This window comes from Peribacillus cavernae, from assembly GCF_003989135.1.
GTDB classification, from domain to species: Bacteria; Bacillota; Bacilli; order Bacillales; family DSM-1321; genus Peribacillus; species Peribacillus cavernae.
The window spans coordinates 1-57,671 of the sequence record NZ_RYZZ01000046.1; the positions used below are offsets into that span (position 1 = coordinate 1).

The 57,671-nt window shown below is 44.0% G+C and carries 56 protein-coding genes; 52 read left to right on the forward strand and 4 right to left on the reverse strand.

The genetic code is table 11. The features are described 5' to 3' along the window. Positions 1-99 precede the first annotated feature (99 nt). The 26 genes from aroQ (at position 100) to ELQ35_RS21310 (ending at position 23,864) form a co-directional block, all read left to right on the forward strand. Positions 100-546 (forward strand): type II 3-dehydroquinate dehydratase, encoded by a 447-nt coding sequence (gene aroQ / locus ELQ35_RS21185; protein WP_126867168.1) that lies wholly within the window; start codon positions 100-102, stop codon positions 544-546. Then, positions 547-1,608, forward strand: coding sequence for a M24 family metallopeptidase (locus tag ELQ35_RS21190; RefSeq protein ID WP_126867169.1), 1,062 nt, complete (start codon positions 547-549; stop codon positions 1,606-1,608). Positions 1,609-1,630: 22 nt separating this feature from the next. Further along, positions 1,631-2,188, forward strand: a complete 558-nt coding sequence (gene efp, locus ELQ35_RS21195; RefSeq protein WP_126867170.1) for an elongation factor P — start codon at positions 1,631-1,633, stop codon at positions 2,186-2,188. A 171-nt stretch (positions 2,189-2,359) separates the two neighbouring features. Beyond that, positions 2,360-3,289 (forward strand): stage III sporulation protein AA, encoded by a 930-nt coding sequence (spoIIIAA, locus tag ELQ35_RS21200; RefSeq protein ID WP_126867171.1) that lies wholly within the window; start codon positions 2,360-2,362, stop codon positions 3,287-3,289. Then, entirely contained in the window at positions 3,282-3,797 is a 516-nt protein-coding gene (spoIIIAB, locus tag ELQ35_RS21205; protein ID WP_126867172.1) for a stage III sporulation protein SpoIIIAB, read from the forward strand. Before spoIIIAA ends, spoIIIAB begins: the two co-directional genes overlap by 8 nt. A 21-nt stretch (positions 3,798-3,818) precedes the next feature. Continuing rightward, positions 3,819-4,022, forward strand: coding sequence for a stage III sporulation protein AC (gene spoIIIAC, locus ELQ35_RS21210; protein ID WP_126867173.1), 204 nt, complete (start codon positions 3,819-3,821; stop codon positions 4,020-4,022). Positions 4,023-4,037: 15 nt separating this feature from the next. Then, positions 4,038-4,427: a stage III sporulation protein AD gene (gene spoIIIAD, locus ELQ35_RS21215; protein WP_126867174.1), complete on the forward strand. Its 390-nt coding sequence runs from the start codon at positions 4,038-4,040 to the stop codon at positions 4,425-4,427. A gap of 38 nt (positions 4,428-4,465) precedes the next feature. Then, a complete protein-coding gene (spoIIIAE, locus tag ELQ35_RS21220; protein WP_126867175.1) occupies positions 4,466-5,659 on the forward strand; it encodes a stage III sporulation protein AE in 1,194 nt (397 codons plus the stop codon). Positions 5,660-6,023: 364 nt separating this feature from the next. Next, on the forward strand, positions 6,024-6,647 hold the full coding sequence (spoIIIAF, locus tag ELQ35_RS21225) for a stage III sporulation protein AF (protein ID WP_126867176.1): 624 nt from the start codon (positions 6,024-6,026) through the stop codon (positions 6,645-6,647). Further along, the gene (spoIIIAG, locus tag ELQ35_RS21230) at positions 6,628-7,305 is read left to right on the forward strand and encodes a stage III sporulation protein AG (RefSeq protein WP_307366361.1); all 678 of its coding nucleotides are present in this window, start codon (positions 6,628-6,630) and stop codon (positions 7,303-7,305) included. Before spoIIIAF ends, spoIIIAG begins: the two co-directional genes overlap by 20 nt. Before the next feature lie 14 nt (positions 7,306-7,319). After that, positions 7,320-7,889, forward strand: coding sequence for a SpoIIIAH-like family protein (locus tag ELQ35_RS21235; protein ID WP_126867178.1), 570 nt, complete (start codon positions 7,320-7,322; stop codon positions 7,887-7,889). A 321-nt stretch (positions 7,890-8,210) separates the two neighbouring features. Next, on the forward strand, positions 8,211-8,711 hold the full coding sequence (gene accB, locus ELQ35_RS21240; RefSeq protein ID WP_126867179.1) for an acetyl-CoA carboxylase biotin carboxyl carrier protein: 501 nt from the start codon (positions 8,211-8,213) through the stop codon (positions 8,709-8,711). A 14-nt stretch (positions 8,712-8,725) separates the two neighbouring features. After that, a complete protein-coding gene (gene accC / locus ELQ35_RS21245; RefSeq protein WP_126867180.1) occupies positions 8,726-10,078 on the forward strand; it encodes an acetyl-CoA carboxylase biotin carboxylase subunit in 1,353 nt (450 codons plus the stop codon). Positions 10,079-10,115: 37 nt separating this feature from the next. Then, positions 10,116-10,520: an Asp23/Gls24 family envelope stress response protein gene (locus ELQ35_RS21250; RefSeq protein WP_370873519.1), complete on the forward strand. Its 405-nt coding sequence runs from the start codon at positions 10,116-10,118 to the stop codon at positions 10,518-10,520. Between the two features lie 508 nt (positions 10,521-11,028). Continuing rightward, entirely contained in the window at positions 11,029-11,421 is a 393-nt protein-coding gene (nusB, locus tag ELQ35_RS21255; protein WP_126867182.1) for a transcription antitermination factor NusB, read from the forward strand. A gap of 52 nt (positions 11,422-11,473) precedes the next feature. After that, entirely contained in the window at positions 11,474-12,349 is an 876-nt protein-coding gene (folD, locus tag ELQ35_RS21260; RefSeq protein ID WP_126867183.1) for a bifunctional methylenetetrahydrofolate dehydrogenase/methenyltetrahydrofolate cyclohydrolase FolD, read from the forward strand. An 82-nt stretch (positions 12,350-12,431) separates the two neighbouring features. Beyond that, a complete protein-coding gene (xseA, locus tag ELQ35_RS21265) occupies positions 12,432-13,787 on the forward strand; it encodes an exodeoxyribonuclease VII large subunit (RefSeq protein WP_126867184.1) in 1,356 nt (451 codons plus the stop codon). Next, positions 13,780-14,007, forward strand: a complete 228-nt coding sequence (locus ELQ35_RS21270; RefSeq protein ID WP_126867185.1) for an exodeoxyribonuclease VII small subunit — start codon at positions 13,780-13,782, stop codon at positions 14,005-14,007. The genes xseA and ELQ35_RS21270 overlap by 8 nt, the downstream gene beginning before the upstream one ends. Before the next feature lie 48 nt (positions 14,008-14,055). Next, the gene (locus ELQ35_RS21275) at positions 14,056-14,907 is read left to right on the forward strand and encodes a polyprenyl synthetase family protein (protein WP_185861856.1); all 852 of its coding nucleotides are present in this window, start codon (positions 14,056-14,058) and stop codon (positions 14,905-14,907) included. Between the two features lie 223 nt (positions 14,908-15,130). Beyond that, positions 15,131-17,023 (forward strand): 1-deoxy-D-xylulose-5-phosphate synthase, encoded by a 1,893-nt coding sequence (dxs, locus tag ELQ35_RS21280; RefSeq protein WP_126867187.1) that lies wholly within the window; start codon positions 15,131-15,133, stop codon positions 17,021-17,023. Positions 17,024-17,028: 5 nt separating this feature from the next. Then, a complete protein-coding gene (locus ELQ35_RS21285) occupies positions 17,029-17,883 on the forward strand; it encodes a TlyA family RNA methyltransferase (protein ID WP_126867188.1) in 855 nt (284 codons plus the stop codon). A gap of 189 nt (positions 17,884-18,072) precedes the next feature. Next, a complete protein-coding gene (gene ahrC, locus ELQ35_RS21290; protein WP_126867189.1) occupies positions 18,073-18,522 on the forward strand; it encodes a transcriptional regulator AhrC/ArgR in 450 nt (149 codons plus the stop codon). A 24-nt stretch (positions 18,523-18,546) separates the two neighbouring features. Next, a complete protein-coding gene (gene recN / locus ELQ35_RS21295) occupies positions 18,547-20,295 on the forward strand; it encodes a DNA repair protein RecN (protein ID WP_126867190.1) in 1,749 nt (582 codons plus the stop codon). A 152-nt stretch (positions 20,296-20,447) separates the two neighbouring features. Beyond that, entirely contained in the window at positions 20,448-21,740 is a 1,293-nt protein-coding gene (spoIVB, locus tag ELQ35_RS21300) for a SpoIVB peptidase (RefSeq protein ID WP_126867191.1), read from the forward strand. Positions 21,741-22,002: 262 nt separating this feature from the next. Further along, entirely contained in the window at positions 22,003-22,797 is a 795-nt protein-coding gene (spo0A, locus tag ELQ35_RS21305; RefSeq protein ID WP_126867192.1) for a sporulation transcription factor Spo0A, read from the forward strand. A gap of 344 nt (positions 22,798-23,141) precedes the next feature. Then, on the forward strand, positions 23,142-23,864 hold the full coding sequence (locus ELQ35_RS21310; RefSeq protein ID WP_126867220.1) for a glycerophosphodiester phosphodiesterase: 723 nt from the start codon (positions 23,142-23,144) through the stop codon (positions 23,862-23,864). 55 nt (positions 23,865-23,919) lie between these two features. Here the strand turns inward: ELQ35_RS21310 and ELQ35_RS21315 are convergent, their stop codons facing one another. Beyond that, positions 23,920-24,150, reverse strand: a complete 231-nt coding sequence (locus ELQ35_RS21315; protein ID WP_126867193.1) for a DUF2627 domain-containing protein — start codon at positions 24,148-24,150, stop codon at positions 23,920-23,922. A gap of 167 nt (positions 24,151-24,317) precedes the next feature. On the opposite strand from ELQ35_RS21315, the gene ELQ35_RS21320 reads away from it, so the two are divergent. The 12 genes from ELQ35_RS21320 to ELQ35_RS21375 all read left to right on the forward strand — a co-directional run bounded on the left by ELQ35_RS21320 (position 24,318) and on the right by ELQ35_RS21375 (position 40,741). Next, a complete protein-coding gene (locus ELQ35_RS21320; RefSeq protein ID WP_126867194.1) occupies positions 24,318-26,396 on the forward strand; it encodes a sigma-54 interaction domain-containing protein in 2,079 nt (692 codons plus the stop codon). A 225-nt stretch (positions 26,397-26,621) separates the two neighbouring features. Continuing rightward, positions 26,622-27,719, forward strand: coding sequence for a branched-chain amino acid dehydrogenase (gene bcd, locus ELQ35_RS21325; protein ID WP_126867195.1), 1,098 nt, complete (start codon positions 26,622-26,624; stop codon positions 27,717-27,719). A 321-nt stretch (positions 27,720-28,040) separates the two neighbouring features. Further along, entirely contained in the window at positions 28,041-29,462 is a 1,422-nt protein-coding gene (lpdA, locus tag ELQ35_RS21330) for a dihydrolipoyl dehydrogenase (protein WP_126867196.1), read from the forward strand. A gap of 48 nt (positions 29,463-29,510) precedes the next feature. Continuing rightward, entirely contained in the window at positions 29,511-30,506 is a 996-nt protein-coding gene (locus tag ELQ35_RS21335; protein ID WP_126867197.1) for a thiamine pyrophosphate-dependent dehydrogenase E1 component subunit alpha, read from the forward strand. Positions 30,507-30,518: 12 nt separating this feature from the next. Next, complete coding sequence (locus ELQ35_RS21340) at positions 30,519-31,502, forward strand: alpha-ketoacid dehydrogenase subunit beta (RefSeq protein WP_126867198.1); 984 nt, start codon at positions 30,519-30,521, stop codon at positions 31,500-31,502. A gap of 103 nt (positions 31,503-31,605) precedes the next feature. Continuing rightward, positions 31,606-32,904 carry a dihydrolipoamide acetyltransferase family protein gene (locus tag ELQ35_RS21345; protein ID WP_126867199.1) on the forward strand — a complete coding sequence of 433 codons (1,299 nt, stop codon included), beginning with the start codon at positions 31,606-31,608 and terminating at the stop codon, positions 32,902-32,904. A 391-nt stretch (positions 32,905-33,295) separates the two neighbouring features. Continuing rightward, positions 33,296-33,940, forward strand: a complete 645-nt coding sequence (locus tag ELQ35_RS21350) for a superoxide dismutase family protein (RefSeq protein ID WP_126867200.1) — start codon at positions 33,296-33,298, stop codon at positions 33,938-33,940. A 220-nt stretch (positions 33,941-34,160) separates the two neighbouring features. Further along, complete coding sequence (locus ELQ35_RS21355; protein WP_126867201.1) at positions 34,161-36,029, forward strand: methylmalonyl-CoA mutase subunit beta; 1,869 nt, start codon at positions 34,161-34,163, stop codon at positions 36,027-36,029. Position 36,030: 1 nt separating this feature from the next. Beyond that, positions 36,031-38,223, forward strand: coding sequence for a methylmalonyl-CoA mutase (gene scpA, locus ELQ35_RS21360; RefSeq protein ID WP_126867202.1), 2,193 nt, complete (start codon positions 36,031-36,033; stop codon positions 38,221-38,223). Next, on the forward strand, positions 38,223-39,362 hold the full coding sequence (gene meaB / locus ELQ35_RS21365) for a methylmalonyl Co-A mutase-associated GTPase MeaB (protein WP_126867203.1): 1,140 nt from the start codon (positions 38,223-38,225) through the stop codon (positions 39,360-39,362). The genes scpA and meaB overlap by 1 nt, the downstream gene beginning before the upstream one ends. A gap of 191 nt (positions 39,363-39,553) precedes the next feature. Then, entirely contained in the window at positions 39,554-39,991 is a 438-nt protein-coding gene (locus ELQ35_RS21370) for a BrxA/BrxB family bacilliredoxin (RefSeq protein ID WP_126867204.1), read from the forward strand. Positions 39,992-40,192: 201 nt separating this feature from the next. Next, positions 40,193-40,741 carry a DUF3231 family protein gene (locus tag ELQ35_RS21375; protein WP_126867205.1) on the forward strand — a complete coding sequence of 183 codons (549 nt, stop codon included), beginning with the start codon at positions 40,193-40,195 and terminating at the stop codon, positions 40,739-40,741. Positions 40,742-40,760: 19 nt separating this feature from the next. Here the strand turns inward: ELQ35_RS21375 and ELQ35_RS23505 are convergent, their stop codons facing one another. Next, positions 40,761-41,255, reverse strand: a complete 495-nt coding sequence (locus tag ELQ35_RS23505) for a CBO0543 family protein (protein WP_126867206.1) — start codon at positions 41,253-41,255, stop codon at positions 40,761-40,763. Between the two features lie 88 nt (positions 41,256-41,343). Then, positions 41,344-41,802, reverse strand: a complete 459-nt coding sequence (locus tag ELQ35_RS21385; RefSeq protein WP_126867207.1) for a CBO0543 family protein — start codon at positions 41,800-41,802, stop codon at positions 41,344-41,346. 195 nt (positions 41,803-41,997) lie between these two features. Between ELQ35_RS21385 and ELQ35_RS21390 the strand changes: the two genes are divergently transcribed. The 9 genes from ELQ35_RS21390 (at position 41,998) to ELQ35_RS21430 (ending at position 50,899) form a co-directional block, all read left to right on the forward strand. Next, on the forward strand, positions 41,998-43,674 hold the full coding sequence (locus ELQ35_RS21390; protein WP_370873518.1) for a spore germination protein: 1,677 nt from the start codon (positions 41,998-42,000) through the stop codon (positions 43,672-43,674). Then, positions 43,622-44,734, forward strand: a complete 1,113-nt coding sequence (locus tag ELQ35_RS21395) for a GerAB/ArcD/ProY family transporter (protein ID WP_126867208.1) — start codon at positions 43,622-43,624, stop codon at positions 44,732-44,734. Before ELQ35_RS21390 ends, ELQ35_RS21395 begins: the two co-directional genes overlap by 53 nt. After that, on the forward strand, positions 44,715-45,938 hold the full coding sequence (locus ELQ35_RS21400) for a Ger(x)C family spore germination protein (RefSeq protein WP_126867209.1): 1,224 nt from the start codon (positions 44,715-44,717) through the stop codon (positions 45,936-45,938). The genes ELQ35_RS21395 and ELQ35_RS21400 overlap by 20 nt, the downstream gene beginning before the upstream one ends. A gap of 27 nt (positions 45,939-45,965) precedes the next feature. Continuing rightward, positions 45,966-46,169 (forward strand): CLC_0170 family protein, encoded by a 204-nt coding sequence (locus tag ELQ35_RS21405; RefSeq protein ID WP_126867210.1) that lies wholly within the window; start codon positions 45,966-45,968, stop codon positions 46,167-46,169. Positions 46,170-46,729: 560 nt separating this feature from the next. Next, positions 46,730-47,539 (forward strand): transporter substrate-binding domain-containing protein, encoded by an 810-nt coding sequence (locus ELQ35_RS21410; RefSeq protein ID WP_126867222.1) that lies wholly within the window; start codon positions 46,730-46,732, stop codon positions 47,537-47,539. A 118-nt stretch (positions 47,540-47,657) separates the two neighbouring features. After that, positions 47,658-48,293 carry an amino acid ABC transporter permease gene (locus tag ELQ35_RS21415; protein WP_281278149.1) on the forward strand — a complete coding sequence of 212 codons (636 nt, stop codon included), beginning with the start codon at positions 47,658-47,660 and terminating at the stop codon, positions 48,291-48,293. Then, a complete protein-coding gene (locus ELQ35_RS21420; RefSeq protein WP_126867212.1) occupies positions 48,286-49,008 on the forward strand; it encodes an amino acid ABC transporter ATP-binding protein in 723 nt (240 codons plus the stop codon). Before ELQ35_RS21415 ends, ELQ35_RS21420 begins: the two co-directional genes overlap by 8 nt. A 363-nt stretch (positions 49,009-49,371) precedes the next feature. Further along, entirely contained in the window at positions 49,372-50,361 is a 990-nt protein-coding gene (locus tag ELQ35_RS21425) for an aromatic acid exporter family protein (protein ID WP_126867213.1), read from the forward strand. A 28-nt stretch (positions 50,362-50,389) separates the two neighbouring features. Continuing rightward, complete coding sequence (locus ELQ35_RS21430; protein ID WP_126867214.1) at positions 50,390-50,899, forward strand: L,D-transpeptidase; 510 nt, start codon at positions 50,390-50,392, stop codon at positions 50,897-50,899. A gap of 62 nt (positions 50,900-50,961) precedes the next feature. Here the strand turns inward: ELQ35_RS21430 and prli42 are convergent, their stop codons facing one another. Further along, positions 50,962-51,057: a stressosome-associated protein Prli42 gene (gene prli42 / locus ELQ35_RS22760; RefSeq protein ID WP_185861855.1), complete on the reverse strand. Its 96-nt coding sequence runs from the start codon at positions 51,055-51,057 to the stop codon at positions 50,962-50,964. A gap of 168 nt (positions 51,058-51,225) precedes the next feature. Between prli42 and mce the strand changes: the two genes are divergently transcribed. From mce to gndA, 5 genes are all read left to right on the forward strand, one after another. Continuing rightward, positions 51,226-51,648, forward strand: a complete 423-nt coding sequence (mce, locus tag ELQ35_RS21435) for a methylmalonyl-CoA epimerase (protein ID WP_126867215.1) — start codon at positions 51,226-51,228, stop codon at positions 51,646-51,648. Next, positions 51,645-53,195, forward strand: coding sequence for an acyl-CoA carboxylase subunit beta (locus ELQ35_RS21440; protein ID WP_126867216.1), 1,551 nt, complete (start codon positions 51,645-51,647; stop codon positions 53,193-53,195). Before mce ends, ELQ35_RS21440 begins: the two co-directional genes overlap by 4 nt. A gap of 98 nt (positions 53,196-53,293) precedes the next feature. After that, the gene (locus ELQ35_RS21445; protein ID WP_126867217.1) at positions 53,294-54,415 is read left to right on the forward strand and encodes a M20/M25/M40 family metallo-hydrolase; all 1,122 of its coding nucleotides are present in this window, start codon (positions 53,294-53,296) and stop codon (positions 54,413-54,415) included. A gap of 142 nt (positions 54,416-54,557) precedes the next feature. After that, on the forward strand, positions 54,558-55,859 hold the full coding sequence (locus ELQ35_RS21450; protein ID WP_126867218.1) for a DNA polymerase IV: 1,302 nt from the start codon (positions 54,558-54,560) through the stop codon (positions 55,857-55,859). 124 nt (positions 55,860-55,983) lie between these two features. Continuing rightward, the gene (gene gndA, locus ELQ35_RS21455) at positions 55,984-57,396 is read left to right on the forward strand and encodes an NADP-dependent phosphogluconate dehydrogenase (protein ID WP_126867219.1); all 1,413 of its coding nucleotides are present in this window, start codon (positions 55,984-55,986) and stop codon (positions 57,394-57,396) included. The last annotated feature ends 275 nt before the right edge of the window (positions 57,397-57,671 follow it).

Here is a 57,671-nt window from a genome sequence, read left to right on the forward strand (position 1 = left end):
TCCGAGGGCGAAAGCCCTCGTCCTACTCTACTATATTGCAATAGTCCAAAGGCAGAGTGTAAGGAAAGAAGAAATAGCAGAAAATAAAGCAGGTGTAGCATGGGAAACGTATTATTGATAAACGGGCCTAATCTTAATAGGCTGGGGACAAGGGAACCGAAGTACTACGGCGCAGCTACCTTAACTGATTTAGAGAATTCACTAAGGCAAGAGGCGGAAAGGCTGGGAGTCCAGTTAAGTTTTTTTCAGTCAAACCATGAAGGGGAGATTATTGATAAGCTTCACTGGGCCGAAGATAATGGCGTGGAAGGGATCATCATCAATCCAGGTGCATTTTCACACTATAGCTACGCGATTCGGGATGCAATTGCGGGTATTGAAACCCCTGCAATCGAAGTTCATATTTCAAACATCCATGCGCGTGAGGATTTCAGGCATGTATCTGTTACGGCGCCGGTGACAGCCGGACAAATCGTCGGTCTTGGATTGCAAGGCTATGAATTGGCCCTTCAGGCACTGACAAGGATCATAAAGGGGAGAAACTAAATGGAGAAATTAAAGCGCTTCCGCTCGGAACTGGAGAAGGTTCAGGTTGACGGGTTTTTAATCACAAGTACGTACAACCGCCGCTATATGACAAACTTCACTGGTTCTGCCGGTATCGTATTGATCTCACAAAAAGAAGCGAAGTTCATAACTGACTTTCGTTACGTAGAGCAGGCAGGAAAGCAGGCTCACGAGTATGATATCGTCCAGCACACGGGATCGATTATCGATGAAGTGGCCAGCCAGGCGAAGGCCATGGGGATAAAAAAGCTTGGCTTTGAGCAGGATCATATCACGTATGCAATATACAAAGTGTATGAAGATGCTTTCGAAGGGGAGCTGGTGCCGCTATCAGGGCTGATTGAGAAATTGCGCTTGATTAAGACACCCTCAGAGATTAAGATATTAAAGGAAGCTGCAAAGATTGCCGATGCAGCATTTACGCATATCGTCCAATATATCCGTCCCGGCTTGTCCGAATGGGAAGTCTCTAATGAACTTGAATTTTTTATGAGAAAGCAGGGAGCAACGTCCTCATCCTTCGATACAATTGTCGCATCCGGTTATCGCGGGGCGCTTCCGCATGGAGTGGCCTCCGATAAAGTGATCGTAACCGGTGATCTGGTTACACTTGATTACGGAGCCTATTATAATGGCTATGTCTCCGATATTACCAGGACGCTTGCCGTCGGAAAGCCGAGCGATGAGTTAAAGGGCATCTACGATATTGTGCTTGAAGCACAACTGCGGGGAATGGCGGGCATCAAGCCTGGCATGACAGGAAAAGAGGCGGACGCGCTGGCCCGTAATTTGATTGTTGAAAAAGGCTATGGGGAATCCTTCGGCCATTCGACCGGACATGGTATCGGCCTCGAAGTACATGAAGGACCGGCTCTATCGGTAAGGTCTGACAGCGTACTCGAACCGGATATGGTTGTAACCGTAGAACCAGGTATTTATGTGCCGGGTGTTGGTGGTGTCCGAATAGAGGATGATACGATCATTACCATTGAAGGTAATGAATCGCTTACACATTCCACAAAAGATTTAATTATCCTGTAAAAAGATTGTAGGAGGACGAAACATGATTTCTGTTAACGATTTTCGAACTGGTTTAACGATCGAGGTAGACAATGGAATTTGGCAGGTAATCGAATTCCAGCACGTAAAACCAGGCAAGGGAGCGGCATTCGTACGTTCAAAGCTTCGCAACCTCCGTACCGGCGCTATCCAGGAAAAAACATTTCGTGCCGGTGAAAAGGTAAGCAAGGCCCACATTGAAAACCGAAAAATGCAGTATTTATATGCAAGCGGCGATAATCATGTATTCATGGATAATGAAACATATGATCAAATCGAACTTCCCGCTGCCAGTATAGAGCGCGAATTGAAATTCCTCAAAGAAAACATGGAAGTCCACATCATGACATTCCAGAGCGAAACGCTTGGCGTTGAACTGCCAAACACAGTTGTGCTGGAGGTGAAAGAAACAGAGCCAGGAATCAAGGGTGACACAGCCTCAGGCGGAACAAAGCCGGCAACTCTTGAAACAGGCCTGATTGTCCAGGTACCTTTCTTCATAAACCAGGGAGACCGTTTAATCATCAATACAACTGAAGCTTCTTATGTATCACGTGCATAAGGAAAAGTGAGAAAACCGGAGATATGGATCTCTGGTTTTTTTGCGTTCCTTTTTAAGTTGCGGCTAAAGGTAATGGCTTTGAATCAAAATGCTCATATAATGGCTGTCATAAATTGTCCGGACAGGCATACATTTTTTATATACGGAAATGGTGTTTACAGGAGGGGAGCTATGGAAAGTGTCCTATCATTATTGCCAAAAAAAATTCACGAACAACTCCAACACATCTCACCGGCTGTGGCTGAACGAATAGAAGAACTCCGCATCCGAATCGGCAGGCCGCTTGAAATAATAGTCGGCGGCAAGCCATCCTTTATGCCGTATTTGGTGGATGCGGGGGATGCGCAAGCTTTGCTTAGCCGCTTGAGCCAATTTTCGCTATATACGCTTGAAGAAGAATTAAAGCGGGGATATATCACGGTTGCCGGCGGACACCGGGTCGGCCTGGCTGGAAAGGTTATCCTCGAAAATGGTGGCGTGAAAGCAATCAGGGATATTTCTTCATTTAACATTAGGATAGCCAGGCAGAAAATCGGTGCAGCCGAAGAGCTGATTTCTTTTTTATATACACATGAATGGCAGCATACGATGATCATCGGCGCGCCGCAAAGCGGAAAAACCACTTTGCTTCGGGATATCGCACGGATTATTTCAAGCGGGAGCGAGCGTTATAACATTCTGCCGAATAAGGTGGGGATTGTTGATGAGCGCTCTGAAATCGCCGGCTGTGTCCAGGGAGTGCCGCAGCTCGAATTTGGGCCGCGGGTCGATGTACTGGATGGCTGTCCAAAGGCAGAGGGAATGATGATGATGATCCGTTCCATGTCACCCGATGTCCTCGTCGTCGATGAAATTGGACGAGCCGAAGATACTCTGGCTGTGCTTGAAGCGGTAAATGCCGGGATCAAGCTGATCATCACGACTCACGGACAGTCATTGGAAGAGATCAGGAAACGTCCTACGATCGCTGCTATCCTTGAGCAAAGCATATTCGAGAGATTTATCGAATTAAAACGGAGTGAAGATCAAGGCAGGATTTCAACCGTGTTTGACGGCGGGGGCCGGCAGATTTCCAAAAAAGCGGGGTCGCAGCATGTTTAAGCTAATCGGAGCGGTAATCATTATTTTATCGACGACATGGGCCGGCTTTGAAGCATCAAGGCATTTGAGCCAGCGGCCGCGGCAGCTAAGGCAGTTGAAGAGTGCCCTGCAGTCGCTGGAAGCTGAAATCATGTATGGCCATACCCCGCTTGGCGATGCGGCACTGAAAATTTCGAAACAAATACCTAAACCGCTGTCGTGGTTTTTTGAAATATTTTCCGGCCGTCTGGCATCCGGCGAAACAACTGTGAAAACAGCCTGGGATGAGTCTTTGAAAGAAGTATGGAAATCGCTCGCGTTGAAACAGGGGGAATTCGAAATTCTTTCCCAATTCGGCGAAACGCTGGGAAGGTCCGATAGATACAATCAGCAAAAACAGATACTCCTTACCATGACTCATTTGGAAAGAGAAGAGAACGATGCAATCGACCGGCAGGGGAAATATGAAAAGATGGTCAAAAGCCTCGGCTTTTTATCAGGCTTGTTACTAATAATTTTGCTGATGTAGGCAGATCCGGGAGGAATCAAGATGGGCATTGAAGTGGACATCATTTTTAAAATTGCCGGTGTCGGAATTGTAGTTGCGTTTCTACATACAATTTTAGATCAGGTCGGAAAAAAGGAATACGCCCAATGGGTGACTCTTTTTGGCTTTATTTATATTTTATTCATGGTTGCATCGGTTGTGGAAAATCTCTTCCAAAAAATCAAATCCGTATTCTTGTTCCAGTAAGGGGAGGGATCGGCCATCGAAATAATCAAAATTGCCGGAATCGCACTGGTGGCTACATTCCTGGCCCTTATCGTAAAGGAACAAAAGCCGAATTTTGCCTTCTTGCTGGTGGTTTTTGTCGGGTGTTCCATCTTCCTTTTTTTAGCGGATAAAATCTATGAAATCATTCAGATGCTTGAAAAAATCGCAATTAATGCCAATGTCAATATGATTTATTTAGAAACGATTCTTAAGATCATCGGGATTGCCTATATTGCTGAATTTGCTTCCCAGATCACAAAAGATGCCGGACAGGGCTCGCTCGCTTCTAAAATTGAACTTGCTGGTAAAATACTGATTCTGGCCATGGCAATTCCTATTTTGACAGTCATCATCGAAACGGTCATTAAACTGATTCCAAGCTGACGGGCATATTCCTAGTCAATCCTAGGTGAGGTGAATATATGAAGCAACGAATACGCTACCTTTCGCTCATGCTGCTCTTCCTCTTTTTTTCTCATGGAGGCGTGGTACACGCCTCGAGTACCGAGAAGACAGAGCCCATCGTGCAATCGGAGCTTGTGCAGTCACAAATCGACAAGCTTGGAGTGGACGAGCTAAAAAAATACTGGGATGACGTCGTGACCAAATACGGAGGGTTCCTGCCGGAAAGCCAAAAAGGCAGCTTTATGGATTTTGTCAGCGGGGAAAAGCAATTCTCGTTCAAGGAATGGGGTAAGGGGTTGGGGAAATTCGTTTTCCATGAATTGCTGGTGAATGGGAAACTGCTTGGATCATTGATCCTGCTCACGGTATTCAGCATGTTTCTTCAGTCACTGCAGAATGCCTTCGAGCAAAGCTCTGTCAGCAAAGTCGCTTATGCCATCGTTTACATGGTGCTGATCATTCTCGCGCTTAACAGCTTTCATGTCGCGATTACGTATACGAAGGAAACGATAGATCTGATGATTTCCTTCCTTATGGCGCTGCTCCCTTTGCTCCTCGCGCTGATCGCGGCCTCAGGAGGGGTGATCTCGGCAGGGTTCTTCCATCCGATTCTTCTGTTCCTTATGAACACGAGTGGAATATTAGTTCAGTTCGTAGTACTGCCACTCCTGTTTCTTGCAGCGATTCTCAGTATTGTCAGCACGTTGACAGATCAATACAAGGTCACACAGCTGGCCCAGCTGCTGCGGAATTTGGGGATTGGCATGCTCGGGGCCTTCATGACTGTGTTTCTTGGCGTCATTTCTGTTCAGGGCACGACCTCCGCGGTTGCCGACGGGGTCACCCTCAGGACGGCAAAGTTCATTACCGGCAATTTCATCCCGGTAATTGGGCGAATGGTTACCGATGCCACAGATACGGTCATCAATGCATCCGTCCTGCTGAAAAATACAGTGGGGATGGCAGGTGTGGCAATCCTGCTGCTGATTACAGCCTTTCCGGCGATCAAGATTTTGACGGTTGCTTTTATCTATAAACTGGCAGCAGGACTCTTGCAGCCGCTCGGCGGGGGACCGGTGATCAACTGTCTCGATATTATCAGCAAGAGCATGCTTTATATTTTTGCAGCACTGGCCATTGTTTCGCTTATGTTTTTTCTAAGCATTACCGTCATCATTGCAGCCGGGAATATTACGCTTATGGTGCGATAGAAAATCGCAAGCGCCTTGTATAAAGGAACGTCGACTAGGAACCGCCATGTCCTGTGGCGAACGTCGACGTCAGCGCATCCTCGAAAAGCTATCGCTTTCCTTCGTGCGATGTAATGCTGACGAAGCGTTCCTTGTCCTGCGCAAGTCCGACAAGCATAAGACGAGCACAGAAAGAAGGCGAACACCCTTCTTGCTGTGATTGGCTTATGACCTCGAGGCCGACTAAGATCGCCACATCCTTATGTCTTCGTCGGCACTAGCACGTCCTGTGCGTCGGGGCTAGGCGCTAGGCGCTGGAGCTAGACATCCATACACATTGAAAAAGTAGTACTTTCTTGATTAATGAAAGAAAGGAGCAGGAGCATTGGAACTTTTATCCGGATGGGTCACAAATATCATTGTGTTTGTACTGCTTGCTACCGTCATTGATATGCTGCTTCCAAGCTCGGCGATGCAAAAGTATGCCAAGATGGTTATCGGCCTTTTGCTGATTGCCATCATCATCTCGCCGATTTTTTCCTTATTTAATACGGATTTTGATACATTGATGGCAACAGCAACGGCTTCTTTTGAAAAAGACGGACAAAAAAATCTGGAAAATTTAACAGAAATGAAGAAAAAAGAAATACAAGCCTCACAACATGCATATATTTTAGAACAAACAGCTGGCCAATTAAAGGCAGAAGTAGAAGAGGAGTTGATAGAAAAGTACGATACGGAAATTCAATCGATTGAACTTGCTGTAGAAAATGCTGAACAACCAAAGATCCCGGAGGATTTGCAGAAGATTGTCCTGACATTGGACAAAGCAAAAAGAGAGACAGATTCAGTAGAGGCGGTAGCGAAAATAGAAATTAATACCGGCCATGCTCCTCAAAAACAAACTGCCAATCTTGAGGAAATTAAGAAATTTCTTGCAGCAAAATGGTCCGTCAATGAACAACTGATTGAAATAGCCGGGGAAGGGGATGGGGAAATTGAAAAATGATAAAGGTCCATTAACCTGGCTTTCCAAGCTATTCAATAAAGAAACTGATCCTAAAGAGAAAAAGCCTTCCAAGTATGCTTACGTCTTTCTGGTCCTTATCATGGGGGTGGGGATCATGATGGCCGGAAACTTTTTGACAGGCGGGCAGGAAAGCGAGCTGGCGCCCGATTCGAATGATGCAATGCCTGCTTTGGGCAGCAAAGCTTCAGAAGAAGAGGTTCCGGCGTTCGGGGGAAAAGAACCAACCGAAATCAAATCGATTAAAGACTATGAAAAGTACTTGCAAACGGAAATGAAGGAAGCGCTCGAGGCCATTTCAGGAGTGGATGATGTCAAGGTTGTCGTAAATGTTGATGCGTCAGAACAGAAAATCTTCGAGAAGAACAAGGTAACACAAAAGCAAGTCACCGAAGAAACCGACCAGGAAGGCGGCAAGCGGACAGTCGAAGATACGAACATTGATGAGCAGCTTGTCATCATAAAAAGCGGCGAGAAAGAAGGACCCATTGTACTGGAAACAAAGAAACCAAAGATCCGCGGCGTCCTGGTAGTGGCCAAAGGGGCCGAGAATATTCAAATAAAGAAATGGATCATCGAAGCTATTACAAGGTCACTTGACGTACCAAGCCACCGGGTTTCAGTCATGCCCAAAAAATAAGGGGGAAAACGATTATGTTATTAAAGAAGCAAACTGTTTGGTTATTAACGATGTTAAGCCTTGTCGTCGTATTATCTGTCTACTATTTGACTACGCCGGAAAAGAAACCTACCAACATGGCAGCTACTGAACAAAAAGAGGACAAACAGCAGACCGAACAGGTTAAAGAAGAAATGGCAGAAAAGCCATCTGCCAAAAAATCCGGTGCTTCCGTCGTGACCAAGGAATCAAGCGATGCTGCATTCGAAAGCATGCGCCTTGAAATTGATGATAATCGTTCCAAACAAAAAGAAGAACTGACATTGGTCATGGCCAATACGGACCTGTCTGCTGAAGAGAGAAGCGAGGCGAAGAAAACGATCGAGGAGTTAGATGCAATCGGTGAGAAAGAACAAATTATTGAATCCTTGATTGGCGCGATGAATTATGATGCAGCGCTTGTAAGGGTAAATGGACAGGATATCAACATTACCGTGAAAGCAGATAAGCAAAGCGCCTCGGCAGCGAATGATATTATCCAGCTAGTCAGTGATGAATTTGAAGGTATGCAGAATGTAGCCGTTGACTTCCAGCCGAAAAAATAGTTGATGACAACAGCAAGAAAGGCCTTCTCTTAGTAAAAAGAGAGGGCCTTTCTTGCTGTTTTTGAGGCGTGTTAAAAATTTCTTTTAAAAATTCACATCTTTTAAATAAAAAGGTAAAATAAGTAGAGCATTATATTAGAAGTAAAGCTGTGTATTGAATTTTGCTAAGCTATTATCGTATGATATTAGTATCTAGTCATAAGATTGCAGCCCCGGTTCAAACAGAACGTTCAGAAAGCGGGCGAAAGATACTGGATACTTGTTGAGACGACTACTATACTTATCTTAATTATTTAAAAAACGCAGACAAGGGGTGCCATGATGTTAAAGATACAGGAAATCCGTGAACTTATTAAATTGGTTGACCAATCAAGCATTAATGAATTCGTTTATGAGCAAGAAGGAACAAAAATAAAAATGAAGAAGACAGGTCAGGAGCAGCCTGTTTCCGTCGTATACCAGCCTGCCGCAGAACCGGTACAATCTCAAGTCCAGCCGGTCCAGCCTGCCGCAGAACCGGTGAAGACGGCAGTCAGTGCAGCCATGCCTGACGTGGAAAAGCAAGAAGTAAATCAAGACAATTTACATAAGATCACTTCGCCGATGGTCGGCACATTCTACCAGTCCCCATCTCCGGATACGGACGCATATGTTAAAGCTGGATCCAAGGTCAATAAGGATTCCGTTGTCTGTATAGTGGAAGCGATGAAATTATTCAATGAAATAGAAGCAGAAGTAGAGGGAGAAATTGTAGAGATATTGGTAAAAGACGGCCAATTAATAGAATATGGCCAGCCATTATATTTAGTAAAGCCTGAATAAGGAGCTGTTTTTCAATGATAAAAAAGCTATTGATTGCAAATCGCGGAGAAATTGCCGTCCGCATTATCCGCGCCTGCAAGGAATTGGGAATTGAAACGGTCGCTGTCTTTTCGGAAGCTGACAGGGAAGCGCTTCATGTCCAGTTGGCGGATGAGGCATATTGTATTGGTCCGACCGCTTCAAAGGACAGTTATCTTAACTTCACGAACATTATCAGTGCCGCTAAACTAACAGGATCAGATGCCATTCACCCTGGCTATGGATTCCTTGCTGAAAATGCTGATTTCGCTGAACTGTGCCGCGAGTGCAGTATCATTTTTGTAGGCCCTTCTCCAGAAGCGATTTCCAAAATGGGCACGAAGGATGTAGCAAGAGAAACGATGCACGAAGCCGGTGTCCCGATTGTTCCCGGATCCCAGGGCATTATCAAAGACAGTGGCCAAGCGATAGAACTCGCCGAAAAAATCGGCTATCCCGTCATTATCAAAGCCACTGCGGGCGGCGGCGGGAAAGGGATCCGTGTCGCAAGGACCGAGGATGATCTCGTAAATGGGATCCGCATTACCCAGCAGGAAGCAATGACTGCGTTCGGAAATCCCGGTGTATATATGGAGAAATACATTGAAGATTTCCGCCATGTAGAAATCCAAATCATGGCTGACTCACATGGAAATGCCATCCACCTTGGCGAACGGGATTGTTCCATTCAGCGAAGGCTGCAAAAATTGCTGGAGGAGACTCCCTCTCCTGCGATCGATACTGATATGCGCCGTGAAATGGGCGAGGCTGCGGTAAAGGCAGCGCTGGCAGTTGATTATTCCGGTGCAGGAACCGTTGAATTCATTTACGATGCTAAAAACCGCAAGTTTTATTTCATGGAAATGAATACGCGGATTCAGGTAGAACATCCCGTTACGGAAATGGTGACAGGGGTCGATTTAATCAAGGAAATGATTTATGTTGCATCTGGAAAGAAGCTAAGCCTGAAACAGGAGGATGTTACCTTTAATGGATGGGCGATTGAGTGCCGCATCAATGCGGAAAACCCGGAAAAGAATTTCATGCCTTCGGCGGGCCAGATTAAAATGTACCTGCCGCCGGGCGGATTTGGCGTCAGGGTCGATTCTGCGGCATATCCCGGCTATACCATTCCCCCTTACTATGACTCCATGATTGCGAAATTAATTGTCCATGGGGCGACGAGAAAAGAAGCCATTGAAAAAATGAAACGTGCCTTGAGCGAGTTTGCCATTGAGGGTGTCCATACGACGGTTCCGTTTCATATTAAGCTGCTTCAGCATGAACAATTTGTGTCTGGAGAATTTAATACAAAGTTCCTTGAACTATATGATGTAATGAATTCATAAATCAAAGGAAAACAGGAGGTGCTGATGTATGAGTGAAATGGAAAGTACAATGCTGGAAATGAATGAGAATAATAATGGACTAGGTAAGGTTGAAATCGCTCCGGAGGTTATTGAAGTCATTGCTGGGATTGCTGCAGGTGAAGTGGAAGGTGTAGCCCATATGCGCGGCGGTTTTGCATCAGGAGTAGTGGAGCGCCTAGGAAAGAAAAACCATGGAAAGGGCGTTAAGGTAGACCTGTCAGGTGAAGGCATCCGCGTAGATTTATACTGTGTTATGAAATTCGGCGTTTCCATCCCCAGTGTAGCCCAGGAAGTACAGGATAACATTCGCGAGGCATTGCTGAATATGACTGCATTGCAAGCGGATGAAGTAAATATCCATGTTGTCGGGATTCAATTTGAAAGTGTCAAACTGGAACAGGAAATCGAGCAGGAAATGTAATATCTATAAGTACTTCCGCAGAAAGGCCCGGCTCTTGCCGGGCCTTTCTACTTGTGAAAAAAACGAAGTTAGAATTCCATCCAACAAGGAACCGGACAATAATTCAACCGAACTACGCACGAATTCAACCATTTTTGAAGTTAATTCAACCAAACTGACGGGGAATTCAACCAAACTAAGGCAAAATTCGACCAAACAGGGGGTCCGGACAATATTTATCCAAAAAAAGTGTCTTTGTGCGCTCGCTATGTTATGAGGCATTGAAAATGTGTAAAAGCTATGAATAATGAATTTGCGGTTTCTCTTCGCCATTTTTTCTGTTACAGTGTAAAATGTGTGAACATGCTAACCCGAAGAGAAGGCAAAAGGCGTCTTACAATATCGCTGAAATCGACATGAGAAGGAAATTCTCTGCCGTAAAACTTGATATTTTATGATAAAATGATATTTAATGTTCGTCTTTGTTGTTATTTTCATATATAATAGAGGATATTAAAGGAGTAAAATAATGAAAAGAAGAACAGCCCGTGAAAAAGCACTGCAGGCACTTTATACGATTGAGATTGGTAAATCAGAAGTCCAGGAGGCAATCGAAAGCGTATTGAACGGCGAAGCATCCGACGAATATTTCGAAAAGCTGGTAAAAGGCACAACCGACAAAAAAGAAGAGATTGACGGAATAATCCGCAGCAATCTTGAAAACTGGAAACTCGAAAGACTGGCAAATATCGACCGCAACTTATTAAGGATTGCCGTCTATGAAATACTTTACAGTGAAGATGTACCGGTCAGTGTCGCCATGGATGAAAGCATTGAAGTCGCGAAAAAATTTGGCGATGATCAATCAAGCCGCTTCGTGAATGCTGTTTTATCGAAAGTGAAAGATTCGCGGAATAAGTAAAGTGCGTGCCGTTTTCTTTTTCACATTTCATTTTAGGGAGGGAGTCTTTCAAATGACAGCTAAAATAATTGATGGTAAAGAGATTGCGCAGGCAGTAAGAAAAGGAATTGCCGAGGAAGTGGGGAAGCTCCGGGCAAAGAATATTATCCCGGGGTTGGCCGTCGTTCTGGTTGGCGATAACCAGGCTTCCCGCACGTATGTTACCAACAAACAAAAGGCGTGCCGGGAACTGGGAATGCATTCTGTGCTGATCGAATATCCAGCTTCTCTTTCTCAGGCAAAACTGATTAAAAAAATTAATGAGCTGAATGAGGATAATACCATCCATGGCATTCTTGTGCAATTGCCGCTTCCAGAACATATCGCGGAAACGGAAATCATTGAAGCAATTTCACCTGATAAGGATGTCGATGGCTTTCATCCGATCAATATCGGCAGAATGATGACAGGACAGGATGCATTTCTACCCTGCACCCCACACGGCATTTTAGAAATGCTGCACCATATTGGCTGTGATCTGGAGGGAAAGCATGCGGTAGTGGTCGGCAGAAGCAATATTGTCGGCAAACCTGCTGGACAGCTTTTCTTGAATGAGAATGCAACAGTTACCTATTGCCATTCACGAACAAAAGATCTTGCCTCTTATACCAGACAGGCCGATATCCTCGTCGTGGCTGTAGGAAAAAGAGACATGATTACTCGAGAGCATGTGAAGGAAGGGGCAGTTGTTATCGATGTCGGCATGAATCGCAACGATGAAGGCAAGCTTTGCGGCGATGTTTCCTTTCAGGAAGTGCAGGAAACAGCCTCTTATATTACCCCGGTGCCTGGTGGCGTTGGTCCGATGACGATTACAATGCTGATGAAAAACACCTTGAAATCAGCCCAAAATGTCCATCATGCGAGTCTTACCACTTCAAATAGTTAAGAAAATATGCTTAAATGCTTAAAGATAGCTGTACTCTTGTTTATAATAGAGAGACAGCTTTTTTAATTAAGGAGCGACGTTTATGGAAAACGGACAATATTTAAGCGTCACAGCTTTAACGAAATATATAAAACGGAAATTTGATGCGGACCCCCATCTGCAGAATATGTACATAAAGGGCGAAATTTCGAATTTCAAACAGCATTCGAGCGGGCATATGTATTTCACGCTAAAGGATGAAAAAGCCCGTCTTCTCGCCGTCATGTTTGCTGCGAACAATCGCGGTATGAAGTTTACGCCCGAAAACGGTATGAGAGTATTGATACGGGGGGATATCACTGTTTATGAGCAAAGCGGCCAGTATCAGCTTTATGTCAAGGCAATGTCGCCGGATGGCATCGGCGACCTGTATATGGCTTATGAACAGCTTAAGAAAAAGCTGGAGGCGAAAGGGTTATTTGCGCCGCAGCATAAAAAACAAATCCCCCTGTATCCAAAGACGGTGGGTATTATTACGTCCCCAACCGGTGCAGCATTAAGAGATATTCTTATCACGATTAAAAGAAGATACCCGATTGCACGGATCATCATTTATCCGGCGCTTGTACAGGGTACCAATGCTGCAAAATCAATTGCAATCGCTGTTGCAGCTGCAAATGCGAGAAAAGAGGCTGACGTATTGATTGCCGGCCGCGGCGGAGGCTCGATCGAGGAGCTTTGGGCCTTTAATGAAGAGATGGTTGCGGACTCGATTTTCGACTCTGATATTCCGATTATTTCTGCGGTAGGGCATGAAACAGATTTTACGATTGCCGATTTTGTGGCGGATTTAAGGGCTCCTACCCCAACCGGTGCTGCTGAACTTGCCGTGCCGCACCTGAATGAAATCCTCGAAAGGCTGATGAATCGGAAAAACCGGCTGACCAGATCGCTACAGGAACTAGTTCATTTTGAAAGCACGAAGCTCGTGCGCCTGGAGAAATCATATGCCTTTCGTTATCCAATGAAAATGTATGAGCAAAAAATGGAACAGCTGGATAAGGCGGTAGAGCGGCTGAAACGAGGAAGCGGAAGGTATTTTTTGAAAAAGAACGATGATTTGCAGGTTCTCAACGCAAGCCTTAGAAAACAGCACCCTTATCAGGCTGTCTCACAGGCAAAGGATAGCCTGGATAGTCAGAAAAAAGTCCTGACCAGATTAATGGAAGGAATTCTAAGGTCCAATACTCAAGCCTTTGTTCATAGGACTGCGACCTTGTCCGCATTAAGTCCGCTTAAAATCATGGAACGGGGATACGGGCTAATTTTCGCCGAGGATGAAACCCTTGTCAAAAGCAAGGATCAGGTAGCAAACGGAGATAGAATTTCCGTACAAATTAAAGACGGCACGTTGAATTGCGTTGTGCAGGATATAAAGGAGCGAAACGAACATGAGTGAGGAATTAACTTTTGAAGAAGCAATGGACAAGCTCGAGGATATCGTCGAGAAGCTGGAAGAAGGAGATGTCCCATTGGAGAAAGCGATCTCGATTTACAAACAGGGGATGGATTTGTCACGATTATGCCATCAAAAGCTTAAAGCGGTGGAGGATCAACTGACGCAAATATTACGCGAGGACGGAGAACTGGAAAGCTTTACGGTTCAAGAGGAGGAGTAAACATTGCATACAGGACGAACCTACGAGGCTTTCTCCAGGGAGCACAAAATGCTTATCGAAACGGAGATCGTCGCCTATGTCAGGGCCATACAGGCACCTGCCATTTTGAAGGAAGCGATGATTTATTCTCTCGAAGCGGGCGGGAAAAGGATCCGCCCTTTATTAGTATTCGCGGTACTTGCCGCTTTCGGAAAGGATACACGGCTCGGCATTTCGGCCGCTGCAGCGATTGAAATGATTCATACATATTCCTTAATTCATGATGATTTACCAAGTATGGATGATGATGATTTGCGCAGGGGGAAGCCGACGAACCATAAAGTGTATGGTGAAGCAAATGCGATACTCTCAGGTGACGCATTGCTGACATACAGCTTTCAAGTGATTGCCGAGAGCACTAACCCGGAAATTTCTCCGGAAATGAAAGTAGAGCTGGTTAGCGAATTGGCGAAAGCGGCCGGAGCGGAAGGCATGGTCGGCGGCCAGACCGCGGATATTGAAGGAGAGAACAAGCAGCTTTCCCTAAAGGATCTTGAATACATCCATGAGCATAAAACGGGCCGACTGCTTTCTGTAAGCATTTTATCAGGAGCGATCGTAGCAGGTGCAAATGAAGAGCAGCGCCGATACTTGCTGCAATTCTCCCGCCATCTTGGGCTTGCCTTCCAGATCCGTGATGATATTCTTGATATCGAAGGCACAGAAGAAGTGATTGGAAAACCGGTAGGAAGTGATAGCAGCAATCATAAGACCACCTATCCATCCCTGTTAACGCTTGAAGGAGCGAAGCTGAAACTGCAGGAGCATATTGGCAGTGCACTCCGCCAATTGGAAGAAACGAATCTCGACACTGCTCTGTTAAAGGAGATAACCAATTTGATTGCGGCGAGGAACCATTAAGCAGGCTATATTTGTTAAGAAAACAGTATTGTGATATACTCATGTTACATTTTTTCTGCTACACTGCGGCTTGTCTTCAATTGCAAGCTTTGTTAGCAGGCTGAAACTGTGCAGTGATACAGTGATAAGTGCAACCTCCGTTATTACCTTGGTGGGGTTGCTATTTTTGGATAACTATAGAAAAAGCCGTACGCAGAAATAAAATGAAAGTGAGTGATCCAATTTGGATCTTCTATCTATAAAAGACCCTTTCTTTCTGAAAGATATGAATAATGAAGAATTAGAACAACTCAGCCAGGAAATCCGGAAGTTCCTTATTGAAAAGCTAGCAGCCACCGGCGGCCATATCGGGCCGAACCTTGGTGTCGTTGAACTTAGCATTGCCCTGCATAAAGAATTCAACAGTCCCCAGGATAAAATCCTCTGGGACGTTGGACATCAATCATACGTCCATAAAATATTGACTGGTAGAGCATGTGATTTTGATACATTACGAAAATATAAGGGGCTTTGCGGTTTCCCGAAAAGAAATGAAAGTGAGCACGATGTATGGGAAACGGGGCATAGTTCCACCTCTCTTTCCGCTGCCATGGGCATGGCGATTGCCCGTGATTTAAAAAAAGAAAAAAGCTTCATTCTCCCGGTCATTGGCGATGGGGCGCTTACCGGCGGGATGGCATTAGAGGCTCTTAACCATATCGGCTCTGCGAAAAAGGATATGATCGTGATCCTGAATGATAACGAAATGTCGATAGCACCTAATGTCGGGGCCCTGCATAGCATTCTTGGCCGCCTTCGCACAGCCGGAAAGTACAATTGGGTAAAGGATGAACTCGAGTATCTGTTGAAAAAAATCCCTGCTGTCGGCGGCAAGGTTGCAGCTACGGCAGAACGGATTAAAGACAGCTTAAAGTATCTGCTCGTATCCGGAATTTTCTTCGAAGAGCTTGGCTTTACATATTTAGGACCGGTAGACGGCCACAATTATGAAGAGCTGTTCGAAAACATCCGCTACGCTAAAAAAACACAGGGACCTGTCCTGCTGCACGTCATTACCAAAAAAGGGAAAGGCTATAACCCTGCTGAGTCGGACACAGTCGGGACATGGCACGGAACTGGCCCATATAAAATTGAGACGGGGGCCTTCGTCAAACCGGTAAACGAGCCGCCTGCGTGGAGCAAGCTCGTCAGTGAAACGGTCCGCAGGCTCGCAAGGGAAGATGAGCGGATTGTCGCGATCACGCCGGCGATGCCAGTCGGATCGAAACTGGAGGGGTTTGCTAGCGAGTTCCCGGAACGCATGTATGATGTCGGGATAGCCGAGCAGCATGCCGCGACGACCGCAGCGGGGCTTGCCACCCAGAATATGAAGCCGTTTTTGGCGATTTATTCAACCTTTTTGCAGCGTGCATATGACCAGGTCGTGCATGATATATGCCGCATGAACTTGAATGTTTTCATTGGGATAGACAGGGCGGGCCTTGTCGGTGCCGATGGAGAAACACATCAGGGTGTATTTGATATTGCCTTTTTACGGCATCTCCCTAATATGGTGTTGATGATGCCGAAAGACGAAAATGAAGGCCAGCACATGGTCAATACAGCGATGAAGTATGATGGGGGTCCGATTGCAATGAGATTCCCGCGCGGAAATGGCCTGGGCGTGAATATGGATGAAGAGCTGAAACAAATTCCAATCGGATCGTGGGAAGTACTGAAAGAAGGAACCGATGCGGTCATTCTAACATTCGGAACTACCATTCCAATGGCCCTGAAAGCGGCAGCGATTCTTGAAAAGCAGGATTACTCGGTGAAGGTCGTCAATGCCCGTTTCATAAAGCCAATGGATGAGAGCATGCTAAACAGCCTGTTCGATTCCAAGCTGCCAATTTTAACGATAGAGGAAGCCATTCTACAGGGAGGGTTCGGAAGTGCGGTTCTCGAATATGCCAATAACTACAGAAGCTACGGATCGATTATTGAGCGAATGGGGATTCCAGATGAATTTATTGAACATGGAAATGTGGACAGACTTCTCGAAGACATTGGCCTGACTGTTGAAGGAACCGTGCAGCGGGTCATAAAAATAACACCTAAAAAGCAAAAAAGGGCCTGACCGGCATGAAGGGTAAAAAAGAAAGACTGGATGTTTTATTAGTGGAAAAGGGCCTGGCAGAAACGAGGGAAAAGGCAAAACGCACGATCATGGCCGGGCTTGTTTACGGCAACGAAGAGCGATTAGACAAACCTGGGGAAAAAGTCCCTATAGAAATGGAACTGTCAATCAAAGGGAAAGTGATGCCTTACGTTTCGCGCGGCGGATTAAAGCTCGAAAAGGCATTGAGAACGTTTGATTTGGATGTGAATGGAAAAGTACTGCTGGATATTGGCGCATCCACAGGAGGCTTCACCGATTGCGCCCTCCAGAATGGCGCTAAAATGTCGTATGCACTCGATGTCGGCTATAACCAGCTGGCGTGGAAGCTGAGGCAGGACGAACGGGTCAAGGTTATGGAACGAACGAATTTCCGTTATGTGACACCTGCTGATCTGGATGGAGAGCTGCCGGATTTTGCAAGCATCGATGTATCATTTATCTCATTAAGACTGATCCTGCCGGTGCTGAAAACATTGCTTGTTCCTGAAAGTAATGCCGTTACGCTCGTAAAACCGCAATTTGAAGCAGGGAAAGATCAGGTCGGCAGAAAAGGAATTGTCCGCGACGCTAAAATCCATATTGAGGTGCTGGATAAGATTATTGCCCTTGCCATCAATGAAGGCTATGACATTAAAAATGCATCCTTTTCCCCGATTACCGGCGGTGATGGCAATATTGAATTCCTGCTTCACCTGTTTTGGTCAGGTGCAAGAGAAACAGGCGATAATTTGTTGCATGATTCCGTCGAAAGTATTGTCAGACAAGCCCACCTGGAACTAAAAACTACAAAAAACCAAGAAAGCGGCCAAGGCTCCTAGATCTGCATTTGCAGTCCTCAGGAGTCTTTTTGGCGTTTGGACGGTTCGTGTAGTTTCAGGAAGGAAATTTACATTCACAGCGAATTATGTAGAAGGAAAGGGGAAAATAAATGTACAATTGGCGTTAAATCCGCTAACATTAGGTTATTAATGGCGTGCCCATACTTTTTCGAGAGGTGCATTTTATAGATGAATAAAGGACAGCGACATATTAAAATAAGGGAAATCATCGCGAATAATGATATAGAGACACAGGATGACCTGGTTGATGAGTTGAAAAATGCAGGATTTAATGTGACACAAGCAACTGTTTCCAGGGATATTAAGGAACTGCACCTTGTGAAGGTGCCGCTAATGGATGGACGCTATAAATACAGCCTGCCTGCCGACCAGAGATTCAATCCGCTGCAAAAGCTGAAAAGGATGCTGATTGACGCATTTGTACGCATTGATTCTGCTAGCAATCTGCTTGTGATGAAGATTCTTCCGGGAAATGCCCAGGCAATCGGTGCACTCATCGATAACCTTGATTGGGAGGAAATTATTGGCACCATTTGCGGAGACGATACTTGTTTAATTATTTGCCGGACTCCTGAAGATACGGAAACCATTACAAATAAATTTTTAGATATGCTCTAATACTTGGGAGAGGTGATTCTTGCCTTGTTAATGGAACTATCGATCAGAAACTTTGCCATCATTGAGGCCCTTTCGCTTTCATTTGAAAAAGGCTTAACTGTTTTGACCGGGGAAACCGGTGCTGGAAAATCAATCATTATTGATGCCATCCATTTGCTTGTCGGAGGAAGGGGATCGGCAGAATTCGTACGGCATGGTGAAACGAAAGCGGAAATCGAAGGCTTGTTTCAATTAGAAGATGAAACCCATCCCCTTTTTATAAAAGCCGCAGAATTCGGCATTGATGCAAGCGATGGGATGGTCGTGCTGCGACGCGAAATGTCAAGTTCAGGTAAAAGCGTTTGCCGGATCAATGGAAAGCTTGTAACCATTGCAGTTCTTCGGGAGATTGGCCGTACGTTAATTGATATACATGGCCAGCACGAGCATCAGGAGTTAATGGATGAACGGGTGCATTTGCTGCTTTTGGACCAGTTTGGCGGGGAAAAAATAACGGTAGCTTTAACGGAATACGGAAAACTGTTTAAGCAATACGATTCAGCGATGAAACAGCTGAAGAACCTGAGCCAGAATGAGCAGCAAACGGTGCATCGGCTCGACTTGATCCAATTTCAACATGAGGAAATCCAAATAGCTGAATTAGAGCTTGATGAAGATGAAAAACTGTCAGAGGAAAGAAAGAAAATCAATAATTTCGAAAGAATTCATGAAGCTTTCCAAACAAGCTATCAAGCGCTCCGTGAAGAACAGCGGGGACTCGAATGGATCTCGGTTGCGATGAACAATCTGGAGGATGCGGCCAGTATTGACGATTCTGTACAGCACCTATCCGAAAGTGTATCAAACAGTTATTATGTTTTAGAGGATGCAGCATCATCGATCCGGGATCAACTGGATGCATTGGAGTATGATCCCGAGCGGTTCGACTTTATTGAAAACAGGCTGAATGAAATTAACCAGCTCAAACGAAAATATGGAAAAACAATTGAAGAAGTAGTCGAGTACGGTGCGGCCATCGAAGAAGAAATCGAAACGCTTCTAAATCGTGAAACGCATATTGCCAAGCTTGAAAGCAAAATTAAGTCAATCAAGCAAGATTTGATTATCGAAGCAAAAAACGTTTCTGAGCTCAGGCAAAAGTTTGCAAAGCAATTAACGAAGCAAATCCATCAGGAATTAAAAGAGCTATACATGGAGAAAACAGTATTTGACGTCCATTTTCATCAGTCTGCTTTTACGTTTGATACTTTTGCCGGTGAAGGCATTCACGCGGGTGGACTGGATGAATTGGAGTTTTATATTTCCACGAACCCAGGCGAGCCGTTAAAGCCGCTGTCCAAGGTTGCTTCGGGTGGGGAGCTGTCAAGGATCATGCTCGCATTAAAAAGCATTTTTTCAAAGCACCAGGGAATCACCTCGATCATCTTCGACGAAGTGGATACCGGAGTCAGCGGCAGAGTTGCCCAGGCAATTGCTGAAAGGATTTACAAAGTGGCTGTCGATTCGCAAGTACTTTGTATTTCCCATCTGCCCCAGGTGGCTGCCATGGCAGATACACATTTATTCATTGCCAAGAGCATCAGGAGCGGGCGGACAAAAACAACGGTTAAACCTCTTGGCCAGGGTGATAAAATTAAGGAAATCGGCCGGATGATTTCAGGAGTTGAAATAACCGACTTGACAAAACAGCATGCAAAAGAGCTGCTCGAACAGGCTAGTCAATTAAAAAGGGGAAATAAGGCAGGTAAAAGGGGAATTCAACAAAATTCCTAAAGACAATCTAAAAAATGCATTCATTGAAAAGCTATCCAAAAACGGATAGCTTTTATTTTTAAGTAAAGTTATAAATGCGTGCCATGAAGGCTACATTAAAGGTGTAGCCATAAGCGAAAGGAACCAGAGTAGAAGCGAGGAGAGTGTTTAGATTGAAGCTATGGATAAACAGAATAATCGGTGGAATCCTCCTTGTTTCGCTATTAGCATTAGGGTTATACCAGCCAATAAATGAGTTCATTTCAATTCCAAGAAAAATTGTCCTGTTCGAGGGCGATCATTATAGTTTTCCGAAAACATTGCCAGTAACCGCAAAAGTAATTACAGCCGATGCAGGTGCTGCTGTCAATAAGAAGGGAGCCTCTCTTACTCTTGATGCAGAAAAGCCCGGAACGAATGAATTGCTTCTGGATTTTGCAGGCTTGCCCGCGAAAAAAGTAGATGTCGAAGTCATTAAAGATTTTAAAGTAATCCCGGGAGGACAGTCTATTGGAGTGAAATTGAATACTTTGGGAGTACTTGTCGTAGGGCATCACCTGGTGAATACGCAGCAGGGAAAGAAATCGCCAGGAGAGTTAGCAAAAGTTGAAGTGGGCGATATCATTACAAAAATCAACGATCAACCGATTAAGAAAATGTCAGATGTCACTCCTTTTGTCCAACAGGCAGGTGAAAAAGGAGAACCTCTCCAACTTGTCATTAACCGTGAAAAAGAAACAATGAAAGCAACCCTCACACCCTTAAAGGACAAGAACGAAGGTACCTATAAACTGGGGCTTTATATCCGTGATTCAGCAGCAGGAATAGGCACAATGACGTTTCATCACCCTGAATCAAAAAAATATGGAGCGCTCGGCCATGTAATATCGGATATGGATACGAAAAAGCCGATCGTGGTCAAAGATGGTCAAATTGTGCGCTCGACAGTCACATCCATTGAAAAAGGAAGCAACGGAGACCCGGGTGAAAAGCTTGCCCGCTTCTCGTCAAATAGAGAAATTATCGGAAATATAAATCGAAACAGTCCATTCGGCATTTTTGGAAAAATAAAGAAAGACATTGATAATGGGATCGCGGACAAGCCAATCCCGATTACCTTATCACATGAAGTAAAAGAAGGGCCTGCCAAAATTTTGACAGTCGTAGATGGCTCTGAGGTAAAGGAATTTGATGTGGAAATTGTAAGCTCAATCCCGCAGAAATTTCCGGCGACAAAAGGCATGGTCCTGAAAGTGACGGATAAAAAACTTTTGGAAAAAACAGGCGGGATCGTTCAGGGGATGAGCGGGAGCCCGATCATTCAAAATGGAAAACTGATCGGCGCTGTGACCCATGTATTTGTAAACGATCCAACCAGCGGCTACGGCGTTCATATTGAATGGATGCTAAACGAAGCTGGTATCAATATTTATGAAAAAGCAAATCAGTACCAGAAAGCAAGTTAATCGGAAAAGCGAAAAAGCAGATGTATCCTAACAAAAATCCCGGTCAAGGACCGGGATTTTTTGATGATTTTTCGACAAAAAACTTTTGAATTATCGAATATAGTCGAAAACAAGAGATACAACGAGAAAAATAATGATTTTGTATTATTTTTTAAAAATTAAAAGGATTTTCATTCCCATTGTCGAAAAGTTCAATTACAATAGATTTAGAAAATTAGAAAAAAAAGAGAACGATCAATTGTACTTGAGGAGGAAATCAAGGTTGAAAAAAATTAAAGTATGCGTGGTAGATGATAATAGAGAACTTGTGTCTCTGCTCGAGGAATATATTTCCGGCCAGGATGATATGGAAGTTATCGGGGTTGCCCATAATGGAAAGGACTGTTTAAACCTATTAGATACAATCGACCCTGACATTTTGATTCTGGATATAATCATGCCGCATTTGGACGGACTTGCAGTGTTGGAAAAATTGAGGGAAACGAATCAAGGAACGCTTCCAAACGTTATCATGCTGACTGCTTTCGGCCAGGAAGATGTCACGAAAAAAGCAGTTGATTTAGGGGCTTCCTACTTTATTCTGAAACCATTTGATATGGAAAACCTAGCTAGTCATATCCGCCAGGTCAGCGGAAAAGCGAATAACACCTCAAAAAAACCCTCTCAATACAGTTATCGCAGCAGCCAGACAGAATCTAAACCAAAAAATTTAAGCGCAAACATAACAAGCATTATTCATGAAATCGGTGTCCCTGCTCATATTAAAGGATATCTTTATTTACGCGAAGCCATCACAATGGTATATAACGATATCGAACTCCTCGGCTCGATTACAAAGGTTCTGTATCCCGACATCGCGAAGAAATATAATACAACGGCAAGCCGGGTGGAACGTGCCATCCGCCATGCAATTGAAGTCGCATGGAGCCGGGGCAATATTGAATCGATTTCTTCCCTATTCGGCTACACTGTCAGCATGTCCAAAGCAAAACCGACTAATTCCGAATTTATTGCCATGGTCGCTGATAAGCTAAGGCTGGAACACAAGGCTTCTTGAGAGGGTTAGGGGCTTTTAATAACAGGGTTTGAAAGGCGAAATCAATAGCAAAAAAGCCGGTCAAGGACCGGCTTTTTTGCTTTATGTGCGCCCGGTATACGCATAACCTCTAGAATGGATGTCTGAGGGAAGTGGGCGGCACGCTGGCATTAATCATTGTAAGCATTCAAGATGATAAAAGGGCTTATCACAAGACAGATTAAATAACCTTTTGTAAATATTACTAAAAACCATTGATAAATATAAGGGGTTGTACATAAACTTGAGCATACAGCTTTTTGGCCTGTGTAAGGATTAAAAGAAGTTTCACTTTTTTATGAGGGGTGAAGAATAAAGTGACATTGATGATTTTTGCGCATAGGGGATCCTCAGGGACACATCCGGAGAATACAATGCTGGCCTTTGAGAAAGCGAAAAATGCAGGTGCGGATGGTCTTGAAATTGATGTACAGCTGTCAAATGACGGAGAAATTGTTATTGCACATGATGAAAAACTGGATCGAACAACAAACGGTAAAGGTTATATTAAAGATTGCAGCCTTCAGAAAATCAAAACCTATAATGCCAGCCATAAATTTGTTGAACAATATGGAAAAACGGAAATACCGACTTTAAAGGAACTGTTTGACTGGCTGGGAGGAAATGATTTGCTGTGCAACATAGAATTAAAGAACAGCGTTTTTCGATATCCCGGCATGGAGGAAAAAGTAATTAGGCTTATCAAAAGCAATATGCTGGAGGAACGGGTCATCCTATCTTCATTCAATCATTACAGCCTTGTTCAATGCCTCCAGATTGCTCCCGAGCTTGAAACAGCCCCGCTATACCGGGATGGCCTGTTCAGGCCCTGGGTGTATGCCGCCCAGATAGGCGCAAGGGCCATCCATCCAAATATTAACGTTGCGTCTGATTATGTGATTAATTCAGCAATTCGTGCCGGTATTAAAGTAAGGCCTTACACGATCAACAGCAAAGCGAGTATGGAACATCTTTTCCAAATTGGTTGCAGTGCGATCATTACCGATTTCCCGGAAAAGGCAATCAGGATACGTCAACAAAATAGCTAAAAGAAAAGGTCCGCGCTTTCGAACGCACGGACCTTTTTAACTGTTAGCGCTTTTCTTATTTAAATCTATTTTGAACCTTTTCTTTTTTACGGTCACGATGAAGAACAAAGCCAGCGACAAACCCAATTCCGCCGATACATAAAATAAAGCCGGCCAGAAATTGCATCCAGAGGTTTGGATAAGGAGGCTGGGATATTCCAAACAGCATATCCCGCATAATTTTAATGCCGTATGCAGCGAGGGCGCCCGGTAAAAAAAGAATGGAAAAAGCAACTAACCGTCTCATTGAGATGTCTCCCTCCTGAAAAAATCTTTTCACAAAAAATCATAAATCATAAATAAAATTTGTCAAGCCGATGCATCTTTACTACAATGAAGGGAACCATGAAAAAAGTTGCACGCTGCATAGTGAGGATGTGAAATTACTTGCAGAGCGGGCTAGGGAGGCACAACTTGCAAAAAGTTATGATCGTCGGAGCAGGCACAGGCGGAACGGCCATTTTAAAGATCCTAATGGAAAGCGAAAGTTTTTTCATTGAGTGTGTGGTAGACACTAATATGGATGCACCGGGAATGCAGCTTGCCAAAAAGCTTGGAATCCAGACCGGTTCTGATTGGAAGAGACAGATTCATGATTCGCTTGACATTATCATTGAGGTGACCGGTGATGAACAGGTTTTTGAAGAGATCCGGGACAGGAGAAGCGGCAGGACCCTGCTCATTCCTGGCAGTGTTGCTTATATCATTGCCAAACTTTTTGAAGAAAAAAAGGAATTGATTGATAAGCTGAAAAATGAGAAAAATAAACATGATTTAATCTTTAATACCACGAATGACGGAATGATCGTCGTAGATAAGACGGGCATTGTCATCCTTTTTAACCGCAGTGCTGAACGGATGGTCGAAGCAAAGCGTAAGGACGTAGTCGGAAAGCACATAACTGAATTGATACCGGGAAGCCGCCTCCCTCACACCATCCAGACGAAACGGATGGAGCTGAATCAGGAACAGGTTCTCAATAATGGGATGAAGATTATCACTACGCGTATTCCGCTGCTTGATGAGAACAATGAAGTGATCGGTGCTTTTGCTGTCTTTAAGGATATCACCGAAGTAGTGAATCTCGCGGAAGAGATCACGAACTTGAAAGAAATTCAAACGATGCTCCAGGCGATTATTCATTCAAGTAATGACGCAATTTCTGTTGTCGATGAAAAAGGACATGGCATTGTGATTAACCCAGCTTATACGAGGATTACCGGGCTGAGCAAAGAAGAGGTGATTGGGAAACCTGCCACAACCGATATTTACGAAGGCGAAAGTATGCATATGCAGGTATTGCAGACGAGAAGGCCTGTCAGGGGAGTAAATCTAAGGGTGGGTCCGTTGAAAAAGGATGTCATCGTCAATGTTGCCCCGATCATCGTCGATAACAGGCTGAAAGGGAGCGTTGGGGTCATCCATGATGTATCGGAAATCCAGCAGCTGACCAAAGAGCTAGATCGCGCAAGACAAATCATCAGAACGCTTGAAGCGAAGTACTCGTTTGCGGATATTATCGGGCAATCTGAAGAAATGAAGCTGGCTGTTGAACAGGCAAAATTGAGCGCGAAAACACCGGCTACCGTATTACTCAGGGGCGAGTCGGGAACCGGGAAGGAACTGTTTGCCCATGCGATACATAATGCAAGTGAAAAGAAATTCAATAAATTTGTCAGGGTGAACTGTGCAGCCATTTCGGAATCGTTGCTGGAGAGTGAACTTTTCGGATACGAAGAAGGCGCTTTTTCAGGAGCAAAGCGCGGCGGTAAACGCGGATTTTTCGAAGAGGCAAACAAGGGCAGTATTTTCTTGGATGAAATTGGTGAGTTGTCGCCCAATATACAGGCTAAACTGCTCAGGGTCCTGCAGGAAAATGAAATTATCAGGGTTGGTGGCACAAAGCCTGTTCCCATCAAGGTAAGGGTGATCGCGGCGACCAATCTTAACCTCGAAAAAGCAATCACGATCGGAACTTTTAGAGAGGATCTTTATTTCCGCTTGAATAGGATGCCGATTCATATCTCGCCGCTTAGAAAAAGAAAGGAAGAAATCGAGGCGATGGCTAAGCATCTGATCCAAAAAATCAACCAGGAATATGGACGAAATATCGAAGGGATAACAGACGAGGCGATTGAAAAGCTTAAGCAGTATGATTGGCCGGGAAATGTGCGGGAATTGGAAAACATCCTTGGGCGGGCGATCATTTTTATGAAAATCAATGAATCAGTCATGGATGAAGAGCATATCCCAGACTTTATTGAAAACGATGAAAAGATCCTAAATGATCCTAACCTTGGAAAGGAAGGAGCATTCAGTCAGCAGGAGCCTTTGTCAGAAATGCTTGACCGCTATGAAAGCAAATTGATTAAGCAATCGTTAATCCAGCATAAAGGGAACAAAACAGCGACTGCTAAATCGCTCAGAATTTCAGTAAGAAATTTATATTACAAAATAGAAAAGCTCAACCTTGAAAACTTTAGCATGCAATAAACTGCATGATGTGCAAAAAAATGCAGAGATTCACGGCAGTTTTACCTGGTTTTCCTTGCAAACAAATCTGGCACAGGAATTGCATCAAATAAGATAGATGGTAAAACACCTAAAGAATATGGAAGGCTGGAGGCGGTTGCGAGAGCAAATTATACTCTCTAGCACTTGCTCCTTGCAGAATGCTCTGCATCTAATAAATAAAGTACATCTTGGGGAGGAATTTTCATGGAAATTTTCAAATACTTGGAGAAATATGATTACGAACAAATTTTGTTTTGCCAGGATAAACAATCCGGATTAAAGGCAATCATTTCCATTCATGATACGACCCTTGGCCCTGCTCTTGGAGGCACCCGCATGTGGACATACGAATCAGAAGAAGCGGCGATTGAAGATGCTCTTCGTCTTTCCCGTGGGATGACATACAAAAATGCAGCTGCAGGACTCAACCTCGGCGGTGGAAAAACGGTTATTATCGGCGATCCGCGAAAGGACAAAAATGAGGAAATGTTCCGTGCGTTTGGGCGCTTTATCCAAGGTTTGAACGGCCGCTACATTACTGCTGAAGATGTCGGCACTACGGTTGCCGATATGGACATGATCCATGAAGAAACTGATTTTGTAACCGGGATTTCACCGGCATTCGGTTCATCAGGCAATCCATCTCCGGTTACGGCTTACGGCGTTTACCGCGGAATGAAAGCAGCAGCCAAGGAAGCATTCGGCACTGACTCTCTGGAAGGAAAAGTCATTGCCGTTCAGGGCGTCGGAAACGTAGCATACAATCTTTGCCGCCACCTTCACGAAGAAGGCGCCCAACTGATTGTTGCCGATATTAACAAAGAGTCTGTCCAGCGAGTTGTAGCAGAGTTTGGTGCTAAAGCCGTCGAACCCAATGAAATTTATGGAGTGGACTGTGACATTTACGCACCCTGCGCACTTGGAGCTGTCATAAATGACCACACCATCTCCCAGCTTAAAGCGAAGGTTATTGCAGGGGCGGCAAATAATCAATTAAAGGATACGGCTCATGGCGATCAAATTCATGAAATGGGCATTGTGTATGCTCCTGACTATGTCATTAATGCAGGCGGAGTGATTAATGTCGCTGATGAGCTTTATGGCTATAATCCCGAACGAGCAATGAAAAAAGTTGAAACCGTTTACAATAATATTGAAAAGGTGATTGAAATCGCCAAGCGCGATGGAATTCCTACTTATCTGGCAGCCGACCGCATGGCTGAGGAACGGATTGAACGAATGAGAAATTCGCGCAGTCAGTTCCTGCAAAATGAAAAGCATACCCTGAACCGCCGTAAATAACAAAAACGGAAAGCGCCCTGCCGCGACTGGGCGCTTGGTCGGCTTTGAGCGATGTCGTATGTCAACGCATCACTGGGTACATCCTTGTACGTAGAAGCCCTTCTCACATTAGTGAGATACATATTTAGAACGCCTTTGGCCCGTCTAAGCTTTCAATCAAGCAAAGGCCGGCCAATTAGCGGTATAATCAATTTTTGGTGAAAACACTTTACGATCTTTCTGCGGCTTAAAAATGGAGGTAAAGGGTTGCAAGACAGTAGTGGACGAACAATAGAAAAAAATAGTAACTTTAGTAGCAACTCTGATCAAGGAGGTTAGGAAATGGCACAAGAATACGATCTGGTCATATTGGGTGCGGGAACCGGCGGTTATGTTGCGGCAATCCGTGCGGCCCAGTTAGGGCTGAAAACGGCCGTTGTTGAAAAAGGAAAGCTCGGCGGGACTTGCCTGCACAAGGGCTGCATTCCTTCAAAAGCATTGCTTCGAAGCGCGGAGGTATTCAGTACCTCGAAAAGAAGTGAGGAATACGGAGTAGTGACCGGAGAAGTAAAGCTCGATTTCATGAAGGTGCAAGAAAGAAAAAGCCGAATCGTGGACCAGCTGTATAAAGGTGTTCAGCATTTAATGAAACAGGGAAAAATCGATATTTATGAAGGCCTGGGAAGGATTCTCGGTCCATCGATCTTTTCGCCGGTAGCAGGGACAATTTCAGTAGAAATGAACAATGGATCGGAAAATGAAATGCTGATCCCGAAAAACGTCATTGTCGCTGCTGGTTCAAGACCAAAAACGCTGCCAGGACTTGATATTGATGGAGAATTCGTAATGACTTCTGATGAAGCGCTGCAGTTGGAGGGACTGCCGAAATCTATTATCATCGTGGGCGGAGGCGTGATCGGCATCGAATGGGCCTCTATGCTGAATGATTTTGGTGTCGAAGTAACCGTAATCGAGTATGCTGAGCGGATCATTCCGACTGAGGACAAAGACATTTCAAAGGAGATGTTCCGGCTTTTGAAGAAAAAGGGCATCAGGTTGGTAACCGGTGCCAGGGTTCTGCCGGAGTCGCTGAAAAAGGGAGAGACCGTAACCATTTCTGCTGAAATCAATGGGGAAACGAAAGAATTCACCGCTGAAAAAATGTTAGTGTCGGTAGGCAGACAGGCAAATACTGAAGGAATTGGAATTGAAAATACAGATATCGTGGCCGAAAAAGGCTTTATTTCGGTTAATGATGTTTATCAAACGAAAGAATCGCATATTTACGCAATCGGGGATTGTATCGGCGGATTGCAGTTGGCGCATGTTGCCTCACACGAAGGAATCGTAGCAGTTGAGCATATTGCCGGTGAAAAACCGCACAAAATCGATTATTCTTTGGTTTCTAAATGCATTTATTCCAACCCGGAAGCCGCGAGTGTTGGATATACAGAGGATGAGGCGCTCGAAAAGGGATATAAGCTCAAAATCGGCCAATTCCCATTCAAAGCAATTGGAAAGGCGCTTGTATATGGTGAATCTGACGGTTTTGTCAAAATTATTGCCGATCAAGACACAAATGACATTCTTGGCGTCCATATGATTGGGCCGCATGTGACCGATATGATTTCTGAAGCAGGACTTGCAAGAGTCCTTGATGCGACACCTTGGGAAGTGGCGCATACGATTCATCCGCATCCGACATTGTCAGAAGCAATCGGTGAAGCGGCACTTGCCGTCGACGGACTTGCGATCCATTCATGATAGTGCTTCAATAACACTAAGAAACTTGCCTGTAAGGAGGGAAAAATGATGGTTGAAAATCGTCATAGAGAGTTAGGCCTTAGCGATGAAAGAGTTTTAGAAATGTATGAAACGATGCTGCTTTCACGCAGAATTGACGAACGTATGTGGCTATTAAATCGTTCGGGGAAAATTCCATTTGTTATTTCCTGCCAGGGACAGGAAGCGGCACAAGTTGGGGCTGCTTTTGGTTTGGATCGGGAAAAAGACTATGTACTTCCTTATTACCGCGATATCGGCGTAGTGCTTACGTTTGGAATGACAGCTAAGGATCTTATGCTTTCAGGCTTTGCAAAATCAGAAGATCCGAGCTCCGGCGGACGTCAAATGCCCGGCCATTTCGGCCAAAGGAAAAACAGGATCGTTACCGGATCTTCTCCGGTTACAACACAGGTTCCTCACGCTGTCGGAATTGCGCTTGCTGGAAAGATGGAAGGCAAGGACTTGGTGGCCTTTGTGACTTTTGGCGAGGGCTCATCGAATCAGGGAGATTTCCATGAAGGAGCAAACTTTGCAGGTGTCCATAAACTTCCGGTCATTTTGATGTGTGAAAATAATAAATATGCTATTTCTGTGCCGATTGAAAAACAATTGGCCTGTGAAAAGGTATCTGACCGCGCCATTGGTTATGGGATGCCGGGTGTGACTGTCGATGGCAATGATCCGCTGGAAGTCTATAAAGCTGTAAAGACAGCCGCGGACAGAGGCCGCCGCGGAGAAGGACCAACCCTTATTGAAACAATTTCCTACCGGTTTACTCCGCATTCAAGTGATGATGATGACCGCAGCTACCGCGCTCCTGATGAAGTGGCAGAGGCAAAAACAAAAGACCCGATCATGACCTTTGGAGCCTACTTAAAAGAAACAGGGACGATGGATGAAGCGCTGGAGAAGGAAATCAATGACCGGATCATGAAGAACGTAAATGAAGCTACCGATTATGCGGAAAATGCACGATATGCGGACGCAGAGGACGCTTTAAAATATGTATATGCACAGATGTAAGGGGGAGTAATTATGCCGGTAATTTCTTATATAGATGCTGTAACAATGGCGATTCGCGAAGAAATGGAAAGAGATTCCCGCGTGTTCGTTCTGGGGGAAGACGTCGGGAAAAAGGGCGGCGTGTTCAAGGCTACAAACGGCCTTTATGACACATTCGGTGAACAGCATGTCATTGATACACCGCTTGCCGAATCTGCGATTGCCGGTGTAGGGATCGGTGCCGCGATGTATGGCATGCGTCCGGTTGCCGAGATGCAGTTCGCTGATTTCATCTTGCCGGCAGTCAACCAGATTATTTCGGAAGCGGCAAAAATCCGTTACCGTTCCAATAATGACTGGAGTTGTCCGATCGTCGTCCGTGCTCCATACGGAGGCGGTGTCCACGGAGCGCTCTACCATTCGCAGTCGGTGGAATCGATTTTTGCGAACCAGCCTGGCCTGAAAATCGTCATGCCGTCCACTCCGTATGATGTAAAAGGATTATTAAAAGCGGCGATTCGCGATGACGATCCTGTTTTGTTCTTTGAGCATAAAAGAGCTTACCGTTTAATCAAAGGCGAAGTTCCTGCCGATGACTATGTATTGCCTATCGGAAAGGCAGACGTTAAACGGGAAGGCGAGGACATCACAGTGATTACATATGGCCTCTGCGTGCACTTCGCCCTTCAGGCTGCAGAAAAATTGGCTAGTGACGGGATATCCGCACATGTGCTCGACTTACGCACCGTCTATCCATTGGACAAAGAAGCCATCATAGAGGCTGCATCAAAAACAGGCAAAGTCCTGCTCGTGACCGAGGATAACAAAGAAGGCAGCATCATCAGTGAGGTATCGGCGATTATTGCTGAGAACTGCCTGTTTGACCTTGATGCCCCGATCATGAGACTGGCAGGCCCTGATATTCCAGCGATGCCTTATGCACCGACAATGGAAAAGTTTTTCATGGTGAATCCCGAAAAAGTCGAAGCAGCGATGAGGGAATTGGCTGAATACTAAGGAAAAAATCCGTAAACAGGATTGCTTTTATAGATTTGACAAAGTGGTATTGACTAAGACCGCTTTAGGTACCATGGAATAAGAAAAGAGGAGGTTTGGGCAATTGGCGATTGAGCAAATGAAAATGCCGCAGCTCGGAGAAAGCGTCACCGAGGGGACCATCAGCAAATGGCTGGTAAAGCCGGGGGACCATGTCAATAAATATGATCCTATGCTTGAGGTCATTACCGATAAAGTGAATGCAGAAGTCCCTTCATCATTTACAGGGACCATTGTCGAACTGATGGCAGAAGAAGATCAAACTCTGGCCGTCGGGGAGATCATCTGTACCATTGATGTTGCCGGTGTAAAAACGGACGAAGCAGACGGAAAGGAAAACTTTCATACCGAGGAGAAAGAGGATGTTTCCCGGGAGCCGAGTAATCTAGCAGCGGACACGGTTCAAGGGAAAGCCAGATATTCTCCCGCCGTTTTGAAGATCTCCCAGGAAAACGGCATCGATTTAAACCAGGTAGCGGGAACTGGCAAAGAGGGCCGGATTACGAGAAAAGACTTAGTGAAATTGATCAATTCCGGAAATATTCCGCAGGCGGGAGCCAGCAAGGCGGAAGCAAAACCGGAAGCCAGACAGGAAAGTACAGCATCTGTCCAGCTGCAATCAACGCCAAAACCGGCAGAATCCGTCTCCGTCCCTACGGCAGCGGGAGACATTGAAATTCCGGTGACAGGGATCAGAAAAGCAATTGCATCAAATATGCTGCGCAGCAAGCACGAAGCTCCGCATGCCTGGACGATGGTGGAAGTGGATGCCACCAATCTGGTTGCATACCGTGATTCTCTTAAAACTGAATTTAAGCAAAAAGAAGGTTATAACCTAACCTATTTTGCATTCTTTGTAAAAGCAGTCGCGCAAAGCTTAAAGGAATTCCCTCAGATCAATTCAATGTGGGCGGGCGACAAAATCATCCAGAAGAAGGATATTAACATCTCGATAGCCGTCGCAACCGAAAACGCGCTGTTTGTACCGGTGATCAAAAATGCCGATGAAAAATCGATTAAAGGCATCGCTCGCGAAGTTCATGAGCTTGCCGGGAAGGTGCGCAGCGGCAAGCTGAAATCTGATGAAATGCAGGGTGGAACTTTTACCGTAAATAACACCGGTTCATTCGGCTCCGTTCAATCGATGGGCATCATCAACTATCCTCAGGCAGCGATCCTGCAAGTGGAATCGATCGTGAAGCGCCCGGTCATCATCGACAATATGATTGCCGTCCGTGACATGGTCAATTTATGCATGTCACTCGACCATCGTGTGCTTGACGGACTTGTGTGCGGACGTTTCCTAGCCAGAGTGAAACAAATTGTTGAAGATATATCGAGTTCAAATACGCCTATATATTAATGGACGCCGGCTATTGCCGGCGTTTTTGCATATCCAAAAAAACTCAAACTATATAAGTTGAGATTAAGAATTGCATCTAACACAAATACTTGGAATTAAAAGAGACGACAAAACTAGAAAAACAGACGCGAAAACGATAAAAGTGACGCCAAAACAGAAAAACAGACGACAAAAATTAAAAGAGACGCCAAAATGAGAAAAGAGACGACAAAACTAGAAAAAAAGACGCGAAAACAATAAAAGTGACGTCAAAACTTAAAACGAAATAGGAAATGGTTATTTCAACTTATATATCTTCCCGAACTCCTCTAATTAATCGATAATACGTTTATCTCCCCAAAATAGTGGAAGTATTGAAAGGTATATTAAAAAAGAAGAAGGGAGCAGAAAAATGAGCAAATACTGGACAAAACTTCTACTGCCAGTTTCTGTCGTTCTGTTATTGATGGGATGTGCGGGCGGGGAAAATTCAGATGGTGAAGAGACGGCGAGTATGAATGGCACAGCTGAAAAGAACCAAGGAACTGAGGAACAGATGGAGCCTAAAGCTAAAGCGGAAATCAAAAATGTGGATAATAAGACGGTTGGAACGGTCAGTTTTTTTGATCATGAAGGTGATATTCAAATCAAAGCCAGCATGAAAGGTTTAGAACCCGGTCTGCACGGATTCCACGTCCATGAAAAAGGCGCATGTGAACCGGATGCCAAGGAAGGTGCTTTTACTACAGCGGGAGGACACTTTAATCCAGATGATGAAATGCACTCAGGACATAACGGTGACATGCCTTCTCTATACGTAAATGAAGAAGGTACAGCTGAATTTATGACAACATTTGACCGCTTTACAATTAACCAATTGACAGAACAAGAACTTGCTATCATTGTGCACGAAAAACCAGATAACTCCGGCAATATCCCTGACCGCTATCAAGCAGAGGGAAAGCCTGGTCCTGATGATGAAACCATGAAAACCGGTGACGCTGGTAAAAGACAAGCATGCGGGATTATTATGAGCGCAGCTGGTGAAACTAAGTAGCAGCTTATTCTATAGGAAACCCTTCCTCTTCCATTGTGAAGGGTTTCCGCAAAATAACCATAACAATTGCAGGATTTTATGTTGTATCTTCTAGAATATTATTATGTGAGAATGTTATAATTATTCAGTAAGAAGAGGAAGGGAGGAAGCTTTCGATTTCATACTGAGCGAGCGTTCGCTCTGCCTAGTAATACTGTATGAAAGAAAGAAAGCGATTTCAATGAAGCTGAATGAAGTAAAGACTCTATCATTTCCTAGTTCTTCTATAGAAGATTGGAAGGTAGCTGCCGAAAGCAGTTTAAAAGGGAAGAGCGTCGAAAAGTTGAATACGAATACATATGAAGGCATTGAACTTCAGCCGCTTTATACAGAAGAAAGCCTGTCTGAAAATACGGCTGGCGAAGAACTTCCTGGATTTTTTCCGTACACAAGAGGGATCAATGTTACCGGCTATCGCACGAACCCATGGCTCATATGCCAGCCTGTCTTTGCTTTCTCTGAGGAAGAAGCTAATCAAAAGATGCATACGGCATTGTCCCGGGGCCAAAATGCCATTTGTTTTCCGGCAAGCTTGCTAAGCGGTACCCTTAATAATCTTTTGAACCGCCTGCCTTTCAAGGAAGTGCCGATTTTTATCGATTTGGAGGGAAATGGGCACTCCGCCTTGCCGAGATTCAATCAATACTGTGAAAAGGCTAATTTGAACACCGGCTTGATATCTGGAGTTCTGGCAGAGGATCCGATAGCCGAATGGGCAGCTGCTGGAAAGCTCCCATCCGACATAGACAACTATTTCAAAGGGTGGTTTTCTGGTATACAGGAGGCAGGTGGAAAACTTCCAAATGTTAAAACCATTTTAATTAAAACATCTGTATACCACAACGGCGGTGCAAATGCAGTCCAGGAAGTTGCATATGGACTGGCCGAGGCTGTTCATTATCTGAACGAAGGCCAGGAATATGGATTATCCTTAGCGGAACTGACAGATAAAATCGTATTTTCCTTTGCGATTGATTCTAATTATTTTATGAATATTGCCAAACTGCGTGCAGCGCGGCGATTATGGGCGATGCTTGCCGAGGCATATGGAGTTTCTCCGGATTACTTTAAAATGCACATCCATGCAGTGACCTCAAGGGTGACGGAAACATTATATGACAAGCATGTCAATATCCTTCGTACTGCTAACCAGGCATTTGCCGCAGTGGTAGGCGGAGTGCAATACCTGCAAATTCATCCGTTCGACCGGCTGCACGGGACGGAAAATGATTTTGCCGAACGGCTTGCACGAAATACCCAGTTAATCCTGAAAGAAGAAACCCATATTTCTACAGTTGTCGATCCGGCTGGTGGTTCCTTCTTCGTCGAGAAGCTTACCAGTGAATTAACGGAAGCTGTATGGTCCAAGTTTCTTGAAATTGAGCAGCAGGGTGGAATCCTCAACTTGCTAAAAAAAGGAACCATCCAGGCTGAAATTGCCGACGTATTTAAGCAAAGACAGAGAAACACGGGCTTTCGAAAAGAAAGCATCATCGGTACGAATGTCTATCCAAACCCAGCGGAAAAGGTTCAAGAGCCGCAAACGAATTCAGAGAAGAGTACTGCTGCTTTGGATATCATACCGATTCCCCACATGCGAGTAGCTGAAGAATTTGAAAACATCCGACTTCGAGCCGAAGCACATGCCGAAAGCGGAGAAGCTCCTAAACTTGGAGTGATTACGATTGGTGAGCTTAAGGCCTATAAAGCAAGGGCTGATTTTATTAAGGGGATATCGGGGTCCGGGGGTATCGGAACGATCGAAAGCAAGGGCTGTACAACAGTGGACGAAGTACTGGCTTTTGTAACCGAGACAAACCTTAAGAGTTACTGCATCTGCGGCAGCGATGCCGATTATTTAGAAACTGCAGCGGCGTTTGCCAGAGCAATCAAGGAAGGCTACCCTGAAAAGAATCTATACTTGGCAGGGAAGCAGGACAGTGAACTGGAAAAAGAACTGAAGCTGGCTGGCGTAAAAGACTTTTTGCATATAAAAACAAATGTTGTCGAGATCCTGACACAATTGCTTACGGAACTGGAGGTGAAGTAGCGTGAAAAGACCTGATTTTACAAAAATCAATCCACTAATAGCCAACTCCACAGGTTCAGCTGAAAAATGGCAAAAGACAGCGGAGGCTGCTATTAACGGGTCCATTGAAGATTTATTATATGAAACGAATGAGCAGATTCAAATCAAATCTCTTTACCGGAAACAAGACCTAAAGGAATTCAAGCATATCGAGGGCGTTCCCGGCATTGCCCCATACACGAGAGGCCCCTATCCGACGATGTATGTAAACCGTCCATGGACGGTGCGCCAGTATGCCGGTTTTTCTACGGCTGAGGAGTCGAATGCTTTTTACCGGAGGAATCTGGCTATGGGCCAAAAAGGTTTATCGGTTGCGTTTGACCTGGCGACGCACAGAGGATATGATTCCGATCACCCTCGGGTTGTCGGTGATGTCGGCAAAGCAGGTGTTGCGATTGATTCGGTTCTTGACATGAAACGGTTATTTGAAGGGATTCCACTTGACCAAATGTCAGTGTCGATGACCATGAACGGGGCCGTGCTGCCGATCCTGGCGTTTTTTATCGTGACCGCCGAGGAACAGGGCGTTACCCAGGAAAAGCTTTCTGGTACAATCCAGAATGATATTTTAAAAGAATACATGGTGCGGAATACGTATATCTATCCGCCGGAAATGTCGATGAAAATCATTGCTGACATATTTGAATACACATCCAAATTTATGCCGAAGTTCAACAGCATCAGCATCTCAGGCTATCATATGCAGGAAGCAGGCGCTCCTGCTGATATTGAACTTGCCTATACGCTCGCTGACGGGCTCGAGTACGTCCGAACCGGGCTTCAGGCTGGCATTCCCGTTGATTCATTCGCGCCGCGCCTTTCCTTCTTCTGGGCGATCGGGATGAATTATTTTATGGAAGTGGCCAAAATGAGAGCTGCCCGTTTTATTTGGGCAAAATTAATCAAGCAGTTTGAACCGAAGAACCCTAAATCATTGGCACTCCGGACACATTCGCAAACGTCTGGCTGGAGCCTGTCAGAACAGGATCCTTTCAACAACGTGGTCCGCACTCTTTTGGAAGCCCATGCCGCTGCGCTTGGACATACGCAGTCACTCCATACGAATGCTCTTGATGAAGCGATCGCTTTGCCGACTGATTTTTCGGCACGGATCGCAAGGAATACCCAGCTTTACCTGCAGGAGGAAACAGGAATCACAAACGTGATCGACCCGTGGGCAGGCTCCTACTATGTGGAATCGTTGACGAATGAACTGATCAACCGGGCCTGGGCCCACATTGAGGAGATCGAGGAACTCGGGGGAATGGCAAAGGCCATTGAAACGGGCCTGCCGAAAATGAGAATCGAAGAAGCGGCTGCGAAGCGCCAGGCACAAATTGACTCCGGGCAGGAAACGATTGTCGGCGTGAACAAGTATCGTCTTGACAAACAAGATCCAATTGAAATTCTCGAAATTGATAATACTGCGGTACGTGAAAGCCAGCTTCAAAAACTGGCACTGGTAAGGGAAGCTAGAAATGGGGCAGAGGCAGAGGCAGCATTAGCAGCACTTTCCGCAGCAGCCGAAAGCGGTGAGGGCAACTTGCTTGAGCTAGCCGTTCAGGCAGCAAGGGCAAGAGCAACACTTGGTGAAATTTCAGATGCGATTGAAAAGACAGCCGGGCGCCATAAGGCGACGATTCGTTCGATCAGCGGCGTTTACAGTTCCTCCTATTCGGATAATGATGACTTTGAAGCAGTAAAGAAAATGACCGATGAGTTTCTTGAAAATGAAGGAAGAAGACCCCGTCTTTTGATGGCAAAAATGGGGCAGGACGGACACGACCGCGGAGCCAAGGTCGTTTCAACCGCATTTGCCGATTTAGGATTTGACGTCGACATCGGCCCGCTTTTCCAGACTCCGGAAGAAACGGCGCTGCAGGCGGTGGAAAATGATGTCCATGCGGTGGGGATGAGCTCGCTTGCGGGCGGGCATAAAACACTCCTTCCTCAGCTCGTCCAGGAACTGAAAAAATTAGGCAGGGAAGATATCATCGTCATTGCCGGCGGGGTGATTCCAGCACAGGATTATCAATTCCTGAAACAAAACGGGGCGGCGGCCATCTTTGGGCCTGGTACGGTCATTACCCGGTCAGCAAAATCTGTTCTGGAAGAAATATATCGCCGCCTCGGATATGAGGAAGTGTCAGGGTAATGGAAAACAGAAAAAAACCTGAATGGGCAGACGACAGTGATCAAGAAGGATTTGCGTCTGTTGTCAGAAAAGGCGTAGACTCGTTTTCGGAAGCTGCAGAGGATGGAAGAAGCAGGTTTGTGAAAAAAGGCAAGCAAACTATAAGCCTTAAAAAAATCGAAGCAGGACTGCTCCAAGGAGAGAGGGCTATGCTTGCACGTGCAATAACCCTGATAGAAAGCAATGCCCCCCATCACTTCGAAGACGCACAGCAGCTTTTACAATCCATCCTGCCCCAAGCTGGCCGCTCAATCAGGATTGGAATTTCCGGTGTGCCTGGTGCTGGAAAAAGTACTTTTATTGAAGCTTTTGGAACTTATTTATGCAAATTGGGGCATAAAATCGCGGTGCTGGCAGTAGACCCAAGCTCATCTGTCAATGGCGGCAGTATTCTCGGTGACAAAACAAGAATGGAAGAACTGGCCAGGAACCCGCAAGCCTTTATCAGGCCGTCTCCCTCTGGTGGGACACTGGGCGGGGTCCACCGTAAAACGAGGGAAACGATGCTTCTTTGTGAAGCGGCCGGTTTTGATATCATCCTGATTGAAACAGTCGGCGTCGGACAAAGCGAGGCCATTGTCCGCAGCATGACAGACTTCTTCATGCTTCTTGTTCTAACCGGTGCCGGGGATGAACTGCAAGGAATGAAGAAAGGGATAATGGAACTCGTTGATGCCATTGTCGTCAATAAAGCAGATGGAGACAATAAGCCGCTCGCTTTGAAAACAAAATCAGAATACAGCCGGATGCTTCATTTCCTGCAGCCGGCGACAAAAGGCTGGTCAGCGAAGGCTTATACATGTTCTTCCCTGACCGGTGATGGAATCGGCCCTCTTTGGGATGTAATTATGCGATTTTCGGAAGAAACGAAAGAAAAAGGTGTATTTGAGGAAAGAAGGAGACTTCAATCCAAAGAATGGCTGTATTCCTTGATCCATGATTCACTGCAAAACATGTTCTTTAAAAATGAAAAAATGAAAGACCTTCTTCCCGTATTGGAAAATCAGGTAATGGCGGGGGACAAGACAGTCACAAAAGCTGTCCAGGAAAGCTTTGAAGTATTTAATCAAGTGTTGCGTAATACGGATCTTAATGGATAAAAAGAAAAGGGATAGCAGATAATCTGCTATCCAAATCTAGGGAGTTAGGGGTATGGTTCTAGTTGTATTGATATTTTACCCGTTGCAGCTGGAACTTAAACATCTTTTTCTTGATTGCATTAAGATTGTATCTGGAATGTCACACTGTTATTATAATAGTGTAGAAAAAAATATCGAGAGGAGTTAGTTCGATGAGTATGGATTTTAACTTTTTAATGAATGATGTAGTTCGTCAGGCTCGTCAGGAGATCGCGACTGCTGGATATACGGAACTATCAACACCCCAGGATGTAGAGGAAGCTTTCGCACAAAAAGGAACAACTCTTGTTATGGTTAACTCTGTTTGCGGTTGCGCCGGTGGAATTGCAAGACCTGCTGCCGCCCATTCGGTTCACTATGATAATCGCCCGGACCATCTCGTAACAGTATTTGCCGGCCAGGATAAAGAAGCAACGGAAAAAGCGCGTGACTATTTTGAAGGCTATCCGCCATCTTCTCCATCATTTGCAATCCTAAAAGATGGAAAATTCCTGACCATGATTGAAAGACACGAAATTGAAGGACATGATCCAATGTCCGTAGTCAATAAGCTGCAAAGCTACTTTGATCAATATTGTGAAGAAGTGTAAGACTCGATATTTCCGAGGCCGCTGAAAAAGTCCTCTTAACGTAAAAAAAGGTATAATTCCTCAATCTGTGAGGAGATTATGCTTTTTTTTCTGTCTTTTATTTTAATTCATTAATTCCAAAAACATTACAATGATTTGAATATATTTTACTGTTTCGTAAAAACTAAAAAAAAATTGAATTTTGGATTGGAGAGATTACCTATGACCACAATTTTTGAAGCTGTAAAAGATTTTTTGCAAATGTCTTTAGATAATGAACCAAAAAATCCGTTGCATGTAGGAGAGGTTATGAGTTGTTGGCTCTACTTAGCTACAATGGATGAAGCAGCAGTCTATATCCAAATAGGACTTAATACAACAACTGATGATGATGTCAAAAACATATTAAAAGAAAGCTTAAATCAGTGTGAAACTCAAGGAAAAAGATTTAAGGAATTTTTGAAAAAGGAAGGCGTTCATTTACCGCCAACCAGTGAGCAACGTCCGAATTCTGAACCAAATAGTGTGCCGTTAGGAGTTAAACTGACCGATGATGAAATTATGAACGGCTTAAGTATAAAGACAGTTGCAGCTATTACCGCTTGCGCTTCTGCGGTAAGTCAAAGTATTAGAAATGATGTAGGTGCTTTATTTACTCAATGTATGTTAGAGAAAATGAAATTTGGAACCTCGTTAAAATATTTAATGCGAAAAAGAGGTTGGATAAAAGTTCCTCCCTATTATTATCCGCCGGGATTACCAAAGCAGTAGCATTCTCTTCTAAGGATACCTATATGTAATTAAAAATAACCAAGTAAAACACCGCAAAAATAACCGAAAGTATTAATGCCCGAAGTTTATTAATATGATGAAGTCGTATCATAGGAAACATAATAATAACAAATAAAGATGACCATCCAAAATGCCAGCCATTATGATAAGATAACATACCAAGCTGGTGGCCTCCCCATTCTATTAGCAAAAAAGTAAGGGTCCACTTTAAGAAGTATGTAATTTTCTTCTTAAGTATACTTGGGTAATTAGACAGAAAAGTCAAAACTACTAAAGGATTTACAATAAGGTTGTTTGTAAAATGCACAATCATACGATTAAAAATAAGATCCGGATTCAATTCCCATAGATGGTAGTTACTATGCGATATAAACTCATAAATAAAAGCTGATAAAGACATGAATAGCATTGTAGGGTAGTATTTCTCCCAGTTTCTCCAATCCCCTTTTACCAAAGAAAAAAGGATAACCAGGGTCATAAGGATTAAGTTCATTCTACCTTCTCCTATTTACATTCTGGTTACTATTATTTACATGAATCTTACAAAAAATACCACAAGAAAATAGCTGAAAACTTTTGATTTAACTTTCTTTCTTGTTTATCAATTGCATTAAGATACGGAGAAAAATCATTAGAAAAAAGGTGCTAATAAATGTGTGCATCCATGTCCATGTATGATATTTAATTAAATCGGTATATTTTTCAATAAGAACCTCAATGATCGTTAAAGCAGAGGTATACAATGCACCTTGTAGAATTATGTTGAGATATTTTGAATGATAAGTTGTTTGATAAAAGTAAATACAAATAACTGGAAAAAGAAGGTATTCATAAAGGAGGCTAGTACCGAAATAGTTGCTTAAAAACCTTACAGGGTATTCAAGCAGTTTTTCTTCAACAACAAAAACACCAACAAACGTTGAAAGATAAGCATTCAATAAGAAAATTAAAATCCAGTCTTTGATTACAGCTTTTCTTAAACTAAAAAATAATAGGGCAATTCCGATTATAAAAAACGCCCACAAAATGATTCTTTCCATAGAGAAATCCGCCTTCTATTGTTAATTTACTCCTATTTATTATTACCAAAGGAACTTTAAATTACTTAAGACGTAATAAAAGAAGAAATGACGGTGGGCTATAGAGGGAATGAATATATGTTTTCTACAACAATTTGGTAATAAAGGTATAGTTTTTTATTACAGGTACAAAGTAATAAAAAGGGTGGTGATACCTTGTCTTTTTTTCGTAACCGTTACCAAAGAAAAACTCTCCGTAATGCTTCGTCTGAGGAAATTCCCAGCAAGACTTTAAGGGCACATGATCAAGAAAGAATTTCCGCTTCCCTTGATGAAACGGTTCATTTTATGAAGGAAATACTTGGCGATAATGATGATTTTGCTAGTAAGCACTTTCGAATATTTGGCCGGTTTCGTGCTGTTATGTTTTATTTTACAAACTTAACGAATCAAGACATCCTTAATAATGATATTTTAAAGCCATTAATGTATGTGCCGCTGCATTTATCTGAAAAAGAGATTTTACTGGCCGAGTTAAAGGACGTCATTACTAATGAAACGCTTTATCACAGTCAAGTTAAGATTGACGATTGTCTGGATCAGTTAATCGATTTCATCTTACGTGGAGAAACAGTCATTGTTATTGATGGTATAGCGGAAGCTTTCCATATCGGTACTCGCACTGTAGAGAAACGGGCCATTGAACAGCCAGAAACAGAACAGGCTATTTTAGGGCCACGTGAAGGATTTATCGAAAACATTGCTACCAATATTTCGTTGCTGCGCTATCGGCTTCCAACTGCTGACTTGCGTGTGAAAACAATGACGATAGGACGTATCACAAAATCAACGGTGGCTGTTTGTTATATAAAAGGAATAGCGAATAATGGAGTTGTCAGCGAAGTAGAGAAACGGCTATCTGAAATCGATATTGACGCCATAATGGATGCGGGGTATTTGGAGCAATTCATTGAGGATAATCCATATTCGCCGTTTCCTCAAGTTCAAAGCACGGAAAGGCCGGATAAAACGGTGGCCAATATTTTAGAAGGAAGAGTGGCTATTTTAGTTGACGGTTCTCCGTTTGCTTTGGTAGTTCCAGTGGTTTTCAATCAGTTTTATCAAACGGTTGAAGACTATTCATCCAGATTTTTGATAGGCAGTTTTGTCAGAATTGCACGTATGTTGGCGCTGGTTTTTTCGCTCATTATTCCTTCTCTTTATGTGTCGTTCATTTCCTTTAATCCAGAATTGCTGCCAACAGAGTTTGCCGTTGCCGTGGCAGGAGGGCGAGCTGGTGTCCCTTATCCTGCAGTTATTGAAGTGTTACTGATCGAGGTCTCGATGGAAGTACTGCGGGAAGCAACTGTCAGGCTTCCGAAACAAGTAGGCGGAGCGTTATCAATTGTCGGAGTGCTTGTAATCGGTGAAGCAGCTGTGAATGCGGGGCTGGCAAGTCCCATTACGATTGTAGTAATCGCGTTGACAACGATAGGTTCTTTTGCAACACCTGCTTATACGGCTGCCTTTGCACTAAGAATGCTTCGGTTTCCCATTATTATTTTAGCAGGGGTTTTCGGTCTCTACGGAGTCGTAATTGGAGTCATTTTCATTTTTAACCATATGCTCTCGTTAAAATCATTCGGAGTCCCCTATATGTCACCGGTTTCTCCGGGAAATTATCAGGGATGGAAAGATGTCGTGTTTAGAAGCCCTTTATGGTTGATGCCGAAAAGGCCCGCATTTCTTCAGTCAGCAAACGATAAAAGAATAGGAGGGAAGAGAAACAAAACGATGGCGGAGAATAAATTCGGAAACGATCAACAGGAGGGTGACACAAGTGGAGGATTCGAGAGAAATAACAACCCTTCAAGCAGCGACAATCTTAATTAGCACCATTATCGGGGTTGGGATTTTGCCTTTGCCGCTGTTTGCTGTAAGAGCAGGGGATACAGGAGCTCCGCTTGTCACGCTGTTAGGGATTGGAATAGCTGCCATAGGACTTTTCATTATTACCAAACTGGGCATGCGCCATCCACAGAAAACGATTATTGCCTACAGTGAAGAGATCCTGGGAAAATGGTGGGGTAAAATCTGCAGCTTAATTGTTATCATCTTTTTTGCATTTTTAACAGGGTTTGCCTCACGTGAATTTGGTGCTGTCGTCATCACGGCTATTTTGGGGGAAACACCGCTTGAGATTGTCGTGATTGTCATGCTTCTATTAGCTGCAGTAAGTGTACGGAATAACATTAATACGTTTGCCTATATACACAATTTTTACGTTCCGATTATATTGGCTCCGGCCTTAATTATTGTCGTGTTCTCTTTACAGAATGGCAATATGATTTACCTGCAGCCTCTTACAGGAAATAACTTTAACGAGATGTTTTCAGGGACATTAATGATAGCATCCTTGTTTCAAGGTTCCTTTATCATGACACTGATTATTCCTGCTATGAAGCATCCAAAAAAAGCGATGAAGGCAAGTATGTGGGCAATCCTTATATCTGGTGGGTTGTATTTGCTGATTGTTGTCGCAACAGTTTCAGTTTTTGGCACGGAAGAAATAAAACAACTCTTTTGGCCTACATTAGAACTTGCGAGAACCACTTTTTTACCGGGGAACATATTACAACGTTTAGATGTTGTTTTTTTATCTGTCTGGGTTACCGCTGTATTTACGACCTTATTTTCGAGTTATTATTTTACCGCTTTTTCGATAAAACAGTTTTTCCAATTACAGGATCATAAAATGCTCGCTTATTTCATTCTTCCGTTTGTCTTTATTTTGGCCATGCTGCCGCTAAACATTTTTCAATTGTATCAATTCATTGAAAACGTGGGGAAAGTTGGGCTTACTATTACCATTCTTTATCCGCTCTTATTATTAATAATCGATTTTATGAAAGGTAAGAGGAGGAGGGGGAAGAGTGGGTACAAACAGCCGTAAAGTGAAATTGACCTTTTTGTTCTTTCTTCTGGTGCCCCTTCTAACCGGTTGTTGGGATAGTCGAGAAATTGAGGAACGCGCAGTCGTTCTGGCAATGGGGATAGATAAAGCCCCAAATGAAGAGGAAGAAGAGGGGGAAATTGCTCATTTAAAAGGGAAATTTCCGACTCCTAAAGAGGGAATGATTAAGCTTAGTGCACAAATTGCCGTTCCTGGCCGAATTCCATTAGGTCCGCAAACAGGCGGTGGTGGCAATGGGGAACAAAAATCAGTGGTGGTAATTCATGTTGTAGGACACACCATTGAAGATGCAATGCTCAATCTTCAACAAGAAGTCGCAGATGAGTTGTTTTTAGGGCATTTAAGGATCATTGTCCTGAGTGAAGAAATGGCGAAAAATGGTACCCAGCGTTTTAACGACTACTTAAAACGCAATCCGCAAATTAGAAGAACGGCATCATTCGTAGTTTCAAAGGAAAAGGCTTCAAAATACATGGATGCATCTCCAGAATTAGAGCCCGTTCCAGCGCTTTATTTGGCAGCAATGGTCGAAAATTTGGTGATGTTAGGAAAATTTCCTCATAGTTTCATCGGGCTATTTTGGAGTATTCTGTCAAGCAAAGGGCAAGATGGCTATCTTCCATATCTGGACATCAAAGAGGATGGAACGATACAAATCAGTGGCCTTGCGTATTTTCGAGGGGATAAAATGGTGGGAAAAACAAAACCGTTGGAAATTGGTGCATATATGGCTGCCATCGGAGAAAAGACAGGGGGCTACGGAACATTTGTGGAAGTTCCGAACACAGATGAGGTCGTAGTAGTTCAACCGATCAAACGAAGAACAAAAATAAAAGCAAGCTTACAAAATGGAAAGCCGCATATTTTTGTGAAAATTTATTATGAAAGTGACATCGAAGAGAAAGAAAATCCCGACATCACCGTTAAAACAGCTGAAGATATCCGAAGAATCGAGAAGGAAACCGAAAAAAGTGTCGACCAAGCGGTCAGTGAATTAATCTCTAAAACACAAAAAACAAGGTCCGACATTTTTGGATACGGCGAGCATTTCAGGGCAAAGTTTCCCGATTATTGGAACAAGAACGTCAGGGAAAAAGAAAACTGGGAGGCAATTTACGAAAACCTTTCCTTTGATGTGAAAGTAAAAGTTAATATTCGCCGTGCCGGCATGAAAGCCAAATAACGTAAGATGAAAGGAAAAATCATTGTTGTGAATAATATTGGTTTTATAGGCTATGCTGTCTCTCTTTTTCTAATAACCGGTTTGTTGCTACTGTTTACAGATGTAAAGGCAAACAAAAATAAAGGTTTAAAAAAAGAAAGAAAAGCCGCGCTCGTTATGGGCTGGGTTAACCTTTCATTGGGCATTCTCTTGACTCTTGTTAATTGGATTTATTGGTCCTGGGTTTGGTAAACAGTTTTTTGAACCTATTACAGAGGGAATTCCAGAAAAAAGGGTAGATGAAGCAGTAATTTAACTGCTTCATCTACCCTTTTTTTAACATTTAATCTGTAGAATTATATTGGTTTCCCATTGTTATCGTCAAGACTTCCCCAAACTTTATGGGCTATCGTGCTATATGTACCCGATTACGCAGATTATATAACTAGGTTTTGCCGGCAGGTTAAAACGGTTCAGTTACGGAACTGAATCAAGTAAAGGTAACAGAACTAAAAAAGGACGGAAACTCAAAGATAAGATTTCTTGAGTTTCCGTCCTTTCTACTGTTTATTCCTTTTTTTAAACCGCTCAATACTTGGAAAAGCTATTATGAAAAAAGAATATTATTCTACCAAACAATTATTTTTATGTATCATGTTGCATAAATATTTAATTATGTTAAAATACATTTTAGCGTATAGGTATTTGAACGTGGATTTTATTGCATGTCACTTCTATTCATAAAACAATAAATATCTGTATGAACTAATAAAGTATTCAGAAAATTACTATTGGAGGAAAACATCATGAATATGAAAAAGCTGCTGATGGGAATGTTGACTTCTGTATTATTGGTTGGCGTTCTTGCTGCGTGCGGAACTTCTGAAAAGGAAGGAAGTACGGGCAATGGTGCAGGGAACGGCGAAAAGAAAGTATTGAAAATGGGGACTTCTGCTGATTATCCGCCATTCGAATTCATTGAAACAGCCAAGAGTGATGAAATTCAGGGTTTTGATGTAGATTTGGCAAAGGCGATCGGCAAGAAATTGGGATATGAAATTCAAGTTCAGGATATTGATTTTAATGGTCTCGTGCCTGCTTTGGAGAACGGACAGGTGGATTTGGTTCTTTCCGGAATGACTCCTACGGCAGAACGGAAGAAAACCGTTGATTTCAGTGACACTTACTACACGGCAAAACATATGATCGTCACCAATAAAGACAGCAAAATCGAAACACCTGAAGATCTGAAGGGGAAAACAGTTGGTGTTCAGCTTGCTTCCATCCAGGATGGACTCGCTACTGACTTTGTTAAAAAAGATCATATTAATATGAAAATTGAAAAGCGAAACCGTATCCCAGAATTGGTTCAGGAAATGAATGCTGGCCGCTTTGATGCGGCCATCATTGAAGATACAGTGGCGAAAGGGTACTTGGATGATAATAAAGAACTTGCCGGCCATGTGATTGAAAGTGGCGCAGAAGACGCTGGTTCTGCAATTGCTTTTCAGAAAGGCAGTGAGTTAACCGAGAAATTCAATGCTGAGTTAAAGAAAATGCAAGAAAACGGCGAACTTGAAAAATTAGTCGTAAAATGGTTTGGCGATGGCGAAACCAAGTAAATCATTTAGTATTAGGGAAACGTTCAGAACGGCTCTGCCTGTCTGGACGTTTTTCCGCGGTTATTAGTCTATTTTCCTGAGAGGTGAACATACATTGAATCTTGATTTTGAACGAATTATGCCTTCTTTGCCATTTATTTTGGAAGGGATTCCGATGACGCTCCAGGTTGTTGCGGCTGCAGCATTACTCGGGTTTGTGCTCGGAACCATTCTTTCATTGTTAAAAATCAGCAGGATCAAGCCTTTAAACTGGTTGGCAGATTTCTATACATCGATTTTTCGCGGAACACCGCTTGTGCTTCAATTAATGCTAATTTATTTCGGATCGCCTCAGGTTTTTGGTGTCCAGATTGAAGCTTATACAGCGGCATTTCTATCGTTTGGCTTGAATTCGGCCGCGTATATATCGGAAATTATCCGCGGCGGGATCCTTGCTGTTGACAAGGGTCAGCAGGAAGCTGCGTTGGCGCTCGGAGTGCCTTACCGCAGCATGATGACAAATATCATCCTGCCGCAGGCTTTAAAAAACATTCTGCCTGCATTAATGAATGAGTTTATTTCATTGACAAAGGAATCAGCCGTGGTTACTGTTATCGGTCTCTCAGACATCATGCGCCGTTCCTATATTGTCGGCGGTGAAACGTATAAATTTTTCGAACCGATTTTATTTGCGGGCCTTATTTATTATGTAATGGTGATGATTTTAACCCTGATTGGAAAAGCGATTGAAAGGAGAATGAGACGCAGTGATTAAAATTGACAATCTCCATAAAAGCTTTGGAAAGCTTGAGGTATTGAAAGGGATTAACACGGCGATTAAAGATGGTGAAGTAGTCGCAATCATTGGTCCATCAGGCTCTGGGAAATCAACTTTTTTACGATGCCTTAATCTCCTGGAAAGACCGACAATGGGACAAATCTGGATTGGTGATTCCGAGGTAACAGATAACAAGACCAATATCATGAAGGTCCGCGAAAATGTCGGAATGGTATTTCAGCACTTTCACCTGTTTCCTCATAAAACCGTGCTAGGGAACCTGACCTACGCACCGATGAAAGTAAAAGGACTGTCAAAGGCAGAAGCCGAATCGCAGGGGCGCGAGCTATTGAAAAAGGTGGGGCTTTCCGATAAAGAGAATGAATACCCTAACCGTCTTTCCGGCGGCCAAAAGCAACGCGTTGCGATTGCGCGGGCGCTTGCGATGAATCCGGAAGTGATGCTCTTTGATGAACCAACTTCTGCGTTAGACCCGGAGATGGTAAAGGAAGTGCTCGAGGTAATGAAATCTTTGGCCCATACCGGGATGACGATGGCGATTGTCACTCATGAAATGGGCTTTGCCCGGGAGGTTGCCGATCGTGTCTTATTCCTGGATGGAGGGAATCTGTTGGAGAATACAGCACCGGAGGAATTCTTTACAAATCCAAAAAGCCAGCGCGCCCGTGATTTCCTTGAAAAGGTACTGTAAATGAAGCAGAGCTTCTTTAAAATGCAATCGGTTGTTTATTTTTGGACAAATTGTTGTATAATGAATATAGATTAGATATTCATATTGAATATATTTAACCCATTGCCATATGATAGTAAAAGACCGAAGATGCTGTAACATCTCCGGTCAGCAATAAGACGTACCCTTCAAAGGGGTCAGCGTCTGTTGGTTACAAAAATTGACCTCACCTAGCTGCTAAACTCGGGGGTCTATTTTTTTGTCTTTCTTTAGATTAGTTAACAAGGCAACTGATAAATCCTTGTCATTTTGTAAACATTTAATGTGAAATATCCTGTTTAGCTGATACTATAAGTAATATGGAAAAAACACAGGTGATCTATCATGTTTAAAATTGGATATCGAACGATCAAAACTGCTTTAGGGGCCACAGTGGCGATCATCATTGCACAGCTGTTTGGTCTCGATAACTTTGCTTCGGCAGGCATTTTAGCGATTCTCTGCATCCAGGTCACAAAGAAAAAATCATTGAAAGCAGCCCGGTCCAGGTTTTTTGCCTGCGTGCTTTCAATGGCTTTTTCATCCATCCTGTTTGCAGCAATTGCCTACCATCCGGTTGTGATCGGATTGATACTTCTGCTATTTATCCCAACTACAGTGGCACTGAAGGTCAATGAAGGCATTGTCACAAGCTGTGTCATCATTCTCCATTTTTACTCTGCAGGCAAGGTAACGCTGGATCTTTGGCTAAATGAAGTTGCTTTAATAACAATTGGCATCGGGGTTGCCCTGATCATGAACCTTTATATGCCAAGTCTGGAAAATAAGTTGATTAGTTATCAGGAAGAAATTGAAAAAAATTTCAGTGCGATTTTGATGGAAATTGTCAATTACTTACGGACAAACGACAGCGATTGGGACGGTAGGGAAATTACAGAGACGAACCGGCTTCTGGCGGAAGCAAAATCGCTTGCATTCCGTGATGTTGAAAATCACTTTTTTAGGGAAGAAGATATTTATTATCATTATTTCAAGATGCGCGAGAAGCAATTTGAAATCATCGAGCGGATTCTCCCCCTTGTGACGAATATTCCAACGAACGTAAAACAGAGCGGGATCCTTGCTCAATTCATTGGAAAATTAAGTGAAAACGTCCATCCGCAAAATACAGCGATCATTTACCTGCGCGAACTTGAAGACATGAGAGGGAGATTTAAGGAAATGGATCTGCCGGTTACACGTGAAGAATTTGAATCCAGGGCGGCTTTATTACAGCTCATGAAGGAAATAGAGCGGTATCTCGAGCTCAAGCATTCTTTCAAGGGTCTTCCAGTAAAAACAAAAGGCCGAATGAAAAGCAGTTCCCTTGCTTAAAATAAGGAAAACGCAAGGGAGGTACATCATGAAGCTGCTACTTTCTATTCTGCTTGCCCTAACGGTTTCACCTGTTTATCCTGATGCACCCGCTGTAAAGCCGGGAGATCCTTTTTTAATCGTTAACAAGGCTACAAATAAGCTTGCTTTCATAGACGACAATGCTGTGCAGGAGGTCTTGCCTGCCGGGACAGGGAAAAGCGATGAATTAACTCCGGAAGGATTATTTACCGTGAAAGTAAAAGCCGTTAACCCATATTACCGGAAAAAGAATATTCCCGGCGGTGATCCAAAGAATCCATTAGGAACAAGGTGGATCGGCTTTGATGCCAAGAATACAGACGGAAGAATATATGGGGTCCACGGGACAAATCAGCCCTGGACGGTTGGAAAAAATATCTCAGCAGGTTGTATACGCTTGAAAAACGCTGATGTAGAGAGACTTTATAATAAAGTTCCAATCGGAACTAAAATTCTTGTCACCAGATCTACTAAGGATTTTTATACACTTGCTAAACAAAATGGTGCGATTAAATAGTGTCAGGAACGAAATAGGGCCTTAGCAAAAGAAGATGTCTTCCCTTGCTAAGACCCTTATTTTTATAAAACAAATGCCAACCCCGACATTAATGATGTTAACAGCATGGATATCAGCATCAAATAGATGACTACTTTTCTGATTTTTCTATTTCTCATCATGGTCCCCCTGTTGGAATGGATTACTTTTATTGTAACGCGGCCGTTAGAAGGAGACAAGCGCTAATTTTGATATATTTTTACAGACTTTTAAGCAGGATTTTTGCCGCTTTTTGTTGAATATTGTTATAGTTAAATAATTGTCAAATGAAGATGGGGGACTTTTTTATGATAAAAAATATTGATCATATCGGAATTGCCGTTTCATCATTAGACGAAGCCCTGCCGCTTTATACAGATGTCTTTCAGTTAAAGCTTGAGGGTGTGGAAACGGTGGAAAGCCAAGGTGTCAGGGTCGCTTTTGTCTCTGCCGGAAACACCATGCTGGAACTGTTGGAAGCGTTATCTCCGGACAGCCCGATCGCAAAATTCATTGAAAAGCGGGGACAGGGCATTCATCACATCGCCCTGGGGGTGGAAAATATTGAAACGAGAATTCAGCAAATCAAGGAAAAGGGCATGAAAATGATTGATGAGAAGTCAAGGATCGGCGCTCATCATGCCAATGTTGCCTTTCTGCATCCGAAAGCAACAGCAGGCATTCTTTATGAATTTTGTGAACGGAACCAGACAGAGGAGGATCATGAATGACAGATATCTATGAAAAAATCAATGAACTATATGACCGGCGCCGTGAAATCGAGCTTGGCGGCGGCGATGACCGAATTGATAAGCAGCACGAAAAAGGGAAGCTTACCGCCAGGGAACGGATTGAGCTGCTGGTCGACCCGGGAACATTTGTCGAATTAAACCCTTTCATTGAGCACCGCAGCCGTGACTTTGGCCTCGATGGCGTGAAGGGTCCTGGCGACGGTGTTGTAACCGGCTATGGCAAAGTAAATGGAAAACCGATTTATTTATTTTCGCAGGACTTTACCGTTTTTGGCGGTGCTCTTGGGGAAATGCATGCTAAGAAAATTGTTAACGTCATGGATCTCGCCGCGAAAAACGGCGCTCCCTTTGTCGGATTGAATGATTCAGGCGGTGCCCGTATTCAAGAAGGTGTCGTTTCCCTGGACGGCTATGGCCATATTTTTTACCGGAACGCGATTTATTCAGGAGTGATTCCGCAAATTTCTGTGATCATGGGGCCCAGCGCCGGTGGAGCTGTTTATTCGCCTGCGATTACCGATTTTGTTTTCATGGTCGAAAAAACCAGCCAGATGTTCGTTACCGGCCCAAAGGTTATCGAGGCGGTAACCGGGGAAAAGATCAGCTCTGAGGATCTAGGAGGCGCAAGTGTACATAACAGCATCAGTGGAAACGCACACTTTCAGGGAGAAACAGAAGAAGAAGTAATTGGAATGGTGCGGGACCTTCTTAGCTATCTGCCGCAAAATAATGAAGAAAAACCGTCGCGTACTGAGCCCGATGACGAGGATGATTACCGCCCGGATTTGACAGATACAATTCCGTTTGACGGGCTTCGTCCATACGATGTCCGTACCGTAATAGCAGAAGTTGCGGATAAAGATTCATTTATGGAGGTACAGAAGGATTTCGCTAAGAATATTGTCATCGGCCTCGCGAGGATAAAGGGCGAAGTGGTGGGATTGGTATGCAATCAGCCTAAATTCATGGCCGGGGGACTGGATATCAATTCTTCCGATAAAGCGGCTCGCTTTATCCGCTTTTGTGATTCTTTTAATATCCCGATTATTACATTCGAAGACGTTTCTGGCTTTTTCCCAGGCGTAAAACAAGAGCACGGAGGCATTATCAGGCATGGTGCAAAAATCCTTTATGCCTATTCAGAGGCAACCGTGCCGAAGCTAACGGTCATTCTGCGCAAGGCATATGGCGGTGCTTATGTTGCTCTTAACAGCAAATCGATCGGAGCGGATCTGGTGTTTGCTTGGCCAAATGCGGAAATTGCCGTCATGGGGTCTCAGGGAGCTGCCAATATTATTTTTGCAAGAGAAATCCAGAACAGCGAAAGCCCGGAACAGACTCGTGCCCAGAAGATAGAAGAATACCGCGAAAAGTTTGCCAATCCATATGTAGCGGCAGGGCAGGGGATGGTTGATGATGTCATTGATCCGCGCGACACAAGGATCAAGCTTGTCCAGGCGCTTGAAATGCTTCGTAATAAGAAAGAGTCCCGTCCATATAAAAAACACGGGAACATCCCACTGTAAAGCTGGTCCAGACGTCAAAAATTGGTTCCGAAAGTTTGCCGCCTGCTGAATATCAGGGGTATACTTAGACAGTAGATAATTTTTGGAGGTTTTGTACTTTGATTAATGAAGAGCGTTTAGTCCAGGAATTTATGGAATTGGTTCAAATCGATTCGGAAACAAAATTTGAAGCCGAAGTTTCCAAGGAGCTGAAGGATAAGTTTTCCGCGCTTGGCGTCGATGTATTTGAAGACGATACAACCGGTGAAACTGGTCATGGGGCCGGAAACCTTGTATGTACGCTTAAAGGTACAAAAGGAGATGCAGAAACCATCTACTTTACGTCCCATATGGATACGGTCGTACCGGGAAAAGGAATCAAGCCGTCGATTAAAGATGGATATATCGTTTCAGACGGCAGGACGATCCTTGGTGCTGATGATAAAGCAGGACTTGCTGTCATGCTGGAAACAATCAGAGTTTTACAGGAGCAAAAAATTGCACATGGCACAATTGAATTCATCATTACCGTCGGTGAGGAGTCCGGTTTGGTAGGTGCTAAAGCGCTTGACCGTTCTTTAGTAACAGCAAAATTCGGTTACGCACTTGATAGTGATGGAAAAGTAGGTAATATCGTCGTTGCTGCACCGACTCAGGCTAAAGTGAATGCGGTGATTCACGGGAAAACAGCTCATGCCGGTGTCGCCCCCGAAAAAGGAATTTCGGCGATCACGATTGCTTCCAAAGCGATCTCAAGAATGTCGCTTGGCAGAATCGATGAAGAAACGACAGCCAATATCGGCCGTTTCGAAGGCGGAACTCAGACGAATATCGTCTGCGACTATGTGGAAATCCAGGCAGAGGCCCGCTCGTTGATTCCTGAAAAAATGGAACAGCAATCAAACAAGATGAAGGAAGCGTTTGTTGCGGCTGCGATGGAAATGGGCGGTCGTGCAGAGGTTGAAGTAGTCGTCATGTATCCAGGTTTCAAATATGGCGCAGGCGATCATGTTGTCGAGGTGGCAAGAAAAGCCGCCGAAAAAATCGGCCGACCTTGTGAACTGCAGCAAAGCGGCGGCGGAAGCGACGCGAACGTAATCGCTGGCTTTGGCATTCCGACGGTCAACCTTGCAGTAGGATACGAAGAAATTCACACAACGAATGAAAAGATTCCTGTAGAAGAGTTGACAAAGCTTGCTGAGATGGTCATTGCCATCGTCCAGGAAGTAGCAGGGGAGTAATTTTTCAAAAGCATTTAAAAGGGAAGGGGAGATTTTCGAGAGATATCGGGAATAAAGGCGCTGAATTTTCAGCGTCTTTGTCGTTTGTTGACCTGTTTTGTTACAATAGATGTATACAGTGTTTGAAAAGGAAGTGACCGAGGTGAATGATATGTATCCGAAAAGTGGAAGAGTCATCCTCCATGTTGATATGAATAGCTTTTACGCCTCGGTAGAAATGGCTCAAGACCCTTCATTGAAAGGAAAACCGCTGGCAATCGCCGGTGATGTACAGGAAAGGAGGGGCATTATCGTAACCTGCAGCTATGAGGCAAGAAAGTTTGGCGTCAAAACGACAATGCCTTTATGGGAGGCAAAAAAGCTATGTCCTCAGCTGGTTGTAATGAAGCCGAGTTTCGAGAAGTACCGTTCGGCTTCACTGTCCATTTTTGAACTGCTCAGGCAGTATACAGAATGGGTCGAGCCTGTTTCAATAGATGAAGGATACCTGGACATAACAGATTGCGGTGAGATTGGCTCACCCATCGAAATTGCTGAAGGCATACAGAAAAAAATCTTTGAGACGATGGATCTGCCGTGCAGCATTGGAATCGCCCCCAATAAATTTCTTGCCAAAACAGCTTCCGATATGAAAAAACCAATGGGTATCACGATTTTACGAAAACGTGACGTTCCGCAAAAACTCTGGCCGCTTCCGGTGGGTGACATGCACGGAATCGGCAAAAAGACTGCTGAAAAGATGGGGAGGATTGGTATAAATACCATCGGGGATTTAGCAAAGGCCAATGAAGTCCAAATCAAGCAGGTGGTGGGCATTAACGGTCTGCGTTTGAAAGAACGGGCAAACGGCAATGATCAAAGACGGGTCGATCCTGAGTCTATTTTTGAACATAAAAGTGTGGGAAATTCAACGACGCTGCCCCATGATTCAACCAATCAAAAAGATTTGATTTCCATCTTGCGAAAACTATCGGAAAAAGTTGCCCTTCGGCTAAGGAATAAAGGGCTGGTCGGCCAGAAAATCGGCGTTACGATTCGCTATAAAGATAGAAAGACGATCACGAGGAGCCGGCTGGTCGACAATCCTTTTTCCGAAGCGGGTGAAATTCATGCTATGGCTGTCGAACTTTTTAAAAAGCATTGGAGTGGGGAAGGAATCAGGCTGTTAGGGGTAACAGCCTTCGAGGTCACTGAAAAAGAATTTGCCTTCAAGCAGCTCGATTTATTCTCCTATCAGAAGGATGCCGAAAAAGAATCTTTATATGACGCATTAGAACGATTGCAGATAAAGTATGGCAAGAACATCATTAACAAAGGAGTTCCTGCCGTGAAAAGCATCGGACAGCCCCCGATTGTAACGGAGACCAGTTTCAGCAAGGATTTTTTTCATAATTTTAGTTTAAAAGCGGGAACGATCAACATTCCAAAAAAAGACGAAAAATGAACGTTTTTTTTCGATAAATCTGCAGTTAATGTGTAAAATATGTAGGAATAGGCGTGATGTTTGAACAGTGGTCAGGATGTTAGAGTATAGTGGTCCGATAAGATAAAGAAGGGAAGAAAAATATATGTCAAAACAGCAAATTGGTGTAATCGGGCTTGCCGTAATGGGCAAGAATCTTGCTTTTAATATTGAAAGCCGAGGCTATTCTGTCTCAGTATACAATCGTTCAAGAGAAAAGACCGACCAGATGATGAATGAAGCCCGTGGCAAAAACGTTGTTCCTGCATACAGCCTCGACGAGTTTGTCTCGTCACTCGAAAGTCCGCGCAAAATTTTATTAATGGTTAAAGCCGGAGAACCGACGGACGCAACGATCGAACAACTTAAACCCCTTCTTGATAAAGGCGACATCGTGATCGACGGTGGGAACACTTTTTTCAAGGACACTCAGCGCCGCAATGAAGAGCTGAGTGAGCTTGGCATCCATTTTATTGGTACCGGTGTGTCCGGCGGAGAAGAAGGAGCCTTGACAGGGCCTTCCATTATGCCTGGCGGGCAAAAAGAAGCCTACGAGTTGGTTGCCCCGATCCTAAAAGACATCTCAGCTAAGGTAAACGGCGATGCCTGCTGTACATATATAGGCCCGGATGGTGCCGGGCATTATGTGAAAATGGTCCATAATGGCATCGAGTACGGGGACATGCAGCTGATTTCAGAATCTTATTTCTTATTGAAGAATATCCTTGGACTTACTGCCGAGGAACTTCACAGCGTTTTCGCAGATTGGAATAAAGGCGAGCTGGATAGCTATTTAATCGAAATCACCGCTGATATCTTTAAGAAATATGATGACGAAACCGGCAAACCGATGGTCGATGTAATTCTCGATAAAGCCGGCCAAAAGGGTACAGGAAAGTGGACAAGCCAGAGTGCCCTAGACCTTGGTGTCCCGCTTCCAATTATTACGGAATCCGTTTTCGCACGCTTTATCTCTGCTCTTAAGGATGAGCGCATCGCGGCAAGCAAAGTGTTGAGCGGTCCTCAAGCAGAGTCGTTTTCAGGCGATAAGGACGCTTTTATCGAAAGCATCCGTAAAGCACTGTATATGAGTAAAATTTGTTCTTATGCCCAGGGCTTTGCACAAATGAAGGCTGCCTCTGAAGAATACAATTGGAATTTAAGCTACGGCGAGATCGCAATGATTTTCCGCGGCGGCTGCATCATCCGCGCGCAGTTCCTGCAAAAAATCAAGGATGCCTATGACCGTGATGCCAACCTGAACAACCTGTTGCTCGATCCTTATTTCAAGGAAATCGTCGAAAGCTATCAGGGAGCACTACGTGAAGTAATATCAACAGCCGTCATGAACGGAATTCCGGTACCGAGCCTCTCGGCAGCCCTTTCCTATTATGACAGCTACCGCACCGAAACACTGCCTGCCAACCTGATCCAGGCGCAGCGTGATTATTTCGGCGCCCACACCTATCAACGGATTGATAAAGAAGGCACTTTCCATACAGAGTGGATGGAGAAATAAGAATGACAAAAACGGACTAAGCCTTAATGGTTTAGTCCGTTTTTTATCGATAAAAGAATATTCAGGGTAAATGTTATTCCTTGACAATGAATGATTGCCTTTCAGCTGCATATTTTGCCTATATGAGCCATTATTTAAATTTAAGAGCGATTATCAGGATTTAAGAGCGATTATCGGATTTTAAGAGCTATTTTTAAAATTTATGATCTATCAGCAAAATTTATCAGCTATTACCAAATCCTCGAGCGAATGAACTAAAAAAGGAGCACAAAATT

Coding starts and splice junctions, on each gene's coding strand:
- aroQ (WP_126867168.1), top strand. CDS start 100: ATGGGAAACGTATTATTGATAAACGGGCCTAATCTTAATAGGCTGGGG.
- ELQ35_RS21190 (WP_126867169.1), top strand. CDS start 547: ATGGAGAAATTAAAGCGCTTCCGCTCGGAACTGGAGAAGGTTCAGGTT.
- efp (WP_126867170.1), top strand. CDS start 1,631: ATGATTTCTGTTAACGATTTTCGAACTGGTTTAACGATCGAGGTAGAC.
- spoIIIAA (WP_126867171.1), top strand. CDS start 2,360: ATGGAAAGTGTCCTATCATTATTGCCAAAAAAAATTCACGAACAACTC.
- spoIIIAB (WP_126867172.1), top strand. CDS start 3,282: ATGTTTAAGCTAATCGGAGCGGTAATCATTATTTTATCGACGACATGG.
- spoIIIAC (WP_126867173.1), top strand. CDS start 3,819: ATGGGCATTGAAGTGGACATCATTTTTAAAATTGCCGGTGTCGGAATT.
- spoIIIAE (WP_126867175.1), top strand. CDS start 4,466: ATGAAGCAACGAATACGCTACCTTTCGCTCATGCTGCTCTTCCTCTTT.
- spoIIIAG (WP_307366361.1), top strand. CDS start 6,628: ATGGGGAAATTGAAAAATGATAAAGGTCCATTAACCTGGCTTTCCAAG.
- ELQ35_RS21235 (WP_126867178.1), top strand. CDS start 7,320: ATGTTATTAAAGAAGCAAACTGTTTGGTTATTAACGATGTTAAGCCTT.
- accB (WP_126867179.1), top strand. CDS start 8,211: ATGTTAAAGATACAGGAAATCCGTGAACTTATTAAATTGGTTGACCAA.
- accC (WP_126867180.1), top strand. CDS start 8,726: ATGATAAAAAAGCTATTGATTGCAAATCGCGGAGAAATTGCCGTCCGC.
- ELQ35_RS21250 (WP_370873519.1), top strand. CDS start 10,116: ATGGAAAGTACAATGCTGGAAATGAATGAGAATAATAATGGACTAGGT.
- nusB (WP_126867182.1), top strand. CDS start 11,029: ATGAAAAGAAGAACAGCCCGTGAAAAAGCACTGCAGGCACTTTATACG.
- folD (WP_126867183.1), top strand. CDS start 11,474: ATGACAGCTAAAATAATTGATGGTAAAGAGATTGCGCAGGCAGTAAGA.
- xseA (WP_126867184.1), top strand. CDS start 12,432: ATGGAAAACGGACAATATTTAAGCGTCACAGCTTTAACGAAATATATA.
- ELQ35_RS21270 (WP_126867185.1), top strand. CDS start 13,780: ATGAGTGAGGAATTAACTTTTGAAGAAGCAATGGACAAGCTCGAGGAT.
- ELQ35_RS21275 (WP_185861856.1), top strand. CDS start 14,056: ATGCTTATCGAAACGGAGATCGTCGCCTATGTCAGGGCCATACAGGCA.
- ELQ35_RS21285 (WP_126867188.1), top strand. CDS start 17,029: ATGAAGGGTAAAAAAGAAAGACTGGATGTTTTATTAGTGGAAAAGGGC.
- ahrC (WP_126867189.1), top strand. CDS start 18,073: ATGAATAAAGGACAGCGACATATTAAAATAAGGGAAATCATCGCGAAT.
- ELQ35_RS21310 (WP_126867220.1), top strand. CDS start 23,142: ATGATTTTTGCGCATAGGGGATCCTCAGGGACACATCCGGAGAATACA.
- ELQ35_RS21315 (WP_126867193.1), bottom strand. CDS start 24,150: ATGAGACGGTTAGTTGCTTTTTCCATTCTTTTTTTACCGGGCGCCCTC.
- bcd (WP_126867195.1), top strand. CDS start 26,622: ATGGAAATTTTCAAATACTTGGAGAAATATGATTACGAACAAATTTTG.
- lpdA (WP_126867196.1), top strand. CDS start 28,041: ATGGCACAAGAATACGATCTGGTCATATTGGGTGCGGGAACCGGCGGT.
- ELQ35_RS21335 (WP_126867197.1), top strand. CDS start 29,511: ATGGTTGAAAATCGTCATAGAGAGTTAGGCCTTAGCGATGAAAGAGTT.
- ELQ35_RS21340 (WP_126867198.1), top strand. CDS start 30,519: ATGCCGGTAATTTCTTATATAGATGCTGTAACAATGGCGATTCGCGAA.
- ELQ35_RS21350 (WP_126867200.1), top strand. CDS start 33,296: ATGAGCAAATACTGGACAAAACTTCTACTGCCAGTTTCTGTCGTTCTG.
- ELQ35_RS21355 (WP_126867201.1), top strand. CDS start 34,161: ATGAAGCTGAATGAAGTAAAGACTCTATCATTTCCTAGTTCTTCTATA.
- meaB (WP_126867203.1), top strand. CDS start 38,223: ATGGAAAACAGAAAAAAACCTGAATGGGCAGACGACAGTGATCAAGAA.
- ELQ35_RS21370 (WP_126867204.1), top strand. CDS start 39,554: ATGAGTATGGATTTTAACTTTTTAATGAATGATGTAGTTCGTCAGGCT.
- ELQ35_RS21375 (WP_126867205.1), top strand. CDS start 40,193: ATGACCACAATTTTTGAAGCTGTAAAAGATTTTTTGCAAATGTCTTTA.
- ELQ35_RS23505 (WP_126867206.1), bottom strand. CDS start 41,255: ATGAACTTAATCCTTATGACCCTGGTTATCCTTTTTTCTTTGGTAAAA.
- ELQ35_RS21385 (WP_126867207.1), bottom strand. CDS start 41,802: ATGGAAAGAATCATTTTGTGGGCGTTTTTTATAATCGGAATTGCCCTA.
- ELQ35_RS21410 (WP_126867222.1), top strand. CDS start 46,730: ATGAAAAAGCTGCTGATGGGAATGTTGACTTCTGTATTATTGGTTGGC.
- ELQ35_RS21415 (WP_281278149.1), top strand. CDS start 47,658: ATGCCTTCTTTGCCATTTATTTTGGAAGGGATTCCGATGACGCTCCAG.
- ELQ35_RS21425 (WP_126867213.1), top strand. CDS start 49,372: ATGTTTAAAATTGGATATCGAACGATCAAAACTGCTTTAGGGGCCACA.
- ELQ35_RS21430 (WP_126867214.1), top strand. CDS start 50,390: ATGAAGCTGCTACTTTCTATTCTGCTTGCCCTAACGGTTTCACCTGTT.
- prli42 (WP_185861855.1), bottom strand. CDS start 51,057: ATGAGAAATAGAAAAATCAGAAAAGTAGTCATCTATTTGATGCTGATA.
- mce (WP_126867215.1), top strand. CDS start 51,226: ATGATAAAAAATATTGATCATATCGGAATTGCCGTTTCATCATTAGAC.
- ELQ35_RS21440 (WP_126867216.1), top strand. CDS start 51,645: ATGACAGATATCTATGAAAAAATCAATGAACTATATGACCGGCGCCGT.
- gndA (WP_126867219.1), top strand. CDS start 55,984: ATGTCAAAACAGCAAATTGGTGTAATCGGGCTTGCCGTAATGGGCAAG.